At 45.6% G+C, this 57,671-nt stretch carries 52 protein-coding genes and 3 pseudogenes (2 of these 55 cut by a window edge); 39 read left to right on the top strand and 16 right to left on the bottom strand.

All coding sequences use genetic code 11. From position 1 onward, the window contains the following. The 3 genes from ACIFQM_RS02100 to ACIFQM_RS02090 form a co-directional block, all read left to right on the top strand. Positions 1 to 5,126, top strand: partial view of an amino acid adenylation domain-containing protein gene (locus ACIFQM_RS02100; RefSeq protein WP_430064958.1) — the 3' end only. It extends 6,061 nt beyond the left edge of the window; the window shows 5,126 of its 11,187 coding nt (coding positions 6,062–11,187); its start codon lies off the left edge, out of view; it ends in the stop codon at positions 5,124 to 5,126. Between the two features lie 266 nt (positions 5,127 to 5,392). Then, complete coding sequence (locus ACIFQM_RS02095; protein ID WP_430039963.1) at positions 5,393 to 7,294, top strand: serine hydrolase domain-containing protein; 1,902 nt, start codon at positions 5,393 to 5,395, stop codon at positions 7,292 to 7,294. Positions 7,295 to 7,453: 159 nt separating this feature from the next. Next, complete coding sequence (locus ACIFQM_RS02090) at positions 7,454 to 10,489, top strand: endonuclease (RefSeq protein ID WP_430046414.1); 3,036 nt, start codon at positions 7,454 to 7,456, stop codon at positions 10,487 to 10,489. A 145-nt stretch (positions 10,490 to 10,634) separates the two neighbouring features. Here the strand turns inward: ACIFQM_RS02090 and ACIFQM_RS02085 are convergent, their stop codons facing one another. Continuing rightward, on the bottom strand, positions 10,635 to 10,769 hold the full coding sequence (locus ACIFQM_RS02085; RefSeq protein WP_430039967.1) for a hypothetical protein: 135 nt from the start codon (positions 10,767 to 10,769) through the stop codon (positions 10,635 to 10,637). Positions 10,770 to 10,798: 29 nt separating this feature from the next. Then, the gene (locus ACIFQM_RS02080) at positions 10,799 to 11,152 is read right to left on the bottom strand and encodes a hypothetical protein (protein WP_430039969.1); all 354 of its coding nucleotides are present in this window, start codon (positions 11,150 to 11,152) and stop codon (positions 10,799 to 10,801) included. Positions 11,153 to 11,428: 276 nt separating this feature from the next. On the opposite strand from ACIFQM_RS02080, the gene greA reads away from it, so the two are divergent. Beyond that, positions 11,429 to 11,908 (top strand): transcription elongation factor GreA, encoded by a 480-nt coding sequence (gene greA / locus ACIFQM_RS02075; RefSeq protein WP_430039971.1) that lies wholly within the window; start codon positions 11,429 to 11,431, stop codon positions 11,906 to 11,908. A 146-nt stretch (positions 11,909 to 12,054) separates the two neighbouring features. On the opposite strand, the gene ACIFQM_RS02070 is transcribed toward greA, so the two are convergent. Together ACIFQM_RS02070 and ACIFQM_RS02065 are read right to left on the bottom strand one after the other, a co-directional pair. After that, positions 12,055 to 12,594, bottom strand: coding sequence for a transcription repressor NadR (locus ACIFQM_RS02070; RefSeq protein ID WP_430039973.1), 540 nt, complete (start codon positions 12,592 to 12,594; stop codon positions 12,055 to 12,057). Beyond that, a complete protein-coding gene (locus ACIFQM_RS02065) occupies positions 12,591 to 13,745 on the bottom strand; it encodes an IscS subfamily cysteine desulfurase (RefSeq protein WP_430039975.1) in 1,155 nt (384 codons plus the stop codon). The genes ACIFQM_RS02070 and ACIFQM_RS02065 overlap by 4 nt, the downstream gene beginning before the upstream one ends. A 168-nt stretch (positions 13,746 to 13,913) precedes the next feature. Here ACIFQM_RS02065 and nadA point away from each other — a divergent pair, with 168 nt between their 5' ends. From nadA to ACIFQM_RS02035, 6 genes are all read left to right on the top strand, one after another. Next, positions 13,914 to 15,020, top strand: a complete 1,107-nt coding sequence (nadA, locus tag ACIFQM_RS02060) for a quinolinate synthase NadA (protein WP_430039977.1) — start codon at positions 13,914 to 13,916, stop codon at positions 15,018 to 15,020. A gap of 91 nt (positions 15,021 to 15,111) precedes the next feature. Beyond that, a complete protein-coding gene (locus ACIFQM_RS02055) occupies positions 15,112 to 15,432 on the top strand; it encodes a hypothetical protein (protein ID WP_430064956.1) in 321 nt (106 codons plus the stop codon). Next, complete coding sequence (gene yidC, locus ACIFQM_RS02050) at positions 15,398 to 16,231, top strand: membrane protein insertase YidC (protein WP_430039981.1); 834 nt, start codon at positions 15,398 to 15,400, stop codon at positions 16,229 to 16,231. Before ACIFQM_RS02055 ends, yidC begins: the two co-directional genes overlap by 35 nt. A gap of 171 nt (positions 16,232 to 16,402) precedes the next feature. After that, complete coding sequence (locus ACIFQM_RS02045; RefSeq protein WP_430039982.1) at positions 16,403 to 17,056, top strand: phosphatase PAP2 family protein; 654 nt, start codon at positions 16,403 to 16,405, stop codon at positions 17,054 to 17,056. 174 nt (positions 17,057 to 17,230) lie between these two features. Next, complete coding sequence (locus tag ACIFQM_RS02040) at positions 17,231 to 17,941, top strand: response regulator transcription factor (protein ID WP_430039984.1); 711 nt, start codon at positions 17,231 to 17,233, stop codon at positions 17,939 to 17,941. Next, positions 17,938 to 19,290, top strand: coding sequence for a sensor histidine kinase (locus ACIFQM_RS02035; protein ID WP_430064954.1), 1,353 nt, complete (start codon positions 17,938 to 17,940; stop codon positions 19,288 to 19,290). Before ACIFQM_RS02040 ends, ACIFQM_RS02035 begins: the two co-directional genes overlap by 4 nt. Positions 19,291 to 19,389: 99 nt before the next feature. On the opposite strand, the gene ACIFQM_RS02030 is transcribed toward ACIFQM_RS02035, so the two are convergent. After that, entirely contained in the window at positions 19,390 to 19,863 is a 474-nt protein-coding gene (locus tag ACIFQM_RS02030; protein ID WP_430064952.1) for a C40 family peptidase, read from the bottom strand. Between the two features lie 364 nt (positions 19,864 to 20,227). On the opposite strand from ACIFQM_RS02030, the gene ACIFQM_RS02025 reads away from it, so the two are divergent. Next, positions 20,228 to 21,253, top strand: coding sequence for a glycosyltransferase (locus ACIFQM_RS02025; RefSeq protein WP_430064950.1), 1,026 nt, complete (start codon positions 20,228 to 20,230; stop codon positions 21,251 to 21,253). A gap of 21 nt (positions 21,254 to 21,274) precedes the next feature. Further along, on the top strand, positions 21,275 to 21,997 hold the full coding sequence (locus ACIFQM_RS02020; protein ID WP_430039992.1) for a succinylglutamate desuccinylase/aspartoacylase family protein: 723 nt from the start codon (positions 21,275 to 21,277) through the stop codon (positions 21,995 to 21,997). A 142-nt stretch (positions 21,998 to 22,139) separates the two neighbouring features. Here ACIFQM_RS02020 and ACIFQM_RS02015 read toward each other — a convergent pair whose 3' ends face one another. After that, entirely contained in the window at positions 22,140 to 23,483 is a 1,344-nt protein-coding gene (locus ACIFQM_RS02015) for a sugar phosphate nucleotidyltransferase (protein ID WP_430039994.1), read from the bottom strand. A gap of 40 nt (positions 23,484 to 23,523) precedes the next feature. Next, a complete protein-coding gene (locus ACIFQM_RS02010) occupies positions 23,524 to 24,354 on the bottom strand; it encodes a DUF6492 family protein (protein WP_430039996.1) in 831 nt (276 codons plus the stop codon). Between the two features lie 211 nt (positions 24,355 to 24,565). Between ACIFQM_RS02010 and ACIFQM_RS02005 the strand changes: the two genes are divergently transcribed. The 3 genes from ACIFQM_RS02005 to ACIFQM_RS01995 all read left to right on the top strand — a co-directional run bounded on the left by ACIFQM_RS02005 (position 24,566) and on the right by ACIFQM_RS01995 (position 27,714). After that, positions 24,566 to 25,417 (top strand): YheC/YheD family protein, encoded by an 852-nt coding sequence (locus ACIFQM_RS02005; protein ID WP_430039998.1) that lies wholly within the window; start codon positions 24,566 to 24,568, stop codon positions 25,415 to 25,417. 258 nt (positions 25,418 to 25,675) lie between these two features. Further along, entirely contained in the window at positions 25,676 to 26,707 is a 1,032-nt protein-coding gene (locus ACIFQM_RS02000) for a cupin domain-containing protein (RefSeq protein WP_430040000.1), read from the top strand. A gap of 227 nt (positions 26,708 to 26,934) precedes the next feature. After that, positions 26,935 to 27,714 carry an ABC transporter ATP-binding protein gene (locus ACIFQM_RS01995; RefSeq protein ID WP_430040002.1) on the top strand — a complete coding sequence of 260 codons (780 nt, stop codon included), beginning with the start codon at positions 26,935 to 26,937 and terminating at the stop codon, positions 27,712 to 27,714. Positions 27,715 to 27,731: 17 nt separating this feature from the next. On the opposite strand, the gene ACIFQM_RS01990 is transcribed toward ACIFQM_RS01995, so the two are convergent. Together ACIFQM_RS01990 and ACIFQM_RS01985 are read right to left on the bottom strand one after the other, a co-directional pair. Beyond that, complete coding sequence (locus tag ACIFQM_RS01990) at positions 27,732 to 28,658, bottom strand: AEC family transporter (protein WP_430040121.1); 927 nt, start codon at positions 28,656 to 28,658, stop codon at positions 27,732 to 27,734. 224 nt (positions 28,659 to 28,882) lie between these two features. Further along, a complete protein-coding gene (locus tag ACIFQM_RS01985; RefSeq protein ID WP_430040004.1) occupies positions 28,883 to 29,776 on the bottom strand; it encodes a rhodanese-related sulfurtransferase in 894 nt (297 codons plus the stop codon). Positions 29,777 to 30,001: 225 nt separating this feature from the next. On the opposite strand from ACIFQM_RS01985, the gene ACIFQM_RS01980 reads away from it, so the two are divergent. The 4 genes from ACIFQM_RS01980 (at position 30,002) to ACIFQM_RS01965 (ending at position 33,837) form a co-directional block, all read left to right on the top strand. Then, positions 30,002 to 31,291 (top strand): glycoside hydrolase family 27 protein, encoded by a 1,290-nt coding sequence (locus tag ACIFQM_RS01980; RefSeq protein ID WP_430040006.1) that lies wholly within the window; start codon positions 30,002 to 30,004, stop codon positions 31,289 to 31,291. 207 nt (positions 31,292 to 31,498) lie between these two features. After that, a complete protein-coding gene (locus ACIFQM_RS01975; RefSeq protein WP_430064948.1) occupies positions 31,499 to 32,542 on the top strand; it encodes a carbohydrate kinase family protein in 1,044 nt (347 codons plus the stop codon). Positions 32,543 to 32,603: 61 nt separating this feature from the next. Further along, positions 32,604 to 33,287 (top strand): adenylate kinase, encoded by a 684-nt coding sequence (locus ACIFQM_RS01970; protein WP_430040010.1) that lies wholly within the window; start codon positions 32,604 to 32,606, stop codon positions 33,285 to 33,287. 382 nt (positions 33,288 to 33,669) lie between these two features. Beyond that, positions 33,670 to 33,837 (top strand): YbaK/EbsC family protein, encoded by a 168-nt coding sequence (locus ACIFQM_RS01965; RefSeq protein ID WP_430040123.1) that lies wholly within the window; start codon positions 33,670 to 33,672, stop codon positions 33,835 to 33,837. A gap of 19 nt (positions 33,838 to 33,856) precedes the next feature. Here the strand turns inward: ACIFQM_RS01965 and ACIFQM_RS01960 are convergent, their stop codons facing one another. Then, positions 33,857 to 34,621, bottom strand: coding sequence for a spermidine synthase (locus ACIFQM_RS01960; RefSeq protein ID WP_430040125.1), 765 nt, complete (start codon positions 34,619 to 34,621; stop codon positions 33,857 to 33,859). Positions 34,622 to 34,838: 217 nt separating this feature from the next. On the opposite strand from ACIFQM_RS01960, the gene ACIFQM_RS01955 reads away from it, so the two are divergent. From ACIFQM_RS01955 to ACIFQM_RS01945, 3 genes are all read left to right on the top strand, one after another. Next, a complete protein-coding gene (locus ACIFQM_RS01955) occupies positions 34,839 to 35,558 on the top strand; it encodes a YebC/PmpR family DNA-binding transcriptional regulator (RefSeq protein ID WP_430040012.1) in 720 nt (239 codons plus the stop codon). Between the two features lie 336 nt (positions 35,559 to 35,894). Next, positions 35,895 to 36,158 (top strand): hypothetical protein, encoded by a 264-nt coding sequence (locus ACIFQM_RS01950; protein ID WP_430040014.1) that lies wholly within the window; start codon positions 35,895 to 35,897, stop codon positions 36,156 to 36,158. A 29-nt stretch (positions 36,159 to 36,187) separates the two neighbouring features. Beyond that, a complete protein-coding gene (locus ACIFQM_RS01945) occupies positions 36,188 to 36,337 on the top strand; it encodes an S-Ena type endospore appendage (protein ID WP_430040016.1) in 150 nt (49 codons plus the stop codon). A gap of 183 nt (positions 36,338 to 36,520) precedes the next feature. Here the strand turns inward: ACIFQM_RS01945 and ACIFQM_RS01940 are convergent, their stop codons facing one another. The 3 genes from ACIFQM_RS01940 to ACIFQM_RS01930 form a co-directional block, all read right to left on the bottom strand. Further along, entirely contained in the window at positions 36,521 to 37,714 is a 1,194-nt protein-coding gene (locus ACIFQM_RS01940; protein WP_430048927.1) for an oxalate decarboxylase family bicupin, read from the bottom strand. A gap of 88 nt (positions 37,715 to 37,802) precedes the next feature. Continuing rightward, a complete protein-coding gene (locus ACIFQM_RS01935) occupies positions 37,803 to 37,931 on the bottom strand; it encodes a hypothetical protein (RefSeq protein WP_430048925.1) in 129 nt (42 codons plus the stop codon). Beyond that, positions 37,912 to 38,238, bottom strand: a complete 327-nt coding sequence (locus ACIFQM_RS01930; RefSeq protein WP_430040129.1) for a ribosomal protein L7/L12 — start codon at positions 38,236 to 38,238, stop codon at positions 37,912 to 37,914. The genes ACIFQM_RS01935 and ACIFQM_RS01930 overlap by 20 nt, the downstream gene beginning before the upstream one ends. Before the next feature lie 392 nt (positions 38,239 to 38,630). Here ACIFQM_RS01930 and ACIFQM_RS01925 point away from each other — a divergent pair, with 392 nt between their 5' ends. Genes ACIFQM_RS01925 through ACIFQM_RS01915 form a run of 3 tightly spaced genes read left to right on the top strand, consistent with a single transcriptional unit; the run spans position 38,631 to position 40,801 of the window. Then, positions 38,631 to 39,539, top strand: coding sequence for an ROK family protein (locus ACIFQM_RS01925; protein ID WP_430040131.1), 909 nt, complete (start codon positions 38,631 to 38,633; stop codon positions 39,537 to 39,539). Positions 39,540 to 39,583: 44 nt separating this feature from the next. Then, positions 39,584 to 40,183, top strand: a complete 600-nt coding sequence (locus tag ACIFQM_RS01920) for a DUF1349 domain-containing protein (protein ID WP_430040017.1) — start codon at positions 39,584 to 39,586, stop codon at positions 40,181 to 40,183. A gap of 15 nt (positions 40,184 to 40,198) precedes the next feature. Beyond that, complete coding sequence (locus ACIFQM_RS01915; protein ID WP_430040133.1) at positions 40,199 to 40,801, top strand: sugar O-acetyltransferase; 603 nt, start codon at positions 40,199 to 40,201, stop codon at positions 40,799 to 40,801. Positions 40,802 to 40,902: 101 nt separating this feature from the next. Here the strand turns inward: ACIFQM_RS01915 and ACIFQM_RS01910 are convergent, their stop codons facing one another. Further along, on the bottom strand, positions 40,903 to 41,610 hold the full coding sequence (locus ACIFQM_RS01910; protein ID WP_430040019.1) for a helix-turn-helix domain-containing protein: 708 nt from the start codon (positions 41,608 to 41,610) through the stop codon (positions 40,903 to 40,905). 237 nt (positions 41,611 to 41,847) lie between these two features. Here ACIFQM_RS01910 and ACIFQM_RS01905 point away from each other — a divergent pair, with 237 nt between their 5' ends. After that, the gene (locus ACIFQM_RS01905; RefSeq protein WP_430064945.1) at positions 41,848 to 43,065 is read left to right on the top strand and encodes a MalY/PatB family protein; all 1,218 of its coding nucleotides are present in this window, start codon (positions 41,848 to 41,850) and stop codon (positions 43,063 to 43,065) included. Between the two features lie 126 nt (positions 43,066 to 43,191). Here the strand turns inward: ACIFQM_RS01905 and ACIFQM_RS01900 are convergent, their stop codons facing one another. Both ACIFQM_RS01900 and ACIFQM_RS01895 read right to left on the bottom strand, forming a co-directional pair. Then, positions 43,192 to 44,958 carry a sensor histidine kinase gene (locus tag ACIFQM_RS01900; protein ID WP_430040023.1) on the bottom strand — a complete coding sequence of 589 codons (1,767 nt, stop codon included), beginning with the start codon at positions 44,956 to 44,958 and terminating at the stop codon, positions 43,192 to 43,194. Then, a complete protein-coding gene (locus ACIFQM_RS01895; protein ID WP_430040024.1) occupies positions 44,955 to 45,707 on the bottom strand; it encodes a response regulator transcription factor in 753 nt (250 codons plus the stop codon). The genes ACIFQM_RS01900 and ACIFQM_RS01895 overlap by 4 nt, the downstream gene beginning before the upstream one ends. A 218-nt stretch (positions 45,708 to 45,925) precedes the next feature. Here ACIFQM_RS01895 and ACIFQM_RS01890 point away from each other — a divergent pair, with 218 nt between their 5' ends. From ACIFQM_RS01890 to ACIFQM_RS01830, 13 genes and pseudogenes are all read left to right on the top strand, one after another. After that, positions 45,926 to 46,942, top strand: a complete 1,017-nt coding sequence (locus ACIFQM_RS01890; protein WP_430040026.1) for a peptidoglycan DD-metalloendopeptidase family protein — start codon at positions 45,926 to 45,928, stop codon at positions 46,940 to 46,942. A 46-nt stretch (positions 46,943 to 46,988) separates the two neighbouring features. Continuing rightward, positions 46,989 to 47,303 (top strand): annotated as a pseudogene (locus ACIFQM_RS01885) (alpha-amylase family glycosyl hydrolase); the annotation flags it as partial. A gap of 131 nt (positions 47,304 to 47,434) precedes the next feature. Continuing rightward, positions 47,435 to 47,623: pseudogene (locus tag ACIFQM_RS01880) on the top strand (PTS transporter subunit EIIB); the annotation flags it as partial. Beyond that, a pseudogene (locus tag ACIFQM_RS01875) lies at positions 47,623 to 47,781 on the top strand (trehalose operon repressor); the annotation flags it as partial. The pseudogenes ACIFQM_RS01880 and ACIFQM_RS01875, both read left to right, overlap by 1 nt. A gap of 129 nt (positions 47,782 to 47,910) precedes the next feature. Beyond that, positions 47,911 to 49,329: a glycoside hydrolase family 1 protein gene (locus tag ACIFQM_RS01870; protein ID WP_430040028.1), complete on the top strand. Its 1,419-nt coding sequence runs from the start codon at positions 47,911 to 47,913 to the stop codon at positions 49,327 to 49,329. 203 nt (positions 49,330 to 49,532) lie between these two features. Then, entirely contained in the window at positions 49,533 to 50,084 is a 552-nt protein-coding gene (yfcE, locus tag ACIFQM_RS01865; RefSeq protein WP_430064943.1) for a phosphodiesterase, read from the top strand. 169 nt (positions 50,085 to 50,253) lie between these two features. Then, complete coding sequence (locus ACIFQM_RS01860; protein WP_430040135.1) at positions 50,254 to 51,285, top strand: agmatine deiminase family protein; 1,032 nt, start codon at positions 50,254 to 50,256, stop codon at positions 51,283 to 51,285. Positions 51,286 to 51,313: 28 nt separating this feature from the next. Continuing rightward, positions 51,314 to 52,189, top strand: a complete 876-nt coding sequence (gene aguB / locus ACIFQM_RS01855; RefSeq protein WP_430064941.1) for an N-carbamoylputrescine amidase — start codon at positions 51,314 to 51,316, stop codon at positions 52,187 to 52,189. Between the two features lie 324 nt (positions 52,190 to 52,513). Beyond that, entirely contained in the window at positions 52,514 to 53,605 is a 1,092-nt protein-coding gene (locus ACIFQM_RS01850; RefSeq protein ID WP_430064939.1) for an AI-2E family transporter, read from the top strand. A gap of 211 nt (positions 53,606 to 53,816) precedes the next feature. Further along, complete coding sequence (locus tag ACIFQM_RS01845) at positions 53,817 to 55,046, top strand: sensor histidine kinase (protein WP_430064937.1); 1,230 nt, start codon at positions 53,817 to 53,819, stop codon at positions 55,044 to 55,046. Continuing rightward, the gene (locus ACIFQM_RS01840) at positions 55,043 to 55,693 is read left to right on the top strand and encodes a response regulator (RefSeq protein WP_430040038.1); all 651 of its coding nucleotides are present in this window, start codon (positions 55,043 to 55,045) and stop codon (positions 55,691 to 55,693) included. The genes ACIFQM_RS01845 and ACIFQM_RS01840 overlap by 4 nt, the downstream gene beginning before the upstream one ends. A gap of 164 nt (positions 55,694 to 55,857) precedes the next feature. Beyond that, positions 55,858 to 57,282 carry an efflux RND transporter periplasmic adaptor subunit gene (locus ACIFQM_RS01835; RefSeq protein WP_430040040.1) on the top strand — a complete coding sequence of 475 codons (1,425 nt, stop codon included), beginning with the start codon at positions 55,858 to 55,860 and terminating at the stop codon, positions 57,280 to 57,282. Further along, a protein-coding gene (locus tag ACIFQM_RS01830; protein ID WP_430064935.1) for an efflux RND transporter permease subunit crosses the window boundary here: on the top strand, positions 57,279 to 57,671 show its 5' end (the start). It continues 2,697 nt past the right edge of the window; 393 of the gene's 3,090 nt are visible here — the first part of the coding sequence; its start codon is at positions 57,279 to 57,281; its stop codon lies beyond the right edge, outside the window. The genes ACIFQM_RS01835 and ACIFQM_RS01830 overlap by 4 nt, the downstream gene beginning before the upstream one ends.

Raw genomic sequence — 57,671 nt, 5'->3', positions numbered from 1 at the left:
ATACAGCATGGAATCGTCGTATAGAGGAAGGCGAACCATACCAACTGGAAATCTTTGATTATAGGGACAGCGATGTAAACGAGGGCGATTTGGCGAAGATGGTTGAAACCAATTGCAATGAAATTCAATCCGGTATTTCCCTAAGCGAAGGGCCGCTCATGAGGCTGGGGCTATTCCGTTGCCCGGATGGAGATCATCTGCTGGTCGCGATTCACCATTTGGTGGTGGACGGGGTATCCTGGCGCATTTTATTCGAGGATTTGGCGACTGCTTATGATCAGGCCTCTAAGGGAGAACCGGTAATTCAGTTGCCTCATAAAACGGATTCGTTCCAAACGTGGGCCCAGCAGCTGTACGCTTATGCCAATAGCCCAGCCATGGAACGGGAGCGCTCGTACTGGGAGGAGCTTGCACAAGCCGAACTGGCTCCCTTGCCGCAGGATTACGGGCATCATGAACACAAAAATCCGTTGATTGGTGACGGTGAGTCGGTTACCGCTGTATGGACAAGTGCGGAGACAGAGCAACTGCTCAAGCAGGCCAATCGTGCCTACCACACGGAGGTTAACGATCTGTTGCTGACAGCGGTGGGGATGGCATTGCAAGCGTGGAGCGGATATGAGCGCTTCCTGATACATCTGGAGGGGCATGGACGCGAAGCTATTTTACCTGAGGTAGACATTACCCGAACCATAGGGTGGTTTACAAGCCAATATCCTGTTTTGCTTAATATGCCGGAGGGAATTGCTCTTTCGCAACGGATTAAGCATGTGAAGGAAGGGCTGCGCGGCATCCCGAAAAAGGGGATCGGCTACGGTGTACTGAAATATGTAGCCGACCGCCAGATACAGGCACCAGAGGCATCTCCAGCCCTATTTACGACAGATCCCGAAATCAGCTTTAACTATTTGGGACAATTCGATCAGGATATGAAGGGAAATGATCTGGAGTCATCCCCTTATAGTGGGGGCATGCCTCTGAGCCCGACCATGGCTCGCACGTATACGCTGGATTTTGGCGGGATCATTTCGGGAGGTCAGCTGGGTCTGACGATTAGCTATAGCCGTACCAGCTATCGACCAGAGACGATAGAACGGTTGGCGAAATTACTGGAATCGAGTCTACGTGAAATTCTGACTCATTGCATCCATAAAGAACACCCTGAGCTGACCCCAAGTGATATTTCCTATAAAGGAATGAGTGTGGAGGGCTTGGACAGCCTGTTATCTGAAATGGGTGCTGCGGGTAAGGTCGACAATGTATATGCACTGACTCCGATGCAAAAAGGGATGCTGTTTCACAGCCAGCTGAATAGTCAAGCAGCCGCGAATGACGCGTATTTTGAGCAGGTTTCTTATGATATGCGAGGTCGGATGGACATTAAGGCTTTTGCAGAAAGCCTGAATATTCTGGTTCGGCGACATGAGGCGCTGCGTACACATTTTTATTTTGGTCGGGATACGGAACCGTTGCAGGTAGTGTATCGAAGTCGGGATTGCGGCTTTCAATATGAAGATTTACACAAGCTGGATGTGGATACAAGGGATACCTGGGTGAAAAACTTCGAGTTGGAAGATAAAGCACGGGGCTTTGATCTGCGTCGGGATGTCCTGCTGCGTGTAGCGATTTTACGTACTGGAGAAGACAGCTATCATTTTGTATGGAGCTTCCATCATATCGTCATGGACGGCTGGTGTTTGTCCCTTATAAATAAAGAAGTGTTTGAAAGCTATGCAGCACTTCAGGAGGGCAGAGTGCCAGAGCTGGCACCGGCAGTGCCGTACAGCAGCTTTATTGAATGGCTGGAAGCACAGGATGGCAAGGCGGCAGCCGACTACTGGAGCAGCTATTTATCCGGGTATGAGCAGCAAACAGCACTACCAGCTATAAAATTTGGTCGCAAGAGTGAAGGCTACACGGCCAGCGATTGGACGACGGATTTGGAGCGTGAGCTGACCCTCCGGGTGGAGGAGACGGCTAAGCGGTATCAGGTGACCATGAATACGTTATTACAAACCGCATGGGGGATTGTGCTTCAAAAGTATAACAACCACAGTGATGTCGTATTTGGCAGTGTTGTCTCAGGTCGTCCATCGGATATTATCGGGGTCGAGGATATTATTGGCTTGTTCATTAATACCATTCCCGTGCGCATTCGCTGCGAGGCAGGGGAATCTTTTGAAGAAGTGATGAAAAAAATGCAGGAGCAGGCGCTGGCTTCTCATGCGTATGATACGTATCCACTGTTTGAAATTCAGGCATTGACCGACCAGAAGCAGGATTTAATTAACCATATTATGGTGTTTGAAAATTATCCGGTGGAGGAGCAAGTCGAGGAGCTGGGAAGTGACGGACAAGATGCATTCCCGATCTCCAACGTGGTGGCTGCAGAGCAGACCAACTACGATCTGAACCTTGTCGTTATGCCGGGAGAATGCATAAAGATTCGTTTTATGTATAACGCGTTAAGCTTTGATCAAACAGACATTGAGCGTCTGCATGGACATTTTGTGAATCTGCTGGAGCAAATTTTGCGTAACCCGAGTGTTTGCGTAGAAGAGCTGGAACTGGTTACAGCGGCGGAAAAACAACAGATTACAGGAGAGTTTAATGACACTGCCTCTGCATATCCACGGAATCAGACGATCCAAAAACTGTTTGAGGAGCAGGCTGAGCGCACGCCGGATCATATTGCCGTAGCTTTGGGTCATCAATCATTGACCTATCGGGAGCTCAATGAGACAGCCAACCGATTATCGCATACGCTGCTGCGGGATGCAGGGGTGAAGCCCGATGAACCGGTTGGCATTCTGACGGAGCGCTCGCTGGATATGATTACTGGAACACTCGCTATTTTAAAGGCTGGAGGCGCGTATGTGCCGGTAGACCCTCAATATCCGGAGGACCGTATCCGTTATATGCTGGAGGACTCGGGAGCCAAGCTGCTGCTGGCTCAGCAGGATTTACTGGATCGTTGCTATTTTGACGGACAGATTGTCAATCTGGATGATGAAACGTCCTACAGTACGGATTATTCCAATCTGGGGATGGATGGAGCGGGTCATCATGCTGCTTATGTCATTTATACCTCAGGCTCGACAGGCAAGCCAAAGGGCGTTGTTGTTGAGCATCAAAGTGTTGTGCGCCTGGTCCGCAATACGGATTATGTGCCATTTGATGAATCGACCTGCATGCTGCAGACTTGCGCGTTTGTATTCGATGTATCTACGTTTGAAATTTGGGGTGCGCTGCTGAACGGCGGTCAGCTTGTACTCGTGCATAAGGATGATCTTTTGGACGCGGCCAAGCTTAAAGAGACAATACGGGATCATCGCGTCAACATGATGTGGCTGACCACTCCGTTATTTAATCAGCTTTCGCAGCAGGACAGTCAATTGTTCGGCGAAGTGAAGTATTTGCTGGTTGGTGGTGATGTTTTGTCTGCGCCCCATATTAACCGGGTCCTGCGTGACAATCCGAACATGAACATCATTAACGGCTATGGGCCAACGGAAAATACAACCTTTTCGACGACGTACCACATTACGGAAGAACAGCTGGATTCTGTGCCGATCGGACGTCCTATCGGCAATTCAACGGCGTATGTTGTGGATTCGTCATTTAACCTGCAGCCGGTCGGAGCCTGGGGTGAACTGGTTGTCGGCGGAGACGGAGTTGCACGCGGTTATCTGAACCGTCCTGAGCTAACGGCTGAGAGATTTCTTGCTAACCCGTGGGTGGATGGAGATCGCCTGTACTGTACGGGAGACCTTGTTCGCTGGCGTGAAGATGGCATGCTGGAATACGCTGGACGGATGGATCAACAGGTTAAAATTCGCGGTTACCGGATTGAGCTGGGCGAGGTGGAGGCGCGGCTGGCAAGTGTACCATCCGTGCGGGATAGCGTTGTTATCGCTTTACGGGATGGAACAGGCCAGCAGCAATTATGTGCTTACTTCACTGCCGATGAACAGCTGACCATCCGTGAGATTCGAGCTATGATGTCGGCCAGTCTGCCGAGCTATATGATTCCATCCGCATTTGTACAGCTGGATCGGTTTCCGCTGACGACCAACGGCAAAATCGACCGCAAAGCTTTACCTGTGCCGGACAAAGCGCTGCACACGGGCATAGAATATGTCGCACCGCGAACTGATGTGGAGCAGTTGCTGGCAGCTATTTGGCAGGAAGTGCTCGAAATCCAGCAAGTGGGCATCCACGATGACTTTTTCACGTTGGGGGGGCATTCCTTGAAATTGCTGGAGCTTGTACGCAAAATTCATCTTGCCACAGACATTGAGCTTCCAATCCGCAGTGTTCTGGAGTTCCCGACCATAGAAGAGCAGGCGCTCGCATTATTAAAATCGGATTTGCAATCCAAGGCAGATAGTCCAATCATTCGGTTGAATGAACACGGTCCTGTCTCCATCTTCTGCTTTCCGCCTATGCTTGGATACGGTCTGTCGTTCGCGGAGCTTGCGAAACAACTGGATCAGGACGCAGTCGTGTATGGATTGGAGTTCGTAAATGATGCCGCGGATGAGCAGGAAATGCTGGCACGGTATGTTGATTTGATCGTCAGCACGCAAGCGCAAGGTCCGTATGTGCTGCTTGGTTATTCCATAGGCGGTAATCTGGCGCATAAGGTTGCCGACACACTCGAGCGTCAAGGTCATGCTGTATCCGACATTTTGATGCTCGATTCGGTCAAAAGGAAGGAAGCCCTGCCCTTCACAGTCGAAGAAACAGAGCACGAAATTCATGCCATGCTGGAACAGGTTCCCGAATCCTACCGTGAGCTGTTGAATGAAACGTACCAGCGTAAAATGATCGCTTACGCAGTGTATGGCAACCAGCTTGTGAATACAGAGAGGGTTCAGGCCAATATTCACGGCTTTGTTGCTGTCGGATCGGAAACAGTTAGGGGAATCGGAGACAATCGACTTTTATGGAAAGACGCTACACAAGGAAGCTATGAAGAGCATAGCTTGATTGGCAGCCATTATGAACTGCTCGAACCCGGATTTATCGAGGAAAATGTAAAAAGTATCCGTGTCGCAATACAAAACATAGCCCGGAACATGGACAAAGACATCACACAAGGTTTGGCACATCATAATTCTTGAAAATCTACGGTTGATGATTTAACTGGATTTCACTAATTTTTAGTCTGTAACCCATGAATCCTGATCGAACATGTAAGAGGCCTACTGCTTACGCGATTCGATCAGGATTCGCTCTATCATCCGCACCCTCCTCCCTATGGGAAGTGCGATGATTCCATAGCGCCATGCTGGTGGCTCCGAATCCGAGTAAAAACATCTGCTCCGCTATGCAATCACCGCACCGTTCAATCGAGAAGCCAACTTCATACGTAAGGATGGTACTTCACATGGATAATAAAGGGATTTGTTGTCTATCCGCATTCATAGTATCGTTATTTCTCTGGAATCTGCTCATTGCTCCGGCAGGGGCAGCAGGCAGCATAACGCCGAATTCATTGGAAAAAGCAGTGGATCACATCATGAACACAAAATTGGAAAAATTGCATATTCCGGGGGCTGCCGTCGTCGTGACCCAGGAAGACCAAATACTTTTTAGTAAAGGGTATGGATATGCAGATCTGGAGCGAAAAATAGCTTTCGACCCGGCGAAGACCATTGTTCGTGTCGGCTCTCTAACCAAATCTTTTAGTGCAAGCGCCGCTATGCAGATGGTCGAGCGAAACAAGCTCGATTTGAATGAAGACGTGAACAGCTATCTCTACAGCTATAAAGCTTCGCAATACCAAAATAAGCCTTTTAATCTGCATCAGCTTTTGACACATACCTCGGGATTGGACGAAGCGCTGTACGGCATTAACAGCTCGACCAAGGCAGGCACTTTGCCTACAGAGCAGTATCTCAATACTTATTTTCAAAATCAGCCGCCCATTCGCGAGCCCGGAGTTCAGTTTGATTACAGTAATGTCGCCTACGGTCTGATCGGTAATATCATGGAGCAAGTAAGCGGTCAGGGACTGAATGAATACCTCCGTACACATCTGTTCCAGCCGATGAATATGCCGAGCGCGACACTGGATTTGCCGCTAAATAATCCGGCACTGGCTCAATCGTATCGGTGGAAACATGGAGCGTATTTGAAACAGCCTTTTTCGTATATTAATCTGCCGGGAGCAGGAGCGTTGAGCATCACACCCAACGAATTTTCACATTATCTAATCACTCATTTAAACGAAGGCATGTATGAGGGAAAAGCGGTACTCCAGCCCCAAACGGTAAAAGCCATGCATACACAGCAATTTGCAGCAGATCCACGTCTGGATGGTGTGGGCTACGGATTTTTCCGCGGTCTACTGGAGACGGGCGTACCCATGCTATGGGCTACCGGGGAAATTGATGCTTTTATTTCCGAAATGGTACTAATTCCGTCTCAAAAGATGGGTATTTTTGTGATCATCAATACGGCTGAAACGGACACTCTGCTTCATGGAGAAGTTATACATGCGATAGCTCAAATGCTGCCCGCAGAGCCGCAGGCAGGTCCTCAATCCTTGGCGCATTCTGCCACGCAAGTGAAGCTTTCGCCAGAGATCGAGGGCGTATATCAGGTGAATGTGAACCCCGTTCATGGGTGGGGGAAATGGATTCGGATGCTGGGAAGCATTAAATACACCGTTCAGATTCAAGATGATCATACGTTAATGGTTAACGGTGTGTACCCGAATGAAAATGAAGCAACGAACAAAGTTTTTCAAGCAGCAGGCGATGGGATGTTTGTGGAAAAGGGGGGCCAGCTTAAAATTTTGCTGTATCCGCAAAACGGTACATGGATGATGGTCGCCCCGGAAAGCAAGACCATGAAGCAGACGGCACTTTGGCACCGTACCTGGACGCTGCTTGTCAACTACGCTGCTGCCTCCTTGTTTTTCATCACAACCCTGCTGATTTGGGGCGTAAGGTATGCAATAAGATCTATGCGCAAAGATAAAACCCACATTTCTTCAAGCCTTGCATTCATCGCGCTACTGAATACGATTTTTCTCGGCGTGCAGTTTATCTATGGGAATAATCAGATTGTATATGGCTATCCAGCCTGGTATATCTGGGGGATATGCACACTCCCACTGATTTCAGCGCTCATTGCTAAATGGGTATTGATCGTGAATGGTGCAAAGCTGATTACGGGGGAAAGGAGAGGTAGAGCCACAGGCAAAATCCTGTTTGCAGTACTCACATTGCTGCATACTATATATCTTTTTTATTGGAATTTTCTCCCTGTTCATTATTCATAAACATTTAAAGTTTTTTGCATGAATCCAAGAGCTATTTTCCATATAGAGATGGAAAATAATTTACAAAACATTGCATGTCCGAACATAAATGAATGCTAAAATTTATACTTGGTTCCCCATCAACCGGGGACGCAAACTAACAAACAGGAGGAATAAGAATTGGGAATCGTTCGTCTTTTTACATCCCGCAGCTTCAAATACGCAACTGCAATGGTGTTCGCTTTGTCGTTGTACGCTGGTGCTGTGAGCAGCATACAACCGGCATCGGCAGAAGGTCCGGCTGATCCGGCCCCTTTTATCGCCGCCAAGGTGGTTAATGAAAACGCTGGCAAAAAAGTGTTGTTCGATAATACACACGGACAGACAGCCGGTGCGGCAGATTGGGTGATTGATGGCGGATTTTCAGACTTTGGCCAAGCCCTTGCAAGCAACGGCTATGATGTGCATGAGCTTCGCAAATCTATGCCGATTACTTACAATGATCTGAAGGATTATGATGTATTTGTGACAGCAGAGCCGAATATTCCTTTCAAACAAAGCGAACAGGTTGCGATGGAGCAGTATGTCAAAGCAGGCAACAGTATTTTCTTCATTGGAGATCACTATAATGCGGACCGCAACAAGAACCGTTGGGACGGATCGGAGAGTATTAACGGCTACCGTCGCGGAGCATGGGAAGATCCAGCCAAGGGAATGAGCGCGGAAGAAAGAAGCTCGGCAGCGATGCAGGGTGTAGTCAGCTCGGATTGGCTGGGTAGCCAGTTTGGTGTACGTTTTCGCTACAATGCATTAGGCGATATTACCGCTAATCAAGTTGTCGAGCCAGCGCAGGCGTTCGGCATTACAACTGGGGTGAGCAATGTCGCCATGCATGCAGGCTCAACACTGGCGATTATCGACCCGGCGAAAGCCAAGGGGATCGTATATCTCCCTAAAACCAATCAGGCTTGGGGCAACGCGGTAGATCAGGGCGTCTATAACGGAGGCGGCATACCAGAAGGACCCTATGCAGCCGTATCCAAAGTAGGACTCGGTAAAGCTGCCTTTCTGGGGGACTCATCTCCTGTTGAAGATGCGACGCCAAAATATCTGCGCGAAGAGACAGGAACCAAGAAGACGACGTATGACGGCTTTAAGGAGCAGGATGATGCCGTGTTGCTGGTTAATATCGTCGATTGGTTATCCAAGAAGGAGAACTACACCAGCCTGACGGATGTGAAAAGCTTGCAGCTTGATCAGCCGACAGCAATGCTGCCTTTTGAGGAGCCGCAGGCTTCGACGGAGCCACAAGCCGAGCCTTGGTCTGCTCCTGCAGCAGGTTACAAATGGTGGGATCAGCAAACTTTTAAAGCCGGAGCCTATGGCGGACCTACTGCCAGTGCGCAGCCTGCGTACAGCATCGTTCGTCAGGATCAGCTACCGAATGCAGAGCCTTTTCAAATTCGAATTACTGCGGACCAACTGGCTCCGAATACCACGATTAGTGGATTCAGCACAGGCATTTATGTAGCGGGCGGCAATCAGGTTGCCCAGATTCAAAACCAGGATGGCACCTGGCCGACCTCGTACGGCTATAGCGGAGCATTCAGTCTGGAGTCCGACAGCAAGGGACATGCCTACAAAGACCTCACCGTAAGGATTAAGCCGGGAACCAGCGGTTCGGCCAGTCTTAGGTTGAGACAAAACGGCAGTAACCTGTTGACCCAATCGGTCGTGCTGGCAGATGTTCCGGCCCAGCCGTTGCCAGAGGAAGGGAATACTGTTCCGGCTCGTATCCGTGTTGCAGAAGCACGGAGCCTCCCGGCTGGCAAAGTGGTTACACTGGCAGGTACGGTGACGACCGAGCCGGGTGCATTTGGCGGTCAAGCCTTTTATATGCAGGATGAAAGCGGCGGTATTTATGTATATCAAAACCAAAGCGGTTTTCACCAAGGCGATCAGGTGAAGATTACGGCAACCTTGGCGCTGTATAACAGCGAGCTGGAGCTGACCGATCCGGTGGCTATTGAAAAAACAGGAGAAGGACAGCTTCCGGAAGCTCTACAGATCACCGAACTAAGCGATGCTAACCACGGGCAGTTGGTCGAGCTTCCACAGGCCATCATTCGTAATGTAGCAGACGCGACTCCCATCGGTTCGTTTGAATTTGATGCGGTGTCCGGCGAAGTAAGCCACCATGTGCGTGTGGATGCACGTACAGGCGTAACACGGACCTCTTTTCCATATCAAGAAGGACAGCAAGTGAAGATTAAGGGAATTTCAGCGATTTTCAAAGGGAATTACCAGTTAAAGCCGCGTGGTCTTGGTGATTTTACAGCTCAGACAGGCGCGACATTGCAAGAAGTGAAGCTTTCACTGGATCAAACAACTCTCAATGTTGGAGATACAGCAGTAGCACATCTCAGTGGTACGCTCACGGATGGCAGCCAAGCCGATTTAAGTCATGCTTCCGTTCAGTATGCCAGCAGTCAGGAGTCTGTTACCCTCGATACGTATGGACAAATTAAGGCAGAAAAAGAGGGGAGCGCCGAAATTACGGCCAGCGTAACCCTTGAAGGTAAAACCATCGTATCCAATCCAGTAACCGTTACAGTCCAGAAAGCTATTACAGGCGAAGTGCCGGGCAAACCTGTACTGTCCCATGATAACGGGCAGAATACCGGATTGAAGGACGGCAATTATAATATCACCATGAATCTATGGTGGGGTACGAACGGTGATGAACTCAAGCTGTATGAAAACGGCGAGCTGATCGGGACTCAACCGTTGAAATCCGCCTCCCCTGGGGCACAGAACGCTGTCATCCCGGTAACGGGCAAGGCAAATGGCACTTATACGTACACCGCCGAGCTGATCAATGCTTCCGGTAAAACGGTGAGTGACCCGTTAATCGTCGAAGTGATCGATGCTTTGCCCGGCATTCCAGTGCTGTCTCACAACAACTGGGATGGTGACGGCAATTACACCGTTGCTATGAACATGTGGTGGGGAACGAATGCGACCCAATACCATTTATATGAAAATGGCGAGCTGATCGACACGCAAGAGCTGCCAAACCAAACGCCGCAGGTTCAAAGCGCAGTCACCGATATCCAAGGCCGCAAATCGGGCACTTATGAGTATCGGGCCGAGCTCGTCAATGCCTCAGGAGAAACTTTTGGCAAAACGATAATCGTCGAAGTGAAGGACCGTTAAATCGTAAGAGCATCTATGGACTTTACAGAGTCAATAGATGCTCCTTTTTTTTATTCAGGCTGTTGCTCCTATGTCTGACCATCGTTTCTCCTATTGTATATCGGTATTATTACAAAAAAGCCCCCGGAGACGGGGACCTGCCCATTTAAGATTGAGTTGGTTGAGCCGAGAGATTGTCTATATCGGTGGAGCCAAAGAAGAATAAAACAATCAGAATTGTAATGATAACAAACTCTGCAAAATGCTCTCCATCAAACTCACTTGGCGCAAGCTCACTCACCACAAATAACCCCTTTCGTAATCGGCATATTACTTTTGCATTTTCTTTTGAAAGGCTTGTATTACTTGATCCAGCGTCATATTCCCGTTATCATTTAAAAATTTCACCATGTTATCGACGTTGGAAGGGTCTGCTGCTAATGTTTTGTATTTTCCCGTTAATCCCACAAGCAGCGTTGCTTGTCTGTATAAAGTAACGGAATCGACATGCAGCTTTCCTGTTAATAACAGGGCTGCTACGATGACCTCCACATTTTTTCCTTGCAGGGCGGAGAAGATAGACGAGTTACTATTTAACCCATTTTTCTTTTGTCCGTTGGGGTTAGGGGATGATTTGGATTTTTGATTGCGATTTTGGTTTCCATTCTTTCCTAAGGAAGTCATTGAATCTTCCTCCCGCCATATGTTGTCCTTGCCATTGCGGGACAAGGACAACGGAACTGCATGTGCTCATTCAAAATGCCGTTATTTTCATATGATATGCGAACCAGAAAGCGTTGGTTACTGTAAGAATAACCCTGTCTGAGTGAACCCGACTCCTATTACCCTGTAATTTCTTTTCGCATGTTGGCTTAATATAGAGTAAACTACAATAAAGAAAGCCAAATGCGTTGGTAATCGAATGATGAAAAATGCTGAAATAGGAGTTGTAGATAAAATATGTCGAATGAAGAAGTTTTGTTGACTAAAGAGGGATTGGCCAAGCTGGAGGATGAGCTTAAAGAACTAAAGACCGTAAAACGCAAGGAACTCGCCGAACGGCTTAAACTAGCTATCAGCTACGGCGATTTGAAAGAAAATAGTGAGTATCACTCAGCCAAGGACGACCAAGCGTTTATGGAAACCCGTATTCTCATATTGGAGAAGATGCTGACCAAAGCTCGGGTCGTGGATGAGAGCAGTTTGGATCTTAGATCCGTTAGTATCGGATCGACAGTCATTCTGAATGACATCGAATTTTCTGAGAAGATGGAGTACAAAATTGTAAGCCCTGCTGAGGCGGACGTGCTGGATAATAAAATTTCCTACGAAAGCCCTCTGGGAAAGGAACTTTTGGGTAAAGAAGTAGGCAGTATCATTCATGTGAATGCACCCATGGCTGTCATCAAATACGAACTGCTCGAAATTAAGCTGACGTAATCCGTTCCCGATTCCCTTTTATGAGGGGGCCGGGATTTTTACTTTTTTATGAGCACATTTTTAAGCCTATAGCCGTCCCACCGGAGCGCAGGGTGCGCTCCACATGTGAGACAGGGGTTACATAGTATCCGCTATAACACTGCAAGCTAGTCCGTCATTAGAAAACCAGCGTTCTCCAATGCGGCACAGGCTTCATTCATTTTAGCTTCATCAGGGGCATGCAAGGTATGAAGGTGAATACCTCCGGTCAGCTGGGACAGATAAGTCGCTTGGGTGGAGCTGATTTTGCGGATAAAATCGTCCACTTCCTTGCGGGTTCCGACCCGAATCGGAGCAGTCAGATCACCGTATACGGGATGCTCCACAATAACATCCTGTACACTTACGCCATAGTCGACGATCAGCTTTAGTTCCTCTTCTGTCTGTTCAGGTCGGTGCTTGCATACGATAATGCGTGAGGCCGGGGGAGCGGTCTGACCTGCAGGCTCCATATAAATATATCCTTGGCTCGTTGCAAGAATAGGCTCTTGGCTAGCTTTTAACAGGGAAATATCCTGTACGATTACTTGTCTGGAGACGGAAGCCCTGCGTGCCAGCTCGCTCCCGGTCAGCGGGGACTCGTTCTTAAGCCACAGCAGTAGCTGTTCGCGGCGTTCCGTGCCCATCCGTTTTAAAGGTTCAGTCAACGGGATAAGCTCCTTTCTTGTCTGCTTGTCAGGTCTGTTAAAATATCCACCAACACATCCAGATCCCCGGCGGTTGTCGTTTTTCCGAAGGAAATACGGATGAATTGCAATGCTTCACGACCGGATGCTCCAAGCGCTTGCAAGGCAGGAGAAGGCTCGTGATGTCCGGCAGAACAGGCGCTTCCGGTGGATATACAGACACCGCTACGGTTACATTCCAGCATAACATATTGTCCCTCATAACCGTGAAAAAAACATCCCAGTATATGACTGAGTCTCTCAATCATATTGTTTTCCTGTGCGGCCAAACGCAATGGAATTGATCTTTGCTGAATTTTGTTGAAAAAATACTGTCTCAGTGCGGCATATCGTTCCTGATGCAGCTCCATTTGTTGGGTCATCATTTCCGCTGCCGCAACAAACGCCGCAATGCCAGGAACGTTGACCGTTCCGGGGCGAAACCCGTTTTCATGCAGTGTATCAGGATACACAGGGCGCCACGGCGTTCCCGGCCTGAGATATACCGCCCCCACACCCTTGGGACCATACACTTTATGGCTTGATATAGAGATAGCGTCCACCCCCAAGGCGGCAACATCAATAGGAATGTTTCCAAAGGTCTGTACTGCATCACTGTGCAGGAAAATACCACGATCTCGCAGCAGGGGAGACAAGGCGGCAAGATCCTGAATAAGCCCGGTTTCCGAGTTGGCGTGCTGTACGGATACAAGCCCGGTGTCTTCTCTTAGATAAGGTAAGAGAATATCACGGGTGATTCGTCCTGCCTTGTCCGGCTGTACAATGGTCAGCTCATAGCCCTGCCGCTCCAGCAAAGCAGCCAGATTGTACATCGAATGATGCTCCAGAGCGCTTATAATCCAGTGCTTTTTATGCTGTGGCAGTCCGTTCAGGATGGACTGTACAGCCAGCATGTTAGACTCCGTTCCCCCTGTTGTAAAATAAACCCCTTCCTTTTGACCTCCAATCATGTCTGCGATCCGTTGTCTGCTATAATCCAGTGCATAAGCCGCGTGACCGCCCGCATCATGGAGGCTGCTCGCATTTCCGAACATTTCCTTATTTAATGTGTTATACATATTCAAAGCTTCGTCACACATCGGTGTCGAAGCGGCATAGTCCAGATAAATCATGGCGGATCTCCCCCTGTTAAAAATAATTCCATCCAAAAAGCCTTGAGATTATTGTAGGCATGTGTAAATATAAGTGTCAAGACACTTGTAAATATAAATGTACACATAGCGCTTGTCTGTTCGGGGGAAGACGGGCAGACAAGCCGCAGAGATAATGGAGGGATTCAAATGTCTATACTTGACGTTTTACAAGGAAATCGTGGACTCATGCCAGAGTACTATAAGACACTGACGGTTGCTGATATGGAGCAGCGTGTCGCCCAATTGAAGCAAAAATGGGGACAAAAGCTGCTTATTCCAGGCCATCACTATCAGAAGGATGAGGTTATTCGGTTTGCAGATATAACAGGGGATTCCCTTCAGCTTGCTCAAATGGCGGCACAAAATCAGGAAGCAGAATTTATTGTGTTTTGTGGAGTACATTTTATGGCAGAAACAGCGGATATGCTGACTACGGATCGGCAAACGGTCGTGCTGCCGGATATGCGCGCAGGCTGCTCGATGGCAGATATGGCGAATATGGAGCAGACAGAGCGTGCCTGGAAGCATTTGCAGAAGATGGTAGGCGACACGATTATCCCACTGACCTATGTGAATTCCACGGCAGAAATTAAAGCTTTTGTGGGGAGACATGGCGGGGCTACGGTGACCTCTTCGAATGCCAAGCAAGTGCTGGATTGGGCGCTGAAGCAGAAGGAGCGCATTTTGTTTTTGCCGGATCAGCACTTGGGCCGCAACACAGCTTCCGATCTTGGAGTTCCGCTGAATGAAATGGCGGTGTGGAATCCAATGACCGATCAACTGGAGACGGACCGTGACCCGGCAGCCGTAAAAATTATTTTATGGAAAGGGCATTGCTCTGTTCATGAAAAATTTACAGTCGAAAATATCCATCGTATCCGTGAGCGTGACGAAAACATCCGGGTCATCGTTCACCCTGAATGTTCACATGAGGTTGTTCAGCTTGCAGATTGCGCAGGTTCCACGAAATTCATCATCGACACGATCCATGCGGCAGAGCCGGGGACAAAATGGGCCGTTGGCACGGAAATGAATCTCGTGCAGCGTATCCGGCAGCAGTACCCCGAACAGCAGATTGAATCGCTCAATCCCGATATGTGTCCCTGCCTGACGATGAACCGGATTGATCTTCCACATCTGCTGTGGGCGATGGAGCAGATTGACCGTGGAGAGCCTGTGGGTGTGATTCGTGTGAGCAATCAGGTTAGACAGGATGCTGTGCTGGCCCTGAACCGTATGCTTGCTATTCGTTAAGGTTTTTCCAGCCTGTATCTCTATTTAAAGATTAGTCGCTTGCCTCGTTTCATGCTATAATCGTAGCGACGAACCGAAGGAGGTGAATCCCTTGTTTGAGCTACAAGACCTGCTCCCTTATTTATTTACGATCGGCTTGCTGTGTACGGTAACCTACGCATATCTCGCTCATTTGTATGGCAATGTGCCTGAATGCTGGATAGAAGGCGGGGCCGTGCGGTCGCTTGCTTCTCCTCTGATGCCGTTGACTGCCCGTGGGCAGGACATGCCTGTCCGGCTGGCGCGTCATATCCGACGAAAGGAAGCGCCGGATGAAGACGCGTCAGATTGTTCCCTCTCGTTGAACGCTGGCACAGCCAATCAACGAGGAGGAACATATGAAACAATTCGAGGGATTCACCTTTTGGGGTAAAAAAGAACGGATATTCGGAATCATATTAGCGCTGGCGGTAGTTATGCTGCTTTCCGGCTGCGGTGCGAATGCTGCGGAAATTAATGCACAGACACCCGGATTTTTTAATCATTACGTGGTGTTCCCGCTATCCTGGCTCATACAGCAACTAGCGCAATGGTTTGGCGGAAGCTTTGGACTGGCGATCATGTCATTGACGTTAATCGTCCGTCTGGCGTTACTACCTCTTATGATGCGACAAACGCGCGCCCAACAGGGGATGAAGCGCAAAATGAGCGCTATGCAGCCTGATTTGGACCGCATTAAGAAAAAATACGAAAATAAGAAGGATACTGCCAGCCAGCAGAGTATGCAGCAGGAAATGATGTCGTTATACAAAGAGCATCAATTTAATCCGCTCAATATTGGCTGTCTGCCTATTCTTATTCAGCTTCCGATATTGAGTGGTATGTACACAGCCATCCGGCTTACCCCGGAGCTGGCGTCTCATTCATTCCTGTGGTTCCGACTGGGGCAGCCGGACTGGATTTTGGCGATCATCGTCGCAGTCGTTTATTTGGCACAGGCTAAGCTATCCCAGCTTCAAATGACGACTGACCAGCGCAAGCAGTTTGCGATCATGGGATATCTTTCGCCCATTATGATGGCTGTTTTTTCTTTTAATGCGCCTGCTGCCATGCCGTTATACTGGACGGTAAGTGGCACCTTTTTGCTGCTCCAGTCACTATGGTTCCGTAGACGCTATCCAACGGAGGAAGCAGAGGATAAGGTTAAGCTTGGAGAAGCTACGGCAACCTAAAAAGAAGATGATGTTAGTTTAATACGGGAATTGTGTTTATAGTTTGTAGTATGTAATAACAGGATGCCCTTCGAGCTGTTATAAGGCTTGAGAGGCACCCTTTTTTTCTGAAAACTTCAACCTATGGGTAAAGTAAAGACACGAATGAATATTACGGAGGACCAACAAGATATGAAACAAACATCAACAAAGCTACCCATTTCCTTAGCCCTGCTTACATGTGTAGTATGTGCGCTTGGTTTCGGTTTAATCGCATTATGGGTTAGCGACCATCAAGTGCGGCATTTTGACCAGAAAATCATTACGGATATTCAGCAGTTGGAGTCGCCTGCCATGACCCGTCTAATGAAATTTTTCACTATGATCGGCAGCGGAATTCCGGTTGTGATTATTATTTTAATCGCTATGTTTGTGCTGCACAGAGTATTGGGACATCGCAGAGAACTGCTGTTTTTGGCGATTGCTGTGCTGGGATCGACGCTGCTGAATGCGGTTTTGAAATGGTTATTTCAGCGTGCGAGACCCGAAATTAACCGTATTATTGAAGCGAATGGGTACAGCTTTCCGAGCGGACATTCCATGACCGCTTTTAGTATGTATGCGGCATTGACGTTTTTAGTGTGGAAGCATGTTCCTTCGAGGTTGGGCCGTATCCTTCTTATTGTGCTCAGTAGCCTGCTGATTATAGCGATCGGGACAAGCCGCATTTATTTGGGCGTGCATTATCCGAGCGACGTTGTAGGTGGCTATTTTATGAGTGGCTGCTGGATGGCGGCCTGTATTTGGTTTTATCAGCGTATATTAGCCAGTTCATTGATCCAGTGAAACAAAATATAGTCTACAGTAATTAACATGAATAAATTACTCCATAACATCAAAAAATGATTTACAAAATTACATTATAGAGCGTCCCGACAATAAAAGCTTAAAATCAAATAAAAAATGCCTGTCTTCTCCATTACTCCATTTGTTTTTCTATAGAAATTAGGTGGTTTTGCGGTGGAAAAAACGGTACTGGTCATTGATGATGAAGAGAAAATATCCAGATTACTCCAATTGGAGTTATCCCACGAAGGATATGCAGTTGAAATTGCTCAAACGGGCAAAGAAGGATTAGAAAAGGCTTTGGCACACACATGGAATATCATTATTTTGGATGTGATGCTGCCGGAAATTAACGGGGTCGAGGTGCTCAAGCAGATTCGAAAAGTGGACAAGCATACGCCCGTAATTATGGTCACTGCACGTAACGCGACGACGGATAAGGTTTCCGGTCTGGATGAAGGTGCAAATGATTACATTACGAAGCCTTTTGAAATTGAGGAGTTATTAGCACGGATGCGCGCCAGTATGAGACATCAATTGGAGTCCAAAGCAACCTCTTCACAAGAAGAGAACAAGCCGCCGTATCTTCAGGTCGATAGCTTGATGCTGGAACCCAAGACACATTCTGTGATGCGGGAAGGAAAGCGAATCGAACTGACGCCCAAAGAATTTGATCTGCTTCACTACCTCATGGAGCACAAAAATCAAGTATTGCAGCGAGATCAAATGATTCAGGACGTATGGGGGTTTGATTTTGTCGGCGATACGAATGTAGTCGATGTGTATATCCGATATGTTCGTAAAAAAATCGACCATGGCTACAAAAAAAAGCTGATTAAAACCGTGCGTGGCGTAGGGTATTGCATCAGGGAGGAAGACCATTGAAGCTGCGGACCCAAATTACTCTGCTCAGCTCGGTTCTGGTGATGACCATTCTCCTGTTTGTGGACGTCACCGTTCATCTGTTATTTGTCAAAATCGCCACCCGCAATGAAAGAGAAGTGCTGCAAAATAAGTGGACTGAAATCATTGACGAAACCGGTTCTGCTATGATTCTAAAAAATGCATGGGGACCCGAGTTGAAGGATGAGCTTTCAGGAGACACAATCCTGAGGGTTTTTGACCAGCAATCCCGTCTTCTGTATGAAGTACGTCGTCAGTCCCGCTTTAAGCTGGGCGATATACGTTTTAACCCTTCTCAAAGCTCATATCTGACAGATGTACAGGGGCATAAAATTTTAGTCATTCATCTCCCAGTGCTTTCACCGGAAGGCAATCAGGAGGGAACGCTGGAGATCGTAGAACAATGGGATGCGCTTGAAAATAATCTCAATATTTTAGATGCGATTTTGGTCACCTCAACTACAGGCGCTATGCTGCTTAGTCTGGTAGGCAGCACGATATTAGCGAATGCGATATTGCTACCGATTTCGAGCAGTATACAGACAATGCAGGAAATTGAAAGAAGCCTTAAATTCAAAAAAATTCCGGCTCGCACTCATAATCAAGATGAATTGTCTCAAATGACCGCGACCTTTAATCGAATGATGGACAGATTGGAAGAGAGCTTTCAAAGCCAGCAACAATTCGTCTCAGATGCTTCGCATGAGCTGAATACGACATTAATGATCATTGAGGGCTATGCTAACATGCTGCGGCGGTGGGGCACGCGTGATGAGGACATCTATAAGGAATCCATTGAATCCATCTATGAAGAAACTCAGCGCATGCGAACGATGACACAGCAATTACTGACTTTGGCTTCCTCACAGCAAAAAGAGCCCGAGCCGTATGAACGGATAGAGCTGATCGGTTGCTGTCAACAGGTAATAGCGCATTTCAAGCCTGTACATGATCGTCAAATCACTATTTTTACAGATAAAAAAGAAATCTGGATTGATGCCAACCTTGCAAAAATCAACCAGCTACTAGTTATCTTGCTTGATAATGCTTTAAAGTATAGCTCGGCTCCCATCGAAATATTGCTGTCTACTGATGAAAAGGATGTGTACATCCGGGTCAAGGATTATGGAATCGGGATACCAGCGGGCGAGGTCAAGCGAGTTTTTGAACGATTTTATCGGGTAGACAGCTCTCGACATCGTAAAACCGGAGGAACCGGGCTTGGGCTGCCAATTGCCAAGGCTATTACAGACACCCATCAGGGGACAAAAGGTATGGAAAGCGTAGAAGGAGAAGGTACGGAGGTGACCGTCACACTGCCTCGAATATAGGGCTGTCCATTCAGTAGACATATCTACTCGCGGAACAGCCCTTATTTGTTGATATTTTGTAAGGGATTACATATGGATCGAGATACATCTACATTTGTCCTAGAGGACACGACGTGCTGTAGTGTAATGGGAATTCCACCAGCCTGATTTAAGATCCGTAATCGTTACGCCGCCTTTACCGAATGTGTGTAAAATTTTGCCGTCCCCCATATAAATCGCTACATGGTGAATGGGCGCATAGAAAAAGACCAGATCTCCTTTTTGTAGCTGACTACGTGGTACAAAAGTGCCGACGGTCGATTGCTCTCTGGAAGAGCGCGGCAGATTGATACCGTTTTGTCCAAAAACATATTGAGTAAATGAAGAGCAATCAAAAGAGCTTGTGTTTCCTGCAGGTGCTCCATGCTGATAGCGTACACCCATAAACTGGGAACCTGTGGAAATAATCTGATCAGCTTTATTTACCGAAGCAGCATGAGTGGTGGTTGGTCCAACAACGAAACTCCCTGCGCCAAATGCCAAAGTCATCGTAAAGCAAACGCCCATCCAAAGTTTTTTTGAAGTATGTGTCATTATAATATTCCTCCATTAATTCGTATTTTGTATCTTGTTGTGATGTCTTGAGATGACAATAACACAAATAAAATATCCTGAATTTACCACTCAAGGTTACAGTCCTGTAACCTCAATGCTTTTCCCCCTATTATTAGAAAACGATGAGAATTTTCACCTTCATTTTGGATTGACAAAATATGAAGTTCCCCCTTATCACTGAGTACCTATGACAACAAAATGACCTGGAGATGATTCGCACAAGCAATCACGAAAAATATACATACCTATATACTACAGTTTATAACTTGTACGGGAGTAAGCTAAGGTTCCCGTTCATACCATGAAGATCACACCGTATTACTGTTCAGGAAGGGGAATTCGTATGGCTTCAAAGCAGATCAAAACGTCCAAAGGCCAACGTCTAACCATTGTTCAGGTCATCTCCAACTATCCCAATGCACAGCCGGTACCCTCCATCAAGGGCGGAACGGAAAAGGTCGTGTATGAACTAACGGAGGAACTGGTAAGACGAGGTCATCATGTATTTTTGTTTGCCGCCCGTGGCAGCAAGAGCAGCGCACGACTGATTACCTATCCCAAGGGATTAAAGCACGATCAGATCCCCAAGTACGTCCTTCAGCAGATGCCTCCCGGCACACAAATCATTCATGATCATACCTTCCGCTCTGCTCTGGGACGCAGGAAGCTGCCTTGTCCATCAGTATGTACAGTTCATCTTCCTGTGAAGAAACATGGTAAAAACCCGGTATTTGTCAGTAAACGGGCACGCCAGCTTATGGGCGGGGGCAAAGGATTTTATGTCTATAATGGTATCAACACACATGAATACGAGTTCAGCAGCGAGAAGCGTGGCTATTTGCTGTTCATGGGCAGGATTATACGTAATAAAGGCGTTTTGCAAGCCATTCAGGTTGCAGAACAAACAGGAAAAAGATTGCTTATAGCTGGTCCGATCAAAGCACCCTTATTTTTTCGCACAGAGATTCAAAAGCGAATTCAGCTTAATCCCAAAATTCGCTATGTTGGGGCGGTGGGAGGTAATCAGAAGCAGAAATTGCTTAAGCATGCGGAGTGTCTGTTGTTCCCGACATTGTGGGAAGAGCCCTTCGGACTTGTGATGGTAGAGGCGATGGCTTGTGGAACACCCGTACTGGCATTAAAAAATGGTTCCGTTCCCGAGGTGCTTTCAGGCTTTCCAGAGCTGATTTGCAATTCTGTCGGTCAAATGGCACGAAAGGTACAGCAAAAAAATTACCCGACACCAGCCAAGCTTCGCCTGTATGTCACGCACAGATTTACTAACAAACAGATGACCGACAAATACGTGAAGCTATATCGTGAAATGATCCGACGGCAAGGAGATGAGAAGAGGGCATCAAAAGCCTGAGCCTAAACGGAGGTGAAGGGAATGAAGGTAACAAAGCATATGCTTGGAAAGGGTTATTCTTGGGCGACTCCTTATTATATAGCCACTGGGGAACAGCGCGGTCCGCATGTGATGGTGGTCGCGGGCATCCACGGCAAGGAAATCGCAAGCATCCGCGCGGCTGAGAAGCTGGTGGAGCAGTTGAAGCAGCAGAAGCTGCAAATTAGTCAAGGCAAGCTGATTATCGTACCCATTGTGAGCCAGGCGGCTTACCGCCAACGAATCAGGGGCTTACCGGATCTCAACCGAACCTTTCCACGCACAAAAAAGCAGGCGGCATCCAATCCACTTTCCGCTGCGGTATTCCAATTAACACAAAGACATCAACCCGAGTGGTATCTTGACCTGCATGAAGCCAACGGATTGTCACAAAAGGATGCCAAGGTACTGGGCCAAACACTAATTTCCAATAAAGGAAATCCGGTAGTCCCTGCGGTGCGTCGAACTATAAAGCGAATGAACCGTTCCATCAAGGACAAAGGCCGCCATTTTAATCTTCGGTTGCATGAGCTTCCAGGTTCCTCCCGTACAGCGGCCGCCCGTATCTTAGGCGCACGCGCGGTCACTGTGGAAACAGGCTGGAGTCTGCCCAAGAATGTACGTATCAAGTACCAATTGGAGATCGTGCGGCATTTTTTAAGAGAAGCCGGGATAATCAAAGCCAACGAGGTATATCTATCTGCCAAGGTTAGAGCTGTTACCTAGGGCGTGTATTAATGAAAATGTAACATTACAAAATAAAAATCGCTTCTTGAGCAAGGGATTCTCATTTCCCATACTCAAAAGCGATTTTTTAATTGTAATTTTGGTGCATAAATGGATACATAATTAGTGGCATCTATATGAGTCAGGCTTCGGACTTAAAGAAGGCGCTCACCAAACTTTCTCCCAGACGAACCTCGATCAGCTCCAAGGGTGTATCCAGATCGGCACGGATCGTGTGATACATATCAACCGGAATACGAAAGACTGAACCGCTTGCCGCTGCAAAGCGTTCTCCGTTTAGCATGACCTCACCCCGGCCGGAAACGATCGTCCACACCTTTAGCCCGCTGCCGTGACAATGGCCGTTTAAGCGATGGTCTGGCAGCACCGTTAAGCGTATGGCAAGAATATCATTCAAGCTCCGATGATCATATTCGTCCAGCACCCGGTAGCTGCCCCAGGAGGTTTCACCATGCATAGGGTGTAGCTGAAGAGTTCCCAGCTTCTCCTTGATCGCGTGGGCATGACTTTTGGCAGCAATGAGGATGCCGTCGGGGCTGGCAGCAGCAATAATATCCTCCACGCCAATGACATGAAGCGGATAGGGCAGCTCATTGACGATATGCGTACCATGAGCGGGGCCACTGATCTGTCCGCGTCCAATCACTCGGTTGCCGAGCTGCTCCGTTAATGCTTGCCAGCTGCCGATGTCACGCCATTCACCCTCGTAGGGCAGCACGACAGCATGTTCGGCACGCTCCGCGATCTCCTCGTCGAAGCTGCGAACAGGGAGGCAGTCATACATCGCGCATAATGCCTTGTCATCCAGCGGCAAATGACTACGCTCCATGCAGGCCAGCATATATCCTAGCTTAAAAGCGTAAATGCCGCAGTTCCAGAGCGCACCTTGGCTGATAAGCTGTTGCGCCCCCAGATGATCCGGCTTTTCTGTGAAGCGGGCAACTGACGCATAGGAGATGTTTCCTTTCATGATCCTCTCCTGACCCGGAACGATATATCCGTATTGGTCGGAGGGATGAGTGGGCCTTGTCCCAAGCATGGCCAGATCGGTTCCGCGATCAAGCAACAGACTGGAGAGTGCCGCTACATGGTGGAAGAAATCCTCCCCCGCAAACATATCCGCTGGAGCGATACAAACAATTTCGTCCAGCCCCACGCTTTTGGCGTGAAAATGAGCGGCCGCCAGTGCAGCTGCGGTGAAGGTTCCCCGTTTGGCAGGCTCGCCTAGTACGGGCAGACGACCTTCCGTGTGACGGAAGGCTAAATTTACCTGGCTTTGATGAGCCAGCAGCAGGGCAGAGGAATCCAGCCCCGCTACAGTAAGCTGTCGAACCACCCGACTGAGCATGGATTCCTTTTGCCCGTCAGGGGCAGGCAGCAGCCTTAGAAACAGCTTCGAGCGGATATCGTTGGACAATGGCCACAGCCGTTTTCCAGCACCACCGCATAACAATACGATGTGCACAGGCACTTCCTCCTTTGATACAGATTCATTGTGAAACGAATCATTTTGCGGAATTTTGTTGCTTTTTAATGATCTGATAAACCTTACGTTGATGAAAGGATAAAGAACGATGGCTCTTAGCAAAGGCATCCAATTGTTTTTGCGAGAGGGAAGAAGCCCGACAATGAAGCGCTTTATTAAGTGACTTGCGTAAAATCATCCGAGAGGGCTGCTTACTGTACAGATCGTTGGCATACGTCTCATATTCGGAAAAACCAAACTGTTTTTTTCGGTCTATACTTTGGATAATTGCGTTGTACCAGGGTTTCCCATGCCGGGCCTCAATAACCTGCTTGAGCCGGGTGAGCTGCGCTTTTTCAAACAGCATATAGTGAGTAACAAAAGACTTTGGCGAGGGAGCCTTCACGCCCATCAGCTTGCGGTAGGTGCGGAAATACTCAGGCTGGCTCCAGCTCCGATAGTAAAATATCGTTTTTCCATCCTTCCGAAACGCATGTGGACGAATCAAAATCGTATCCGCATCCATGACGAGAAAGAAAGGAGCTTTACTAATTTTATCACCGTTCATTTTGAGCAATTGCTGATATAGCCAGCCTGAGCGATCCCAGCGCGCTGTACCATAACGAATATGTTTTTTTGTAATGGGCAGTACCGTCTTTTCGTCTACAAATGTACAGCTTTTGCTGGCACACAATCGACGAATTCCAGTGCTTTGCGGTGAAACAATATAAATCGTTCCAATTCGATGCTGTACGTGACGGCGCAGACTGTCTATCACCAGTGGTAATGTGGCAATATCTTTATCAATTGCAGGAATCAGAACATCGATGGTAAGGGAACCCTTCTGTGACCCATCCGATTGCACTGACATGTTATTCACTCCTTATATAAGTAAATGTACGCATCCGGCGTCTTATCCTATCGTATGCCTGGACAGGCAACTTCGACCGGGCAAGGCCAATCGTCCATTTCTAAGCAGCACAGGGCTGATGTAGCTTTCGGCTAGGGAGTTGTTGCATACGATGGATTGATCTTTTTTTTACAGGAGCATTCTACCCTGAGATTGGAGAGGAGAGGAGCAAGTGAATTCTTCACAAGCACAAGCTTTGCTCAGCAAGTGGCGTAAAACCCAATTGCTTCTCCCGCATCGCGGCATCAAGCCGTTTGTGCCGGATACCCGAAGATATACCAAAGCGAATTTGAAGTCAATGCTGGAGAAGTACGGTATGGTCTATGTAAAGCCCGAGCGAGGAACATTCGGTAAAGGTGTAATGAGAGTAGAGCAGGAGGAAGGTCAGCGGTTTGCCTATCAACATGAGGAAAAGCGTGTGGAGTTCAAAAATGTAGAGGCACTATATGCCAGCCTGTCGAAGAAAACGGGGAAGAAAAGCTATCTCATTCAAAAAGGAATCCATTTACTGCGCCATCAGAAGCGTTACTTTGATATCCGGGTCATGGTGCAGCGCAATGCAAAAGGGCCATGGGAATCTACCGGAATTATTGGCCGGCTCGGTCATCCCCGCAAAATCGTAACCAACTATCATAGCGGTGGTACACCGATGGCACTGGAGGAGCTGCTAAAGTCCCATTTATCCCAAAGAAAACAGGCTGAGCTGATAAAGAAGCTGAATGCCCTGGGCATTACCATTGCCGTACAGCTGCAAAAAACATATCCGAATTTCCGGCAAATTGGAGTGGACATTGGACTGGATCGCAGCTTTACCCCATGGATTATTGAGGTGAATACGAAGCCTGATCCATACATTTTTAATCAATTAAAGGATAAGTCGATGTACCGCAAAGTTTTAAGCTATTGGCGACTGGCCAATGAAAAGAGAAAGGCTACAGTTCCAAGCAAAGATAAGGATAAAGATAAAAATAAAAGTGAGGCTAAGGCTAAAAAAATAGACTCTAAAAAAGCAAAAAGTTCATGAGCGAGGAATTACTTCGGTGACTGTAGCTCTGAATGGAGAAATAAAAGGATGAGTGCCTTGTCGATTCATCCTTTTTACATACTCGATTTACCTGTTTTATGGCTGATCGAAAACATTCCGAACATACTTTTGCCATTGAATTAGTCATAGACGATAATGAAGGAATGGATTTGATTTTATTCACATTTAAGGTATATAATAGATAGGTTCAAATAAGTAAATATAGACATATAAAATGATTTAGAGGAGGAATCGGCTATGAAATCATTTAAGTATGCTTTGGAGAAAAAGGAACCCAGAACCGGACCGGGAGGTATTACACGTGGGGCTTCAGTCCATGATTTTCCTGTATCGGAAGGAATAGCAGGGGTTTCTATGCGTTTGGAGCCGGGTGGAATGCGTGAGCTTCACTGGCATGCCAATGCGGCTGAATGGGCCTATGTGATTAGCGGCTCCTGTCGGACAACGGTTATCCATCCGGACGGTTCTTCATATGTTGATATTTTCAATCCTGGTGATGTCTGGTATTTTCCTCGTGGTTATGGTCATTCCATTCAAGGTCTTGGTCCTGGAGAGTGTCATTTTATACTGATTTTTGATAATGGAGATTTTTCGGAGGACCACACGTTTAGCATAACGGATTTCATCGCTCAGACTCCTGCGGAGGTTGTCATGCAGAATCTGGGACTTGCAGCCGACGAACTGGCTCTTTTGCCAGATAAGGAAGCCTATTTTGTAAAAGGACCTGTACCTTCTAACGATTCTCATCATGCATATCCTCGCGTTTCTTCCGATCTAGTCACTAAACATCGGTATCCTTTAATGGCCAAACAGCCCAGATTGGCACCGGGCGGAGGGACACAGCGGACGGTTACGGTAGAAGATTTCCCGATTTCTTCGACGATGGCAGGATCTGTAATTGAGATGGAGCCGGGCGGATTACGAGAAATGCACTGGCATCCCAATGCGGATGAATGGCAATATTATTTGGATGGTAATGCAGAAATGACTGTATTTCTCGCTGAAGGGAATGCAGTGACAGAGGAGTTTGAAGCCGGAGATGTGGGGTATGTACCCATGGGAGCCGGACATTATATTAAAAATACCGGTTCGGAGGTATGCCGCATTTTGATTGGCTTTAACAGCGGTCATTACGAAGCCATTGATTTGAGTGAATGGCTGGCGGGGAACCCTGTTGATGTATTAGCAACGAATCTGCACCTTCCTAGAGAAATAGCGAATAAACTGCCGCACAAATCGGTATTTATCGCTCCAAAATCCAAATCATAAAACAACGAAAAAGCCCACTTTTGGTTCTTGTATGTATGGGGGAGCCAGAAGCGGGCTATTAGTCATAGTTTCGTTTCAGTTACATTAAAAATTTTATACAGTGAATTTAGAATTGAACAACCTGCAACCCTGTGCTATTCTAATACGAAAGTGAAGATTAACGTAGTAAAAGTGATTTTTTATTATGCTCATAAACATCAGATGATATGATCAATAGGAGGCAAAACATGAATTCTGTCATTGAACTTAACAATGTAAGCTGGAAAAGGGACAATCGCACCATACTGGATCAAATTAACTGGCAAGTAGCCGAAGGAGAGCATTGGGCTGTACTCGGCTTGAACGGATCAGGCAAAACAACGATGCTTAACATGATTAATGGTTACATATGGCCAACTACAGGCAGTGTCGGTGTGCTGGGTCATACCTTCGGGGATGTGGATCTGAGGGAGCTGCGCAAATCCATCGGCTGGGTCAGTTCCTCTTTACAGGAAAGAATCAATGGTAGTCAGCGTACGCAGGATGTTGTCATTAGCGGCAAATTTGCCTCCATTGGACTTTATGATCAAACAACGGATACGGATTATGAGCAGGCCGTACTCCTCATGACCCAACTGGGCTGTGCTCACCTCGTGGACCGATTGTATCAGGGATGCTCACAGGGGGAAAAGCAAAAAGTGCTTATTGCCCGCGCGCTGATGGCCTCACCCAAGCTGCTGATTTTGGATGAGGCGTGTAACGGACTGGACTTCTTTTCCAGGGAAGCTTTACTAACCAGCATCCGTCAGCTGTCCGAGTCTCCTGGTGCACCGAATTTGCTGTATGTTACACATCATATCGAAGAAATTCTACCCATGTACACGCATACCATTCTGATTCGCCGTGGCACTGTTTTTGCCAAAGGCAAAACGACTGATATTCTGAGCAGTGAAACGCTTAGCGATTTTTTTGAAACACCGGTGCAGGTAGAGTGGAGACAGGAACGTGCATGGCTCTCTATGGAGTAGAGAGCCTTTTTTTCTAGCTATCCTGCTACGATCATAATGAGGATAGGCAAAATCAGGAATGAGGCTAAAGTGCTCCACAGGATACAGGTGGACACGAGCTTGGGCGATGCATTGAATTTTTCTGCCAAGATGACAGCATTCACAGCAACCGGCATGGAAGCAAGAATAAAGAGCACGGAGAACAAAAGACCCGATATCCCCAGGATCAGCATGGCAAGACAGGCTGCAAGCGGAGAGAGCAGAAGCCGGATGATGAGTCCTGCGTAGCTGGCTTTTTTAATAGACGGCTCCAGCTTGAATATTTTTACATAAGCCATCTGGGTGCCAAGGATTGCCAGCACGACTGGTGAATAGGCGGCAGCAATCATCGAAACGCCCGCTTGTATGCCGGAGGGCAGATGCCAATCCAGCACTCGAAGCCCCAGAGCGAGTAATGCCGCATAGATCGCAGGCAGCGAGAATACCGACTTGACTGCGCTTTGAACGGAAAATTCAGAGCGGGCTGCAAAGTAAACTCCAAGGGTATTGACCAGAATGATCTGGATAACAACATACACAGAGGCTTTATCCAACCCAAGCTGTCCAAAGGCAAGTAAAATAAGGGGGAGGCCATAATTTGCGCTATTGGTCAGCGTGGAGATCAAGGTGAGTCCGGCCGTTTCAGGGGCGCTTAGCTTGAACATTTTCCCTGCCAATTGAGCAATTCCCCATAACAGCAGCAGATTCAAGATCGAAAAGGCGGCAGTTTGGGCCACATCATGCCAGGAAAGCTGTGCCTTGAGCAGCGTGTCCAGAATCATCGCGGGACTTAAAAAATATAAGTATAACGTCGAGAGCGGTTTCGTTTCCAGCTTCATGAATTTGCCGAGTAAAAATCCGGCGATCACCGGAATGGACAGTGGAACAATAACGGATAGAAGGGTTGAAAGTACGATTTGAATCATGAAATCCACCAATCCTTTCTGTAATGACATTTTTCATTATAAGGCGCAGCTTTTGAGCCCGTCCAAGATGAAAATACGATCAAGGTTATAGGCATATACTATGAATCTTGTGGTAGTTATTCTATATGAAGCACCGAGGTACAACAAAAGGGATGTCCACAGCCATGTTGAACGGCTGATGGAACATCCCTTTTGTTATGATGAAAACAGATTGTCCTGCTGAGCTAAGCAGAAGCAACGGCTTCCGCTTTGGTCCGGCAATCGTCAGAGCAATAATGTTGATGCTGCTCTTCGCAGTCCGGACATACGATATACTGGAGATTGCACACCAGACAGTTGATATAGTGATCGCTTGGTGTCTCACAATGGAAACAATTGCCAACAATGACGTCTTCATCCGTATGGTTGATCGGGATCGAGATGCGTTCATCAAACACATAACATTTACCGTCAAACAAACGACCTTGGACCTCCGGGTCCTTGCTGTAGGTTACAATGCCGCCATCCAGCTGGCCCACATCATCAAAGCCTTCTTTGATCAGAAGACCGGATAGCTTTTCGCACCGGATTCCGCCCGTACAATACGTCAGTATTTTCTTGTCCTTGAACTGACTCATATTGTCGCGAATCCACTGTGGAAACTCACGGAAAGATTCGACTTCCGGACGAATGGCGCCACGGAAATGACCGATGTCATATTCATAGTCGTTGCGTCCGTCCAGCACAACCACATCTTCACCTTGAAGCTGCTCGTAAAACTCCTTCGGTGACAAACGCTTGCCACTGATTTCATTAGGGTCCAGCTCATCCTCATGACGTAGCGTAACCAGCTCCTGACGATGGCGTACAAATATTTTCTTGAACGCATGACCGTCAGACTCATCTATTTTAATAACGATATCGTGGAATTTCGGATTGTCGCGCAAATCACGGATATATTGATCGGTTTGCTCTACCGTACCAGACAGTGTTCCGTTAATTCCTTCCTGAGCGATCAAAATTCTTCCCTTGACGCCCAGCTCCTTGCAGTAAGCCAAATGCTCTGCCGTAAAGGTGGCAGGATCTTCAATATTGACATATTTGTAAAACAACAAAATTCGATAAGCATGCTCGCACACGTAAAATCACCCTCTGATTCAAGTCAAAGTTTTTTAACAATCAATTTTAAATATTACCACATTCTTTAAGTTAGTCAACTAATTTGTATGGAAAGTGGGAATGGAAAATAAAGAGGCTGGTGACGAGCGACAAAAGTAAGGGTTTACATTATAATAATATACGTAAGTGACGAGGTGGATTTTGGCAGCAGGATGAGTATTCTTATGATGAAAGGATGAATCGGAATGAAACATCATTTGGTAGCGCATACATCACCTATGGGGTGGAATAGCTGGGATTGCTACGGCGCAGCGGTGCGCGAGGAAGAAGTTCGGGGAAATGCGCAGTATATGGCAGAGCACTTGAAGGAGTACGGTTGGGAATATGTTGTGGTAGATATTCAGTGGTATGAGCCGGGAGCTGTTTCTTCACAATATCGCTCATTTGTTCCGCTGGAAACGGATTCATTTTCACGTCTCATTCCAGCAGTGAATCGTTTTCCTTCCGCAGCGGATGGACGAGGCTTCCAGGCTCTTGCGGAATATGTACACAGTCTGGGCTTGAAATTCGGTATACATATTATGAGAGGCATTCCGAGACAGGCGGTACATCAGGATACGCCGATTTTGGGAACCCAGGCAACTGCGAGACAGATTGCACATCCCAACTCCATTTGTCCCTGGAATACAGATATGTATGGGGTAGATGCTACCAAGGAAGGCGCACAGGAATATTATAATTCGCTGTTTGACCTCTATGCGGAATGGGGTGTTGATTTTGTAAAAGTGGATGACATTGCAGCTTCCCGACTCTATGGTACTCATTTGGCGGAAATTGAATTGATCAGGCAGGCCATCGCCCAATGCGGGCGTCCGATGGTTTTGAGTTTGTCGCCCGGTCCGGCACCGCTGGAGCATGCATCCGAATTAATCGCCAACGCCAATATGTGGCGAATGACCGACGATTTCTGGGATGTATGGCCTTTGCTGCATGGCATGTTTGAGCGCTGCGAGAAATGGGCAGAGCACGTGGGTCCCGGCCATTGGCCGGATTGCGACATGCTGCCATTGGGCCATCTGGGGATTCGCTCGGTAGATACTGTAGATTCCGGTAGCCATGACCGCTGGACACGCTTTACGAAGGATGAGCAACTGACCATGATGACCTTGTGGAGTATTTTCCGATCCCCTCTAATGTTTGGGGGAGAACTGCGGGATAACGATGCGTGGACACTTTCTCTGCTGACCAATGAAGAGGTGCTGGATGCTCACCGCAACGGTTTGGATGCCCGGCAGGTGTACAGAAAGGGTGAACATATCGTCTGGACTTCGCATAACGTAGAAGGTCATGTATATGTGGCTTTATTTAATGCTGGAGACGTAGCCTCGCGTGTCTGTGTATCGCTGCAAGACCTGGGCATTGAAGGACAGACAAGTGGCAGAGACTTATGGAATCGTGTGAATCTGGGTACTTTAGAGCAAGAGCTGTCCGCTGAGGTACCTCCTCATGGAGCTGCTCTATTTATTTTGAAATAGCATATTGTAACGAAGGATTTAGGCTGTATTTTTAATCAAATCACCTATTCGTAAAAGGCTGGTATTTATACGAATAGGTGATTTTTTAATGCAATCGACATTATTCTTGAGCATTTGACATTGGGAACATGTTAATTTGATATAGTACCTATTTCTGTACAAATTTAAAACATCCAATGCCCATAGACTTGCGAAAGGAGTCAAATGATGAAATTAAAGCAGATTCACAAAAATGAACTGGACGAGCCTTGGCCCTCTAGACAAAAAATACTATGTATCGGGGGGGCTAATCTTGATCGTAAAATTATGATTAAAGGTACATTTCAGCTTCACACCTCCAATCCGAGCAGCACCAGACAGCAATCATGCGGTGGGGTGGCTCGCAATGTAGCCGAAAATTTGGGGAGGCTAAGCCAACAGGTCAGTCTGTTAACCGCAGTTGGGGATGATGCGGAAGGTGAATTTATAGTCGAGCAGTCTAGACGTTATATGAAAGTGATTCCTCTGCAAGTCAAAGGTGAACCGTCAACCGGGGTTTACACTGCCTTGCTGGATGAGCGTGGGGAGCTGATTGTAGCGACAGCAGAGATGGAGATTTATGATCAGATCCGTCCTTCAGTAATCCTTGAAAATACTCCTTTGATCGCCTCATCCCGACTGGTGCTGCTGGACACGAATTTCTCTATGAACGTCATTGCTTCCATTATACGGCTATGCCATGAACATCGGATTCCGCTCGTCGTTTCTTCAGTGTCCGCTTCCAAAATGAGACGGCTTCCTCGAAATTTGAATGGGGTGAGTTGGCTGGTATGTAACCAGGTAGAAGCTGAATCCTATTTGGGAATAGAGCTTACGGATGATCAGAAAATGCTGGACGGAACCCGAATTTTTCATCAGCTCGGGGTTCAAAATGTAATTCTTATTCGGGGAGCAGACCGTGTTTTGTTTGCCTCGCAGGATGGATCTCATGGACAAATTTTGATGCACCCGGTTCAGGAAGTTATGGATGTCACGGGCGCAGATGATGCATTTATTGCCGGAATGATATATGGAATTATCCAAGGATACCCTATGGAGCAAGTGTGTCAATTCGGAATTAGCTGTGTCGCCTTAACTGTTCAAACGGATCGGACGGTTTCAGAGACTATTTCTCTAAATAATCTTCATTCCATGTTCAAGGAGCTGTACGGCATGCATCCGCAAAATTTTGTGTTTTTTAAGGGAATGTATTTTAAGGAGAAAGATACATAAATAAAGAAGAGAGCCTAACCTACATTTTGTTGCTGAAACTGTAAAGGGAGCAGGTCGCTTGATGAACAGTGTAAAATACGCTATCGTTTTTATGCCGCTGTTCCTCCTGTATATGTTTTTAAAGGGAGGTTCTTTCGTGGTAGGTTCCCTTTTTCGACTGATCTATACAATGCTGCCCTTACATCGGAGAGTGAATGATGAAGTTTTTGATGTGCAGCACGCCAAACGTATTATTGTGATCGGTTCGCCGGGGAGCGGCAAAACCTTTTTTGCCAAACGTCTATCCAAGTGGACTCATTTGCCGTACATCTCTCTGGATGATTTGTATTGGGGACCGGAGTGGAGGCGGAGCACGGATGAACAATTTTTCAAACAGCTGGGCGAAGTACTCGAAAAGGAAGAATGGATTATCGAAGGGAATTATCATGATTATTATTTTACGGAGCGGCTCCAGTGCTCTGATACGATCATTGTGATGGATGTCAGCACGGTTGAAGCGATAACAGGAGTTATTACACGATCACTTAACCGTTTTCTTTTCTCCAATGAGTTGCCCAAAGGAGTAAAGCAGGAAGCGATTCGTATTTGGGACATTTCGCCTCGCTTTATCCGCTTTGTTTTGGGTTTTCGCAGGCGTATACGTCCTAAAATTTGGCCATTCATTATGCAATATAGCAACCAACGAAGCTTAATTATTTTGAAATCAAAATATCATGCATTTCTCTGGATGAACCCAGATAGATAATTATCTCCTTGACCACGGCTTCCATTTTGTGTAAAGTAATGGAAATTGTAATATACAGGAATAGTGTAGACCAAGGATCAATAACCGCTGTACAGAGAAGAAATCCATGGGCTGAAAGGTTTCTCGCCGCGAATGAACGTTTCCCTGCCTTGCGAGCTGTAGCTAAGGGTGGTACCACGACACATTCGTCCCTGACGGATGTGTTTTTTTACGTACATTTTATCGTCCATACAAGGGAGCCAGCCGCATATGCGCCAAAGTCGATTATTACTGACAACATTACGTGAATCGCCCGCAGAAGCCGAAGTAATCAGCCATCAGCCATCAGCTTATGTTGCGTGCAGGGTTTATCCGGCAACTTGCAGCCGGAGTGTATTAATCCATTGCTGTAGTCGTCAGGGGAGATCATGAGGTCAACGAAGTGAAAGTTAAACATATTTTAGGTAGTGAAAAATTAGAAATAGCAAGTTCAGATATAGTGTCAAAGGCGACTGGAGCCCCATATCCAATCCAATACGCCCGGACTATAATCGTTTGGGCGTATCTTTAACAACAATTACTATATATCATCAAGTAACTGTGTCTTGTAGAATGTGACCTTCTCCAAGCGCAATCTCATCAAAGCCTGCCATATGGCGTGCCTGAAACCGGATGGGCTTGTCCCTGCCTATCATAATAATATTTTGAATGTCGGCAGCTCCTTCCGAGGGGAGGGAGAAAGCTGTGACATAAGCGAATACCTCACGCAACGTTGTATGAATGGCATTCATTAGATGATCGTGCTCACTTTTGCCCATTAAGTTCATAATCATGGAGCCTTCGGAATCCAGCTTTTTTTTGGCCATCCTGAAAAATTCCAGGGATATTAAATGCGGCGGCGTTCCCTGATCTGTGAAGGCGTCTAAAATAATATAATCATATGCATCTGGCGCTTCCTTCTCCAAAATGCGGCGTCCATCACCAACAGTCACATTGTCCTTATTGTATCCAAAGAATGTTCGACTGAACTCCACGACTTGTGCATCCAGCTCGGCAATCTTAAAGCGTTTATCTGTAAAATGCCCCGCAATCGTACCTATACCATGCCCAATTACAAACACGTCTTCAAATGACGGATCGTTCAGCTCCATGAGATGGATGATGGCTCTCGGATATTCGAACAGAATACGTTGCGGATGATTCAAATCCACCGCGCCTTGCACGGCTGCATTTGAAAACTGCATCACCCGGAATAATCCCTTTTCACCATACAGCTCTGTGGTGTCGTATACCGTTATTTCATGATTATTGCTCAATTTTTTATATAGTACATCCAATGGATCTATCTCCTTCAAGTCATACTCCACCATCATATTAGACATTTATGAGCCTGTTGTCCATAGATTCATGAGAGTAAAAGTATCCACCTCAAGCAGCCTAAATGAGGTGGAATTGTTTATTTTTTCATAACTAAATCCTTTGAACTTGTTGAAGTGTTCTTTAGGAGATATAATATACAAGGATATAATGAATACCGTTGTGTATATTCATATAGAAAGAGAGCGGGATATTATGGGACGTAAATGGAACAATATTAAAGAAAAAAAGGCATCCAAGGATGCTAATACGAGTCGCATATATGCTAAATTTGGCGTAGAAATTTATGTAGCAGCCAAACAGGGTGAGCCTGATCCTGAATCTAATCGTGTTCTCAGAGTCGTGCTAGAACGTGCAAAAACGTACAATGTACCGAAAGCGATTATTGACCGGGCGATTGAAAAAGCAAAAGGTGCCGGGGATGAAAACTATGTTGAGCTTCGCTATGAAGGCTTCGGACCGAACGGTTCCATGGTCATTGTAGATGCACTCACCAATAACGTAAACCGTACGGCATCTGATGTACGCTCTGCTTTTACTAAAAATGGCGGCAGTCTGGGTGTAAGCGGATCTGTAGCCTATATGTTTGATTCAACGGCGGTTATTGGACTGGTAGGTAAAACCGCAGATGAAGTGCTGGAGCTGTTGATGGAGGCAGATGTAGAGGTACGTGACATCATCGAAGAAGATGAAGCAGTTATCGTATATGCAGAGCCTGACCAGTTCCATGCTGTACAGGAAGCCTTCAAGCAGGCAGGAGTTACAGAATTTACAGTGGCCGAGCTCACTATGCTTGCCCAAAATGATATTACACTTCCAGAAGATGCACAGCTTCAATTTGACAAATTGGTTGATGCACTAGAAGATTTGGAAGATGTTCAGCAGGTTTACCACAACGTAGACTCTGAGGAATAGTTACTTCAGGGTTTTGCAAAATCCTCACTTATGAGCAACATAAAAACATCGTATTCCGATACGGTGTTTTTTTGCGTATATGTGGGTTTCGTCATCGTTAGGATGATGTCATCTCTAGTACCAAAATAATGCGGCAAATATGCGAATCAACATAGTACTAATGCATGTCTCCGAATATCTTAATTTGCATACTATAACTATAAAAACAAATCTGTTGATTAACGAAATATTCAAATGAAAATAAACTTGAAGGCTGTGATTAACATGTCTCAGAGAATATATGTAAGTGATTCTCATTTTTCTTGTTGCCACGTATGTAGAGGCAGGACATTAAACATGTTAAGCTTTGCAGATTTTTATGCGTTGATGCCTTCTGATAACGCAGCAACAGTTGCTCCTGGTACAGATGTAAGCTTCCCACAAAATGGACCTTCTAGTGGTACGGTCATTACCCGTACAGGAACCAGTACATTTAACTTGTCCGTAATAGGCACTTATCAGGTCTTGTTTCAGGTGAGTGTGACCGAAGCAGGCCAACTGATTTTAACTCTCAATGGCTCTGACCTAGCCTATACAGTGGTCCGACTGCTGGTACTGTAACAGTTACATTCCTGCTTGGTGTTACTATCGTGGAAACTGATACTCTAACTATAGGTGCTAGTCTTGCATTTACCAAAAGTGGCTTTACTTCAATAACATTAACAGGGACAGGAGTTGCTCCATTTACACCTCCATACCAAGGAGAGTTCTGTCTAACTCCACGGTATCCTTTAGGCTAATATTCTGTTTTAATACATTTTATTTTCGGATGGTCCAATCGCTGTTGTCTCCAGATTTTATTTGTTTTCTCAGCGGTAAAAATCCGGAGACAAAGGCGACCACTGCTGATTTTTCACAATAAATGCATGAGGATATGCTTTTTTTTCTGAGAGAATAGACAAGTTGCATGTTCACCGGATTCTTCAGAGTTCATCCTTTGGATAAAAAGAATAACCAGGATACTTGACGACAGGCCATTTTACCTTCCGTAAATTAGAGATCACATCAGCACCAACATTTAAATTGCTCTGAACGAGCTCTGTGGGGGTAAGAGCCATCCATTGGTTCAGGGAAACATCAGCGAAACGGTCACTTTTAAACATTTCAAGAAACCATAGCGTGCTCGAGCCTGTATTTTGGATGTAATGACCGTAAGCAAAAGGCACATATCCAACATCCCCGGCTCTGAAATCAAATGTACGCGCCGCGCCATTTCCGCCAAAAACAGTCATTCGGCCTTGCCCGGTAAGATAGTATTGCCATTCGTCATTATTGGGGTGCCAGTGCATTTCCCGCATGGCTCCAGGCTCAATCTCAACAAGAGCAGCGGCGATCGTTTGGGATATCAGAAAATTGGAAGAATCGACGATTCGTACGCTTCCACCCGGCGTTTTGATGGGGGGCTGAGCGAGTAATTCATGCTTAAAGGATTGAGGTATCGTACCATAGGGAGAGGAAACCGCTTGGCTTGGAAGAGAGCCGGGAACGGCATCCTGATAAATGTATACTTGTTCTTGAGAAATGGACGAAAAATCAGCTTCAGGAACGCCGAAATTGGCAGACAGTACATCTTTTGGAGTATGTGCAAACCAATCGGAGATGGATAACGTGTTCAGATCAGAAAAGCTGCCGTCATCAAAAACCAGCAAAAATTCGCAGCCTTCCTCAAGACCTTGTATAGAGTGTGGAATACCGGGTGGGAAATACCAGAGATCACCAGGACCCACATCAGCAATAAAATTTCGACCATTTTGGTCGACGGCTGTAATACGGGCGCTCCCCAACAGCATATAAGACCATTCCGACTGCTGGTGCCAATGAAGTTCGCGTACGCCGCCCGGTGTCAAACTCATGTTCACGCCGGCAAGGGTTGTGGCAATGGGTAGCTCCCTTGCGGTTACTTCTCTTGACCATCCACCGTGATTCAACTGCATGTGGGCATCTGAAAAAGAAAACCTCATGTTCGGGATGAGTCCATTATCTGTTACAGGTGGAACCAGCATGTCAGGATTTTGCAAATCTCTCATCACATCCCGGGGACCCTTGTCGATGCCTCCAGCGCCATCACTTCTGATGGGCTGCGGCACTCTGACATTTTTCGAGCAATCATTATGCATCATTTGATCTTCCTCTCCTAGTTGAAGCTTCATCAATCTTAGAATAAGAGAAAATCCGCATAAAGATTTTATGAACTCTTGGAGGGTTTTATGCTTTCTGAGTCAGATTCGCAAACTGGGCATCCATGAGCGGAGCTAAATCCTGCGGACTTAATTCCAGTTGGGTTCCAGTTTTCCCGGCTACGTTCATACCATACTTAGAGCCGTTCCAAGTCATCTACATAGTCCTTTGCTTCCTTTAAAGAGAGGTCTCTGGCTACTCTTAGCTCTTTTATCGCCTGAATCTTTTTGCCTTCTCTAATCAACAGGAGCAGCCTTTCATTGATATCCTCCGAAGTTCCTGTGTATAGCACATGTGGTGGCGCGGTAGCGGTTGTGCCTGACAGCGATATTCCCGACACTCCAGAACGATTCTCAAGACGTTCTACATCGGATTTCAAGTCATTAAGCCGAGCTTGCAAGCTATAGACTTTGATCAAAAGTATGACGGAGATGATCAACGCGATCAATGCTATAAATTCCATAGTTTCCACTAAAATCCCCCCCTTTTTCACTTGATTTTATCCCAGAGATGCCACACTGGAATCTGTTCCATATAAATAGTATAGCATGATGATTTACGTTATATTATCTGGAATCGCCGAATTTACATGAGTACGGAGTGGGGAATATTCCTGAACCTGTTGCTGCTCCCAATCCATGGAAGGCTACGAATTGACTTTTTGAAGACAGAGCGTTATATTACAGCTTATTGTAATGCTTTTAATAAGTGCCGAAAAAGGAGAGGATTCAAATACTGCCAGTCTCCAATAATGCAATCCGAGTTAAACAAATTAATGTGGAGTTAGTCAAAAATACATTGAAGTCTCTTGAATATGCCACCAAATCGTCCATAGCGAGCATAACAGGACTCAGTGTGGCTACCTGCGGTAATATTCTGAAAGAGCTTCTTCAAACTGGGGAAGTGTTAGAGACAGAGCTGGAGGAATCCAACGGCGGACGCCCGGCAAGGCGGTATAAATATAACGCCGATTACTCCTATATTCTCTGTTTACATGTGAAAACGGAAGGCGGAGTGGATTCTCTTACTCATGCGGTTGCCAATTTGCTGGGGGAAATCATCGTAGAGAAGACCTCGATTGTGCCTTATATTGATTATGAGATCATAGAGAACCAAATTGGAGAACTCATTAACATCTATGGAAATGTCAAAGCGGTTGGCATTGGTATTCCCGGGGTTGTACATCAAGGGGTTATCGGTGTGTGTGATATCGATCCGCTCATAGGAATTCATTTGGGTCCGCAGCTTCACAATAAATACGGACTGGAAATTACCATTGAAAATGACATGCATCTAACAGTTTATGGATTTTATAAAATGAAAAATTATGATGAAGACAAAACCTTCGCGATTGTTAATTTTCCCAAGGATAACTTTCCGGGAGCGGGCTTTATTGTCGATGGACACTTATTAAAAGGAAATACCAAATTTGCAGGCGAGGTTTCCTTTTTACCCTTTGATATGACAAGAAAAGAACAGCTCAAGCATATAAAAAGTGCTCAGGGATTCGTTCCACTGGCTATAAAGACGATCACTTCCATTATTGCTGTTATTGATCCTGTATCTATCGCTTTGACTGGAGAATTATCCAAGCCGACTCTGTTGGACGATATTTATAACAGTTGTCTAAAAGATATACCCCAAGAACATATGCCAGAGATTTTTGTGAAAAGTGATACGAATGATGAATACATGAACGGGTTGATTTCGGTGACTCTTGAAAGTCTGACATACAATTTTCAATTGGTAGAAAAAAGAAAATAGAGAGCTGATATACATCTATAATTCCGGAGAGGATGATATCTATTATGAAAAAAACATTATTATGGGAAACGGGAACATGGACCAATGCTCCATTGTCAACTTGTCAAGATGGCGACACCCTCAAGGTGACAGCCAAAGAGGGAAGTGACTACTGGAAAAACACATTATACGGATTTGATCGCAGCAACGGACATGCTTTATTGGCAAATTGGGAAGATTCTGAGGCCATAGAGGTCACATTTCAGCTTGCATCCTTTAATGAACTCTATGACCAGGCTGGAATTATGCTGTATCAAGGACCTGAGCAATGGATTAAAGCGGGGATTGAAATCAATGACAATATTCCCCAATTGGCTGTCGTGGTGACTAACGGCTATTCAGATTGGTCATTGTCCGCTGTGCCGGATTGGGTCGGTGAGGAAGTGACCTTGCGCGCTTCGCGGATGAACGATGCAGTGATTATCCGTGCCCGGACAGAAGCCCGCGGCTGGCGCACAGTACGTGTGGCGCCTTTTCCTTATAAATCTGCAAAACAAGCTGGTCCTTTTTTATGTTCGCCAACTCGTGTCGGCTTTGAGGTTACTTTTACACGCTGGGTAACTACAATGCCGGATGCCGATCTTCATATAGATCCACCTATGTAAAGGAGCATTCTTATGATGGAAAATCAGAGTGAAAAAGAAAAAATGTTGGCGGGTAAGCCCTATAAAGGAATGAGCGAGGAGCTTCTGAATGATCGGCAATACGCTAAGGATGTATTGTTTGACTTCAATACTCTGCGTCCTAGAGAAATAGAAAAACGCAACGAACTGCTGAAGCAGATATTAGGTAAAACGGGCGAGACCTTTTTTATTGAACCTCCATTTCGTTGTGATTATGGATACAATATTACGTTGGGTGAGAATTTCTACTCCAATTATAATTTTACAGTATTGGACTGTGCTCCAATTACGTTTGGAGATCATGTATTGCTCGGGCCAAATGTCAGCATCTATGCAGTGAACCATCCCACACATCATGAATTGAGAGTTCAAGAGTATGAATATGCACTCCCGGTAACCATCGGAAACAATGTATGGATTGGTGGAGGCGCAATTATTAATATGGGAGTAAGTATTGGAGACAATACCATTATAGGTTCTGGAAGTGTGGTAACTAAGGATATACCAGCCAATGTAATAGCCGTTGGAAATCCATGTAGAGTACTGCGTGAAATTACAGATAAGGATAAGAAGCAATTTGCTCATTTGGACTACAACTAGATTTCATAACAACTATCAGCTCACCTAAGGAGGCTGTCCCGTTCGGCATTTTTGTGGCCTTTGGGATAGCCTTTTTTTATATATACGAACATCAGATAATATCAGGTCACAGCGAGCATATTGTAGATTTTCATGGTTCGCACATCATCTTTGGAAATTTTAAGCTCATGAATTAGCTCGGGAGTTTCTGGTATGGGGGTTCTCGAAAAAAGCATTTTTAAAGCAATCGGCATAAAGGGACGGAAGGAAACGCCGGACATGAGACCCCACTTCTGCTCAGATTCCAGGAAAGAAGCCAGAATATTGATGGTCAGATTTTCGAGAGGGGTAGCCTGATTTTTGAGCATAAGGGTGGTCAGTGTGTCATAGTGCTCCGTATGCCCCCAATATGTATTTTCGCATTCCTGATAATGTTCAAAATTTTTAACATTCATATATAACATCGTCTTATAACGATTGTCATCCGGCTGCGCCAGCATGTCCACTACACATCTTACCAGCTTATTCATTCGTCCATCATAAAAATAAGAATAAAACCGGGTGGAATTCTTGAAAAAAGTGGAGGGAAGTGTGTTAATCAACGTGGAGGGCTGTCTCGGTTCGACATAGAGAAGCTGCTCTACCTGAACGTTTAACGCTTCTGCAATGCTGTACAAGATGACGAGGTCAATGGTAATATTACCACTCTCATATTTGGATAACGTAGCTTTGCTTTTGTAAATCATGTCTGCCAGTTGTTGAACGGTCAATCCCTTAATTTTGCGGAAGCTTCTGATTTTTTTACCCACTTCCTGATTGATAGTATGCATTGTTCACTCTCCCAATATGTTTCCTGAGAATATTACAAATGATGATTTTGTATACGTTTCGCTATATTCATAATAATTATACCATTTCATAAGCGATTTTAGTATTCTAACGAAACAAAAATGATGATTTGTTTCATATGAATAGATTTTATTGCGTTTGAGTCTATGGAGAGCTGTATGCCATAATGAATCCATTCATGAGGAGTAGGCACGGAAACAGGAAGGGGAACAAAAAGCGTGAAGTATGATTTTGATGAGGTTATTGACCGTAGAGGAACCAACGCCATGAACACTGACGGCTTCCGGGAGTATATTTTTAAGGCGGAGGGTGATATGGTCTTTCCTTATAAGAATGATGAATTTATTCGCATGTGGATCGCTGACATGGAGTTTGCCACACCTCCTGAGATTATTGAAGCCATCAAGGAACGGCTGGATAAACGAATTTTTGGCTATAGCCAGGTGTTTGATCCCAACTATTACCTTGCTGTGGTCGGCTGGACGCAGCGGTATTATAACTGGACTTTTTCAGAGGAGCAGCTGGTTACTTCACCAGGGATCATTCCTGCTCTCTATGAGCTGGCTGAATACATTTGCAAGTCGGATGAAAAAGTACTGATCCTTACCCCATCCTATGCCTTCTTCAAGGCTGCGGCGGATTATAACGGCTTGGAACTGGTGTGTTCAGAACTAATCAATCAAGAGGGTCATTATACGATTAATTATGAAGACCTGGAAGCGAAAGCTAGAGATGAAAAGGTGTCTCTATGCATTTTCTGTAATCCGCATAATCCATCTGGCCGTGTATGGACCAAGGAAGAGTTACAGAGAGTAGGGAAGATTTGTCTTGAAAATGATGTCTGGATTATATCGGATGAAATACACTGCGATTTGTTGAGGAACGGGCAAGTCCACACCCCGATGGCCAAACTTTTCCCGGACTCAGATCGGATTATCACTTGTATGGCTCCTAGTAAAACATTTAATATGGCCGGGCTGATGTTTTCGAATGTCATCATTCCCAATGAAACGCTCAGGGGAACCTGGAAAGCGCGTCATTACGGCTTTAAAAATCCGCTTAGTATTGTCGCAACACGAGCTGCATACCTGCATGGAGATGAGTGGCTGCGGCAATTAAAAAATTATTTGGACGAGAATTTTATATTTACCAAGCAATATTTGAACCGTTGCTTGCCCGAAGCTATATTCCATATTCCAGAGGCGACTTATCTGGCATGGGTTGATATCAGCGCCTATGTACCAAAAGAAGAGAATTTACCTTTGTTTTTTGCCAATCATGCCGGAGTGTTATTGGAAGACGGAAAGATGTTTGTTGCCAATGCTGAGGGATACATTCGTCTGAATCTGGCTTGTCCGAGGTCCACGCTGGAAGAGGGCTTAAGAAGAATATGCAAGGTGCTAACTGAAAATCTATTCATACTTAATCCCACCTAATGCCTTGTTAATATATAGATATGTATGGATCATTCCAAAATATCGATCCCCATAGAAACGATAAAATCGTATCCATGAAAAAGAGCCGTCCTCAATTCGATCGAGGGCGGCCTTTATACGTGTACCTCATAAACAGTTAACGTCATGCCAAATAAGGCGAATGACCGTGCCTTTCCCTAAAGCCGTGTTGACCGTAATTTGCCCTCCCATGGCTTCAATCAGCCCTTTGGATATAGCCATACCAAGACCTGTCCCATTGGGTGTAGTAGAGGTATTGGTTCCCCGGTAATAACGCTCAAATAATCGGCTTACCGTATTTTCATCCATTCCTCTCCCGTTATCAGCAAATTCAATCGTGAACCCTTTACCACCTTCGCTGGATATAAGCGAGACGGTAAGTGTCGTTTCAGGCGGATTATGAAGCAGAGCATTGGCAGTCAAATTGTTAATGACCCTTTCTAGCCAAGGCGTATAAAGCTTAACGAAGATGTCGACAGGAGCAGGTCGGAACAAAATAGCTTCTTCCTTATAAAAAGGGTCGGTACCCACCTGCACTAACGTTTCCCGTAGCCAGCTATTCAACTCAATTTCCTCTGACTCCGGGGGATGGGCACCGCTTTTTAAGCGATAACTCATGGCAAGATCATTAATCAACATATCCATATGCGCGGATTTTTCCAGCATTGTACCCGAAAATTTACGAACTTCCTCTGCGGTCCAATCATATTGCGGCTCAGCCAGTAAGTGAGCGTAGCCCTTGATGGAAACGAGCGGTGTTTTCAGATCATGGGTGATCCCGGCAATCCATTCCTCTCTGAGACTATCGGTTTGCTGACGCAGTACCTGATCTCTTTGCAGCGTACCTGAGAGCTTATCAATAGAATCCATCACATCCGCAAAAATGAGGTAACGTCGCTTCCATTTGCCTGAACCCATCCGGCTGCGTTGAATGCCTCTATGATCAACAGGCTCTTGATATACGGATTTACCGAGTGCATCGAGCCAGGAGAGCATATGAAGTAACGGGACTCCGAAGCGATGCGCCTGCCATAGTGAGAGAAGCAGGAATAAAAGAAAAATAGCTGAGAACATGGCGATTATGGACTTTAGTATCGTTCTTTCTTCCTCAGGAGGAAGCCAGCTACTGCCTGTAGCAACACCGCCAGCATTCGGAAGACTAATGACCCATGTACGACCTTTTTCTTCCATATACTCGGAGGAAAGGTGGTAGCCGTATCTTTCACTGTACATGGTGCGAAGGGAAAGCTCCTGAAGAGTATAGGCTGTCGGTGCAGATGTTGGACGATTGTAGGAAGCAAGCTCCGACCCGGTTGCATCCAGTAACTGTATGTAGCCACCAAGCTGCTTGAGACGGGCAGTGACCTCATGGGGCAGTATCAGCTTTCCATTCGAAGATAATGTTCCCTGACTGCTCACTGTTTTTAATAGGGTTCCCATCGGATTAGGCTGACCATATAGCAGTGTGAAAGTTCGACCATTCTTCTCCTGAACCCAAAGAGAAAGCCCATAGGGGAAGGAGCGGGTACCTGTCCAATAAGAGACGAACTCGCCGGGTGCATATTTCTTCGGTACATCTTGCGGTGTATTGTAGGACTGGTTCACCTGCCCGTTTTCGTCAAGACTTTGCAGCCAGCCGCCGTTTTTCTTGACCTGCTCTAGCAAAAGTGGATCAAATCGTATACCGTCCTTGCCTATTTCGGAGGACGCTACAAGCTGTTCTAATCCAGTAGAGGCAAAATCATTGGAGAGGCGGATATCGACCAAGCGTTGATACGCCCAAAAGAACGTAACAGCAGCAATCAGGAACGCAAAAGCTTCAGCGGTAGCCAACTGAAGCACGAATCGCATCATTAGCTTGCGTTTAATATTCATAATCGTTGGGAACTCCCTATTTTCGCTTGTACCAGCTTATAGCCAAGTCCTCTAACATTTACGATAAAGCTTGGATTGGCAGGATCAGGTTCGATTCGTTCCCGGATGCGATGAATATGTACCATGACGGTATTGTCATCACTTAATGCTTCTTCTCCCCAGACGGCTTCATATAGCTCGCTTTTACTGAAAATTCGATTGGGGTTTTTGCATAAGAAAAGCAATAATTGGAAGACTAGCGCAGGACAGGCTACGACTGTTTGCTCAACACGAAGCTCGCCGGCTGTTTCATCGATCTGAAAATGTCCATAGTCATAAATGGCGTTCATTTTGCTGGAGGGCTGTGCAGATCCATATTCTGTGGTTGTATTATTAACGGTCAAGTAACGCCGTAGTTGTGAACGTATGCGTGCGACAACCTCTAACGGATTAAACGGCTTGGTAATGTAATCATCGCCGCCAACAGCGAACCCAGTCAGCTTATCAAAATCAGATTCCCGAGCGGTTAAAAACAAGATGGGTGCATCCGTCGTTTGACGGAGAAACGGACATATTTCGATTCCACTGCGTCCTGGCAACATGACATCTAATATGATCAAATCGTAGATTTTTCCTTCACAGGCAGTAATGGCCGCTTCACCTGTCATCACTGTATCGACATTCGTGTAGCCTTCCTTATATAAGACGGTCAGCATGAGCTCAAGAATGGATTGCTCGTCGTCGACAAGTAAAATGGCCGCATTATTCATGCTTTCATTCCTTTCTTCTCTATCTTTATTCCTTCCATCCATCATATCATGATTCCTCAGGGATGAATGAAGCGTTGTCTTAACGGAAGCTTAATTGTGCTCTGTAGATCTGAAAAAGAGTTAAGGCTTAGTTAAAGTGATGTTACACGGGATCTAAGACCGTCTTGTTAGAATGGGGTAGATAAAATAATAATATACACAAAAATGGGGGTGCAGCAGTGAAGAAGGCAACTAGTAAGAACAGAATGGAAATCTTCCACTATGGCAAAATGGTACTGGTGGCAAGTGCGTTTGCTGCTTTTATAACGGCATGCGGAGGAGGAGGGAACTCGGAAGTGGCCAAAGACATACCCAATGAAACAACAAATACAAAGGACCAAACGGTGAAGCCAGACGAGGTACCGGAAAAACTGCTTGAGGGCAAGTATGCGGAGGTTTATGACCAATTCAGCAATGAGTTTAAACAACAACTGAGCGAAGCCGATTTTGTAAAAATGGCTCCTGATTCTCTAGAGGATGTTGATTCATTTAAGCAGGCGTCAGTCATGAAACTCAATGGCAGCGAACAACGTTCATGGATAAGCGACTCAGGGAAAATAGGTCTGATCATTGTTTTTGATGAGAAGGGAACTATATTAGGGCTTCAAGCCAAGAAACTTTCCCCTTCGCCGGAAACAGACAATCGCCTGACCAAATTCAAATACGATTGGCCATTGAAGGGGGAATGGTTTGTTACCTGGGGTGGAACCAATGCGCTTGTGAATTACCACTATGAATATGAAAGCCAGCGATATGCCTATGACCTTATACAGAAAAAAGATGGCTATTCCTATAAAGGTGATCCGCTGAAAAATACAAGCTATTATGCTTTCGGCCAACCGATTCTTGCGCCGGCAAGCGGAACCGTGGTCTCGGTCGTAAATAACATTCCTGATAACGAACCTGTGGGCGTGATGAACGAGAAGGTGCCTGCCGGGAATGAAGTTGTGATTGACCATGGCGGGGAATATAGCGTGCTAGCTCATATGAAGAAAGGCTCTGTTAAAGTGAAGGTAGGGGATAAGGTGAAGAGTGGCGATGAAATCGGGCTACTTGGTAATTCAGGCAATTCCAGCGAAGCCCATCTTCATTTTCAGGTGTCAGACGGTGCAGATTTATTCAAGTCTCGTTCGATCAATATCAATTGGAAGAACCGAATTGCTCCTGTGCAGGGAGAGACAATAAAAGCCGAGTAATTTCAAAAAAATTCAAACGCTCAGACAAAGGTTGATCTTCAGTTTTATGATGATCAACCTTTGTTTTTTTGTTATCCGACAACAAGTTATTGAAAAATATCGTCCTCATTACAAAACAGAATGCGATCATCAAGATACGGACTGGTGGCGCAAATCGGTGGTCTATCAGGTTTATCCCTTTGACAAAACTCAGGCAGATCTAAACTGGGAAAATCCGAAAGTACGTCAGGAAGTCGTAAAACTGCTGGAGTTTTGGGCTGAAAAGGGAGTCAGCGGATTTCGGATGGATGTGATTAATTTAATTTCCAAAGATCAGCGATTCCTGAGTGATGATCGCAGCTCGGCTCCGGGCGACGGACGCAACAATCACTTTGCCCCATATGCTTCCTACATGTGGCTCATTCGTTAGACGAAGTTTATAGTACAGCAACAAGCATAGCCCCAGGTGGCAACCTGGGCTGCTACTTCATTAAATTAAGTGGGGCGGATTAGATGTCGATTGAAAGAGTACAGGTGGAACGAATTATAGAAGCCGTTGGCGGCAAAGATAATATTGAGGCAGCTACCCATTGTGTAACCCGTCTGAGGTTTGCCCTCTATGATGACAAACTGGTCGATAAAGATGCATTGGATCAAAATGCTTTGGTCAAAGGCCAATTTTCCTCACAAGGACAGTATCAAACGTGGTAGTAGTGCTTAATTATGTCTATCTTGAAGATACCACCATGTTCCAGTACACCGAGTCAAGGCATCGGCTGGACAAATTCCAATTTGTCAACTTTGCCAGACGTGCTCACGGGGATGAGAAAAAATCGGATGTATCCAGAAACCCTGTTTAAAAAAACACTTGACATGAAACGCGTTACAAAACTTAGAATCTAATTTAGAAACACTTTATAACACATTAGCATAAGGGGACAAGGTCCTACCCTGGTTAATGAAAAAACATAAGTAAAGGCGGAGAGAACATGAGTACACAGTTTCCAAAAGATTTCCTGTGGGGCGGAGCAGTTGCTGCTAACCAGCTCGAAGGCGCTTATCAAGAAGATGGAAAGGGCTGGTCTATTCAGGATGTAACCCCTCGTGGTGGTTGGGGATCTGTTACGGATGTGCCGACAGAAGATAATATGAAGCTTATCGGTATTGATTTCTATCACAAATATAAAGAAGATATCAAGCTTTTTGCAGAAATGGGCTTCAAGGTGTTCCGGACCTCCATCGCCTGGTCACGTATTTTTCCTAAAGGCGACGAATTGGAACCCAACGAACAAGGTCTGCAATTTTATGATGATTTGTTCGATGAGCTTCATAAATATGGCATTGAACCGCTCGTTACATTATCTCACTATGAAACACCGTTACATTTGTCCAGAGAATACGACGGTTGGGTAAACCGCAAGCTTGTTGATTTTTATGAGCGCTATGCTACAACGGTATTTAACCGTTACAAAAATAAAGTAAAATACTGGTTGACATTTAATGAAATCAACTCCATTCTTGAAGCTCCATTCATGAGTGGCGGGATTAGCACACCAAAAGATCAGCTTAGTGAACAAGACCTGTATCAAGCCATTCACCATGAGCTTGTAGCAAGTGCAAGAGCGGTAAAAATCGCTCATCAAATTAACCCGGATTTCAAAATCGGATGTATGGTGCTGAGTATGCCTACTTATCCGTTGACACCTAATCCAGACGATGTGATTGCTGCGATGGAATTTGACCACAGAAATATGGCGTTTGCTGATATTCATGCCAGAGGCCAATACCCAGGCTACATGAAACGTTTCTTTAGAGAAAACGGAATCTCTATTCATTTTGAACCAGGAGATGCCGAAGATTTGAAGCATACCGTTGACTTTATCTCGTTCAGCTATTACATGAGCACATGTGAAACGGCTGACGAAGCGAAGAAAGCGAAAGGTGAAGGCAACATCCTAGGTGGTGTCAGCAATCCGCATCTTGAGGCAAGCGAGTGGGGCTGGCAAATTGATCCGCAAGGCTTGCGTTATGTACTGAACACATTCTATGACCGCTTCCAAAAACCACTATTCATAGTTGAAAATGGTTTGGGCGCCGTTGACGAGCTGATCACCAATGAACAAGGCGAAAAAACCGTTGAGGATGACTATCGGATCAACTATCTGAATGATCATCTGGTTCAAGTTGGCGAAGCCATTGACGACGGAGTAGAAGTTATGGGCTATACGTCTTGGGGTTGCATCGACGTTGTTAGTGCATCGACAGCTCAGCTTAAAAAACGTTATGGCTACATTTATGTAGATCGTCATGATGATGGAAGCGGCACACTTGAAAGATATCGGAAGAAATCGTTCCATTGGTACAAAGATGTTATTTCGACCAATGGTGCAAGCTTGCGACGGAAATAAGATGCTGCTTGCTTGACCAAGGCAGCAATTCAACGAAAAGGGATTTTATACAGCGACCGCTTCCTGCTATTGTGCAGGGAAGCGGTCGCTTCGTTTTGTTTGCATCACGTTCAGGCCCTTAGCTGATAATTTTATTACTGACGAGCGATTGTCGGAAAGGCTATGATACGGTGAGAAGCATATTCAGAAGGGAATGAACCATTATGAAGCTTATGTTTGTATCGGATATTCACGGCTCGCTGCACTGGTTACAGCTGACACTGGAAAAGTTCAGGGAGGAAAAAGCGGACAGACTTGTCCTGCTCGGAGACTATATGTATCATGGACCGCGTAATCGGCTACCTGAAGGGTATAATCCGGCGGAAGTGGCCGCTATGCTGAATCAGTACAAGTCTCATATTGCAGTGGCTGTACGCGGTAACTGCGATGCAGAAGTGGATCAGATGCTGCTGGAGTTCCCGATGATGGGCGATTATGCTTTATTGTACCATGAAGGTCGGCGCATCTATGTCACGCACGGACATGGCTTCAGCATCGGGAACTTACCACCACTGGAATCGGGGGATCTGTTCATCCAGGGACATACCCATATTCCGGTAGCGGATGTGGAAAAGGGCGTCTTCGTGCTGAATCCCGGCTCGATAGCGTTGCCGAAGGAAAACTATCCCCCATCCTATGGGCTATTGGAGGGACTGCAATTTACGGTTAAGGATTTTGATGGCGACACGATTAAAACGATCACATTTTCAGTGTAGTTCATTTTAGAGCTTGAATGGGATATGTTCAAAACTTTTGCGATCTGATTGAGACAAAGATCATATTATTGTATGATAGGAACGGAGTCCGTCCGTCTTGTTTATTAGACAACGTTTTCCAGTTACAGAAAAGACTCAACATTATGATGAAGAAAGAGAGCTTCAACACATGCAAATTAAGGATTCACATTATAAGATGCCGCCTGAATGGGCGCCGCATGAACGTACGTATATTTCCTGGCCTGTACAATCTTCCATGATTTACCCGGATTTGCATGCAGATGTGTGCAAGGGCTACGCTGGCATTGTACGCGCCATGGCTGAGTTTGAACCGGTTACCGTGGTCGTAAATCCAGCTGATTTAGAGAGCGTCCAAGCGTTCAAGTTCGGGGAACGGGTAGAGCTGCTACCGATAGAGCATAGTGATGCATGGCTGCGCGACAACGGTCCTACTTTTCTAACGAATGAGCAAGGGCAGTTGGCAGGTGTGAACTGGAAGTTCAATGCTTGGGGCGGCAAATACGCTCCGTGGGATCTGGACGATCAGGTAGCACCGCAAATTTTGGACACGCTTGGATTACCGAGGTTTGATGCACCGCTTGTGATGGAAGGCGGCTCACTGCACGTAGACGGCGAAGGCACACTTATTACAACAGAAGAGTGTTTGCTAAATCCAAACCGCAACCCGGAATTAAGCAGGGAAGAAATCGAACGGTATGTCTGCGAATATACAGGCGTTGAGAAAATGATTTGGCTGAAACGTGGACTTAGTGGTGACGAAACGGATGGGCATGTGGACAATATTGCTTGCTTTGCTGCGCCCGGCAAGGTCATTATGCAAGTATGCGATGATCCTATGGATGAAAATTACCAAATCACGCAGGAAAATTTGCGCATTCTGGAGCAGGCAACGGATGCAAAAGGCCGCAAGCTGGAAGTGATCCAAATCGGGCAACCTCCGCGCCTGGATTTTGACGACAGTCGGTTGACGCTGAGCTATATCAACTTCTATTTTGTGAACGGCGGGATTATTTTGCCCGTGTTTGGCGGCACTGCTGCTGAAAGCGACCGCGCAGCCGAGCAGGTGCTGGCAAATGTATTTCCGGAACGTACCATTCGTACCGTGGACGGCATGGCGGTCATCCGTGAAGGCGGTAACGTACACTGCACTACCCAGCAGATGCCCGCTGTAAATAATTGACCTATATAAATCCAAGAGGAGGACTGACGTGAGAAAAGTAAAAGTGGCAGCAACCCAAATGAGCTGCTCTACCAACATTGATGAAAATATAAGCAAAGCTGAGAAGCTGGTACGTGAAGCGGCTGCGCAAGGCGCGCAGATTATTTTACTTCAGGAATTGTTCGAGACTCCGTACTTCTGCCAGAAGGAAAAGTCCGATTATTTTGTATATGCAACCGAGCTCGAGCATAACAAGGCGGTCAACCATTTTAAGAAGATTGCCAAGGAATTGCAAGTTGTGCTGCCAATCAGCTTTTATGAGAAAAAAAACTACGCCCGCTACAACAGCCTTGCTGTGATTGATGCGGACGGTGAAGTGCTGGGTAAATACCGCAAGAGCCACATCCCGGACGGTCCCGGGTATGAGGAAAAGTTTTATTTTAATCCGGGCGATACTGGTTTTAAAGTGTGGAATACACGATATGCCAAAATTGGAATAGGCGTATGTTGGGATCAGTGGTATCCTGAAGCTGCCCGTTGTATGGCGCTGATGGGTGCAGAAATTTTGTTCTATCCGACAGCAATTGGTTCGGAGCCGCAGGATTCTTCCATTGACTCCAAGGATCACTGGCAGACTTGCATGCTCGGTCATGCTGCTTCCAATCTGATGCCAGTTGTTGCTTCCAATCGCATTGGAATGGAGACAGATGAGGACTCCAGTATCACATTCTACGGTTCATCCTTTATTGCTGGGCCACAGGGTAACAAAATTGCAGAAGCTGGTCGTACGGATCAGGAAGTGCTTACTGCTGAATTTGATCTGGACGAGCTGGAAGTGGGGCGGATTGAATGGGGCATTTTCCGTGACCGCCGCCCGGAACTATATAAAATGATTGCTACCTATGATGGTGATTTAAAAGTATAACCTTTATACGAATATAGACAAAGTTCCCCTTGCTGATAAGCCAAGGCGTTTCCCACATTCGGATTCGCTCGGCTTTTCGGGAAGGGGATTTTTGGAATTCTCCGAGCACTTTGCAAAGCTACAAAATAATAATTTGCCCTATCGTACATGAGGTGTATACCCTTAAGTACGATTTTTTTATTTGGTATTCGATTTAAGATGAATATAAGAAATCTAAGTACATTAGCAGGATGCTCATAATGCGAATTTTCTTTTTATGATATGAAGGGCGTGGTCAGTTGAAGAAGTTCATTAAATATGTAAAGATAGAAGGGATTGGTTTTAATGACTAATCACACTTCCCAAATCAACAAGTTTTTTAAATGGTGTATAGGCATTATTTTTGTTCTCATCATTATATATTTGTGCACACGGGTCAATTTTTTATTTAAACCGCTAACTTCTTTAATCAGCATTGTCTTACTTCCATTAATATTGTCTGTTTTTTTCTATTATCTTCTGCGTCCGTTGGTAGATGTACTGGAAAAACACAAGTTAAATCGTTCTCTTGCGATCATACTCATTTATATCGCCATTGCAGTCATTTTAGCTGTCTTTGTTGTTGGTATTTGGCCTTCCATACGTAACCAAATGATCAATCTGGTGGAGAGCGCACCCAGTCTATTTAGTACATTAAGTAAAAAAGTTCAAGAATTAGAACAGAACGAGGCACTTTCTGCCATTTTCCCGGGCGACGTTAATCCACTGTCACACCTAACCGAATACTTGAACAAAGGTTTCTTTTTAATTACGGATTATGTAACCGGATTGTTTAGTCTTGTTTCCAATGTAACAATCGCATTGTTTACCTTCCCTTTAATCCTTTTTTACATGCTGAAGGAAGGGAACAAATTCGGCCGCACACTGGTTAGTTTTGTCCCTAAACGCTTTCTAATAGCTGCAAACGAGGTTTTGGATGATATTGATAGTGCGCTTGGCAGCTTTATTGTGGGAAGGGTAGTTATTAACTTGGCACTTGGTGTGTTAATGTATTTGGGATTCTTATTAATCGGATTGCCATATGCACTATTATTAACCGTGGTTGCGGTGATTATGAATTTTATTCCTTTTGTCGGCGCTATTTTATCATCAATCCCTATTGTTATTATTGGCTTCATTCAGTCACCGACTGTTGCTATATGGTCACTTATCGTTATTCTTTTGGCCCAGCAAATACAAGACAATATCATTTCTCCTTATGTATTCGGTAAGCAACTGGATGTTCACCCTTTGACAGTCATCATTCTCGTGCTGATTGGAGGAGATTTGGCAGGAATTACTGGAATCGTGCTGGCGATCCCATTATACATGATTATTAAAGTCATCTTTAGTAAGGTGTATTTTCTTTTTTACAGAGAAAAATGGGAAAATTTATAATTGATATTGAATATTTAGCATACGAATATCTATTTTTACCCAAACGTACACACGTCCTCGCCCATGTGTACGTTTTTTTTAACTCCACCATTTTGTAAAATGGCTTGAGAATAGTCTTACTTACTTTTAACTAAGCTACAAAGTGATAAAATATAAATATAATGTTTTTTGTAATCATTTGAGTTGGACCAAAGGAATAAAGAGGTGGACTATGGGCAACGAATCCAAGGAACAAGACCAAGATGTAGACTTAAAGATACACAGTGGAGAACATGATCGACTTGATATATCCAGAGTTCCTATTATATTATGGATCATTTTGATCTATCTCGACGGGATTATTTTTCAAAATGTTCCCCCACTACTACCGCTACAAATTATATTGTTTACTTTGACAATATTTTTGCACGTACTTTTGTACTGGCATGCTCGTAAAATTCTACAGTACTTTTCATGGATTTATTTTATTATTCAAGCAGTAATTATCTTTTCAAGCGCATTTCTCCTGCCTGAAAGTTTTCCGATTGTGCTGATTGGATTAATCCCGATTTTAATCGGGCAGAGCATAGGTATTTATTATCAAACGAAAAAAGTTGTGTTGGTGTTTTTTAGTTTCTATCTTCTTTTTTGCGTTGCTATTATATGGCACCAAGATGGCAAGAACTCCGTGCTGTTTATTGGCTTGCTCATTCTTATTGTTATTGTCGTAGTTGCATATGCTATTCTTTTTTTCAGGCAAGTCAATGCGCGGATTCGTATCCAAAACTTTCTTACTGAATTGGAGCTTGCACATCAAAAAGTGGAAGAGCTTACGTTGGCCAACGAGCGGCAACGCATGGCCCGGGATTTGCATGACACACTGGCTCAAGGTCTTGCTGGCCTGATTATGCAGCTGGAAGCCGTAGATGCCCATCTGACAAAAGGCAGCTCACAGAGAGCACATGAAATCGTTCAGCAGTCCATGTCCCAGGCACGCAAGGCGTTGGCTGACTCACGCCGGGCTATAGATAACCTGCGTTCAAAATCGGCCTCGGAAGTCGACTTTGCTGATGCAGTCCGGGAAGAAGCGCAGCGCTTTACGATGGCTACTGGAATCCGAACAACACTGGACATCAGGATCAAATCCTCGGTATCCAGGCTATGGATGGAACATGGGCTACATATCATAAGTGAATGTCTAACGAACGTAGCCAAGCATTCGCATGCCAAGAACGTATGGCTCTATATTTTGGATGCACATGGTACAATTTTTATAGAGATTCGTGACGACGGAAAAGGATTTAACCCGGATATTATCGCCAGACAAGCAGGACACTATGGATTAATAGGCATTCATGAGCGTGCGCGTTTGCTGGGTGGAACCATTAATATCAACAGCACAGTAAGAGAAGGGACGTCAATTAAAGTAGAGGCTCCCCTTACTAAAGGAGACGTATCATGAAATTTAAAATATTAATTGTAGATGATCATTGGGTGGTTAGAGAAGGGCTAAAGCTTGTTCTAGAGACAAATGACAGCTACGAAGTTGTTGGTGAAGCTGAGGAAGGGGAAACAGCTCTTACGATGATTGAGGAGCTTCATCCGGATGTAATACTAATGGACCTATATATGCCCCAAATGAGCGGGCTGGAGACGATGAAAGCTTTAAAGGAGAGGCAAAATGATACGCCGGTTATTATCCTGACTACCTATAATGAGGATGATTTAATGATACAGGGACTATCCTTGGGAGCGAAAGGATATTTATTAAAGGATACCAGCCGTGAAAATTTGTTTCGGACTATTGAATCAGCATTAAGAGGAGAGACACTTCTTCAGCCGGAAATTACAGCAAGAGTTTTTGCTAAAACAAGTGAGAGAGAGCTCAAGAGCGAGCAGCGTGAAGAGCCTACAATCCTGACCGAGAAAGAAAGGAACATATTACAGTCTGTTGCACGGGGACTTAGGAGCAAAGAAATTGCGTTCGACATGGGGATTTCAGAGCGCACCGTGAAAGCACATTTAACGAACATTTACAATAAACTCGGTGTAGATTCCCGATCTGAAGCGGTGGCCGTGTCTCTGGAACGAGGCATTCTGCATCTTTAAAAATCGTAAATAAAAACATATATTCATTTTATTTTGCCCTATCGTACATAAGGTGCTTGCCCTTATGTACGATTTTTTTGTTTATAAACTGCTGTACTCTTAAAAGAGAATAAATGCAGTCTAAACCATGGATTGCTGAAACTGCTTAGAGGAAGTTGAGGAGGATGAAATTGTTGAATAGGACACGAATCAAAATGCTAGTCACGGGAATAACTTTCGCTATGGTGGTTTCCGGTTGCTCAAGCGCTTCGGAGGATTCCACTGTAAAATCCAGTCAGCCGGTAGAAATTCAAAAAGTAACGATGAAGCCTTTGGCTAATGAATTTAATCTGGCGGGAACATTGCAGGCCAGCAATCAAACCGCTGTTTCCTTAGAAGCGAATGGACGTATTTTAAATACAACGGTTGAAGTGGGAGATCAGGTACATAAAGGGGCTGTCCTTGCAAAAATGGACACAACCACTTATCAGTTGCAGCTTGCTCAGGCCAAGGCAACTATGGAGAAGGCGAAAGCCGGTGTTAGCCAAGCGGACGCTTCTGTTCAATCGGCACATGCAAGCATTCGTAATGCACAATCCCAGATTAATTCAGCCCAATCTAAATTGCAGGAATTGAACAATGGAGCCAAAAAACAGGAAATTGTACAGGCGCAAAATGCGGTTACTGCGGCAACCAATATGTACAACAAGAAAAAGGCAGATGCCGCCCGAACCCAAAGTCTATTTCAGGCAGGGGCCGTATCATTAACGGAAAATGAAAATGCGCAGCTGGAAGTAACGAACGCACAAAAAAGTTTAAGTGATGCGCAAGAGCAATTGTCCCTTTTGCTTGCAGGGGCTTCCCAGGAACAGCGTACACAAGCTTCGGCTGGCGTCGATCAGGCCAGAGCAGGGCTGGAATCAGCTATGGCTACTCAGCAACAAGGGCTAGCGAGTAAAGCTCAGGCACAGGCTTCCTACGAGGATGCGGTAGCTGCTTATGAGCAAACGGCTTTAGCTCTTAAGAAAGCTACTTTAACATCCCCCATAGCTGGTGTTGTAATTGAGAAAAAGGTATCTGATGGTCAACTGGGCTCCAGCGGGAGTGAGGCGTTTATTGTCGGAAATATTAGTACCTTAAAAGTGCTCCTCCCCGTACCGGATAGTGAAATCTTGTCGTGGAAGAAAGATCAAAAAGTAAATATATCTTTATATAATGAAATTAGAACAGGAACTGTTACCCAGATCTATCCATCGACTAACTCCAAAACGGGTAGCATCAATGTGGAAGTGAGCATTTCCAACCCCGAACTCAATTGGAAGCCTGGTCAAGTCATTAGTGCATCTAAAAGCATAAATCAAAACGAAGCGCTTTTAGTGCCCGTAGAGGCCGTAATTAGTACGGGAAATGAACCCTATGTCTTTAAGGCTGTAAATGGAAAAGCCGTTAAAACAGCGATTAAACTGGGGAAAGTGACTAATAATCAGCTCGAAGTTGTCTCTGGACTACAGGCGGGCGATCAAATCGTTACGCAAGGAGCAGGAACCTTATATAATGGTGATTTACTCGGGAATGATGTACTTGGGAAATCGGAGGAGTCGTCCGAATGATTAAATATATCGTTAAAAAACAGAAAATCACACTTATTTTCTTTGGCATGTGCTTTTTGCTAGGAATTTACAACTTTGCATCGTTACCTAAACAGGAGATGCCTGATGTTGTTCCTATGGGAGCCAGTGTCACAACCGTGTATCCGGGGGCCTCGCCTGAAAGAATCGAGCAAACCATTACGAAAGTTTTGGAACAGAAAATTAAAGAAGTGCAAGGTGTCAAAACGATTTCTTCCACTTCGTCAAAAGGCCAATCCAGTATAAATATAGAAGCTTTGAATGAGGCCGATCCGACAAAAGTATGGGCTGATCTTCGTACAAAAGTACAGGATGCACAGTCTGAGCTTCCGGACGATGCGATGCAGCCCATTATCAATGATAGCATGGCA

Origin of the sequence: Paenibacillus sp. NRS-1782 (assembly GCF_050467685.1) — a bacterium.
Classification (GTDB): domain Bacteria; phylum Bacillota; class Bacilli; order Paenibacillales; family Paenibacillaceae; genus Paenibacillus; species Paenibacillus terrae_A.
Note: the sequence above shows the minus strand (reverse complement) of the source record. Positions and strands in the feature narration are given on the sequence as shown.

Excerpts from the sequence above, each read along its gene's own strand:
- ACIFQM_RS02095 (WP_430039963.1), top strand. The coding sequence starts at position 5,393 with ATGGATAATAAAGGGATTTGTTGTCTATCCGCATTCATAGTATCGTTA.
- ACIFQM_RS02080 (WP_430039969.1), bottom strand. The coding sequence starts at position 11,152 with ATGACTTCCTTAGGAAAGAATGGAAACCAAAATCGCAATCAAAAATCC.
- greA (WP_430039971.1), top strand. The coding sequence starts at position 11,429 with ATGTCGAATGAAGAAGTTTTGTTGACTAAAGAGGGATTGGCCAAGCTG.
- ACIFQM_RS02065 (WP_430039975.1), bottom strand. The coding sequence starts at position 13,745 with ATGATTTATCTGGACTATGCCGCTTCGACACCGATGTGTGACGAAGCT.
- nadA (WP_430039977.1), top strand. The coding sequence starts at position 13,914 with ATGTCTATACTTGACGTTTTACAAGGAAATCGTGGACTCATGCCAGAG.
- yidC (WP_430039981.1), top strand. The coding sequence starts at position 15,398 with ATGAAACAATTCGAGGGATTCACCTTTTGGGGTAAAAAAGAACGGATA.
- ACIFQM_RS02045 (WP_430039982.1), top strand. The coding sequence starts at position 16,403 with ATGAAACAAACATCAACAAAGCTACCCATTTCCTTAGCCCTGCTTACA.
- ACIFQM_RS02030 (WP_430064952.1), bottom strand. The coding sequence starts at position 19,863 with ATGACACATACTTCAAAAAAACTTTGGATGGGCGTTTGCTTTACGATG.
- ACIFQM_RS02025 (WP_430064950.1), top strand. The coding sequence starts at position 20,228 with ATGGCTTCAAAGCAGATCAAAACGTCCAAAGGCCAACGTCTAACCATT.
- ACIFQM_RS02020 (WP_430039992.1), top strand. The coding sequence starts at position 21,275 with ATGAAGGTAACAAAGCATATGCTTGGAAAGGGTTATTCTTGGGCGACT.
- ACIFQM_RS02010 (WP_430039996.1), bottom strand. The coding sequence starts at position 24,354 with ATGTCAGTGCAATCGGATGGGTCACAGAAGGGTTCCCTTACCATCGAT.
- ACIFQM_RS02000 (WP_430040000.1), top strand. The coding sequence starts at position 25,676 with ATGAAATCATTTAAGTATGCTTTGGAGAAAAAGGAACCCAGAACCGGA.
- ACIFQM_RS01995 (WP_430040002.1), top strand. The coding sequence starts at position 26,935 with ATGAATTCTGTCATTGAACTTAACAATGTAAGCTGGAAAAGGGACAAT.
- ACIFQM_RS01990 (WP_430040121.1), bottom strand. The coding sequence starts at position 28,658 with ATGATTCAAATCGTACTTTCAACCCTTCTATCCGTTATTGTTCCACTG.
- ACIFQM_RS01980 (WP_430040006.1), top strand. The coding sequence starts at position 30,002 with ATGAAACATCATTTGGTAGCGCATACATCACCTATGGGGTGGAATAGC.
- ACIFQM_RS01975 (WP_430064948.1), top strand. The coding sequence starts at position 31,499 with ATGAAATTAAAGCAGATTCACAAAAATGAACTGGACGAGCCTTGGCCC.
- ACIFQM_RS01970 (WP_430040010.1), top strand. The coding sequence starts at position 32,604 with ATGAACAGTGTAAAATACGCTATCGTTTTTATGCCGCTGTTCCTCCTG.
- ACIFQM_RS01955 (WP_430040012.1), top strand. The coding sequence starts at position 34,839 with ATGGGACGTAAATGGAACAATATTAAAGAAAAAAAGGCATCCAAGGAT.
- ACIFQM_RS01950 (WP_430040014.1), top strand. The coding sequence starts at position 35,895 with ATGTTAAGCTTTGCAGATTTTTATGCGTTGATGCCTTCTGATAACGCA.
- ACIFQM_RS01940 (WP_430048927.1), bottom strand. The coding sequence starts at position 37,714 with ATGCATAATGATTGCTCGAAAAATGTCAGAGTGCCGCAGCCCATCAGA.
- ACIFQM_RS01935 (WP_430048925.1), bottom strand. The coding sequence starts at position 37,931 with ATGACTTGGAACGGCTCTAAGTATGGTATGAACGTAGCCGGGAAAACT.
- ACIFQM_RS01930 (WP_430040129.1), bottom strand. The coding sequence starts at position 38,238 with ATGGAATTTATAGCATTGATCGCGTTGATCATCTCCGTCATACTTTTG.
- ACIFQM_RS01920 (WP_430040017.1), top strand. The coding sequence starts at position 39,584 with ATGAAAAAAACATTATTATGGGAAACGGGAACATGGACCAATGCTCCA.
- ACIFQM_RS01915 (WP_430040133.1), top strand. The coding sequence starts at position 40,199 with ATGGAAAATCAGAGTGAAAAAGAAAAAATGTTGGCGGGTAAGCCCTAT.
- ACIFQM_RS01910 (WP_430040019.1), bottom strand. The coding sequence starts at position 41,610 with ATGCATACTATCAATCAGGAAGTGGGTAAAAAAATCAGAAGCTTCCGC.
- ACIFQM_RS01900 (WP_430040023.1), bottom strand. The coding sequence starts at position 44,958 with ATGAATATTAAACGCAAGCTAATGATGCGATTCGTGCTTCAGTTGGCT.
- ACIFQM_RS01895 (WP_430040024.1), bottom strand. The coding sequence starts at position 45,707 with ATGAATAATGCGGCCATTTTACTTGTCGACGACGAGCAATCCATTCTT.
- ACIFQM_RS01870 (WP_430040028.1), top strand. The coding sequence starts at position 47,911 with ATGAGTACACAGTTTCCAAAAGATTTCCTGTGGGGCGGAGCAGTTGCT.
- yfcE (WP_430064943.1), top strand. The coding sequence starts at position 49,533 with ATGAAGCTTATGTTTGTATCGGATATTCACGGCTCGCTGCACTGGTTA.
- ACIFQM_RS01860 (WP_430040135.1), top strand. The coding sequence starts at position 50,254 with ATGCAAATTAAGGATTCACATTATAAGATGCCGCCTGAATGGGCGCCG.
- ACIFQM_RS01850 (WP_430064939.1), top strand. The coding sequence starts at position 52,514 with ATGACTAATCACACTTCCCAAATCAACAAGTTTTTTAAATGGTGTATA.
- ACIFQM_RS01845 (WP_430064937.1), top strand. The coding sequence starts at position 53,817 with ATGGGCAACGAATCCAAGGAACAAGACCAAGATGTAGACTTAAAGATA.
- ACIFQM_RS01840 (WP_430040038.1), top strand. The coding sequence starts at position 55,043 with ATGAAATTTAAAATATTAATTGTAGATGATCATTGGGTGGTTAGAGAA.
- ACIFQM_RS01835 (WP_430040040.1), top strand. The coding sequence starts at position 55,858 with ATGAAATTGTTGAATAGGACACGAATCAAAATGCTAGTCACGGGAATA.